The sequence below is a fragment of the Pseudoalteromonas sp. SG44-17 genome (genome assembly GCF_014164235.1).
GTDB lineage: Bacteria > Pseudomonadota > Gammaproteobacteria > Enterobacterales > Alteromonadaceae > Pseudoalteromonas > Pseudoalteromonas rhizosphaerae.
Window position 1 is genome coordinate 314,624 of the sequence record NZ_JACJEV010000001.1, and the last position, 50,413, is coordinate 365,036.

The 50,413-nt window shown below is 41.1% G+C and carries 23 protein-coding genes (1 of these 23 only partly in view); 8 read left to right on the forward strand and 15 right to left on the reverse strand.

Annotated elements, in window-relative coordinates; all coding sequences use genetic code 11:
* Nucleotides 1–185, reverse strand: the start of a protein-coding gene (locus H5182_RS01425; protein ID WP_145233060.1) for an N-acetyltransferase. The gene continues 280 nt to the left of window position 1, outside the view; the window shows 185 of its 465 coding nt (coding positions 1–185); its start codon is at nucleotides 183–185; its stop codon lies off the left edge, out of view.
* Nucleotides 186–673: 488 nt separating this feature from the next.
* Here H5182_RS01425 and H5182_RS01430 point away from each other — a divergent pair, with 488 nt between their 5' ends.
* The 3 genes from H5182_RS01430 (at nucleotide 674) to H5182_RS01440 (ending at nucleotide 6,786) form a co-directional block, all read left to right on the forward strand.
* On the forward strand, nucleotides 674–3,646 hold the full coding sequence (locus H5182_RS01430; protein ID WP_182759371.1) for a TonB-dependent receptor: 2,973 nt from the start codon (nucleotides 674–676) through the stop codon (nucleotides 3,644–3,646).
* A gap of 106 nt (nucleotides 3,647–3,752) precedes the next feature.
* The gene (locus tag H5182_RS01435) at nucleotides 3,753–5,288 is read left to right on the forward strand and encodes a tryptophan halogenase family protein (RefSeq protein ID WP_182759372.1); all 1,536 of its coding nucleotides are present in this window, start codon (nucleotides 3,753–3,755) and stop codon (nucleotides 5,286–5,288) included.
* A gap of 7 nt (nucleotides 5,289–5,295) precedes the next feature.
* Nucleotides 5,296–6,786, forward strand: a complete 1,491-nt coding sequence (locus H5182_RS01440) for a tryptophan halogenase family protein (protein ID WP_182734309.1) — start codon at nucleotides 5,296–5,298, stop codon at nucleotides 6,784–6,786.
* A gap of 71 nt (nucleotides 6,787–6,857) precedes the next feature.
* On the opposite strand, the gene H5182_RS01445 is transcribed toward H5182_RS01440, so the two are convergent.
* Complete coding sequence (locus H5182_RS01445; protein ID WP_182759373.1) at nucleotides 6,858–9,434, reverse strand: exo 1,3/1,4-beta-D-glucan glucohydrolase; 2,577 nt, start codon at nucleotides 9,432–9,434, stop codon at nucleotides 6,858–6,860.
* A gap of 321 nt (nucleotides 9,435–9,755) precedes the next feature.
* Here H5182_RS01445 and H5182_RS01450 point away from each other — a divergent pair, with 321 nt between their 5' ends.
* Genes H5182_RS01450 through H5182_RS01460 form a run of 3 tightly spaced genes read left to right on the forward strand, consistent with a single transcriptional unit; the run spans nucleotide 9,756 to nucleotide 13,714 of the window.
* Nucleotides 9,756–11,084, forward strand: coding sequence for a GH1 family beta-glucosidase (locus H5182_RS01450; RefSeq protein ID WP_182718894.1), 1,329 nt, complete (start codon nucleotides 9,756–9,758; stop codon nucleotides 11,082–11,084).
* A 43-nt stretch (nucleotides 11,085–11,127) separates the two neighbouring features.
* Nucleotides 11,128–12,654: an MFS transporter gene (locus tag H5182_RS01455; RefSeq protein WP_182718893.1), complete on the forward strand. Its 1,527-nt coding sequence runs from the start codon at nucleotides 11,128–11,130 to the stop codon at nucleotides 12,652–12,654.
* A 58-nt stretch (nucleotides 12,655–12,712) separates the two neighbouring features.
* Nucleotides 12,713–13,714, forward strand: coding sequence for a LacI family DNA-binding transcriptional regulator (locus H5182_RS01460; RefSeq protein WP_145233053.1), 1,002 nt, complete (start codon nucleotides 12,713–12,715; stop codon nucleotides 13,712–13,714).
* A gap of 38 nt (nucleotides 13,715–13,752) precedes the next feature.
* Here H5182_RS01460 and H5182_RS01465 read toward each other — a convergent pair whose 3' ends face one another.
* Nucleotides 13,753–14,718: a LysR family transcriptional regulator gene (locus tag H5182_RS01465; protein ID WP_182759374.1), complete on the reverse strand. Its 966-nt coding sequence runs from the start codon at nucleotides 14,716–14,718 to the stop codon at nucleotides 13,753–13,755.
* 130 nt (nucleotides 14,719–14,848) lie between these two features.
* Between H5182_RS01465 and H5182_RS01470 the strand changes: the two genes are divergently transcribed.
* Entirely contained in the window at nucleotides 14,849–15,796 is a 948-nt protein-coding gene (locus tag H5182_RS01470) for a sodium-dependent bicarbonate transport family permease (protein ID WP_145233051.1), read from the forward strand.
* A gap of 45 nt (nucleotides 15,797–15,841) precedes the next feature.
* Here the strand turns inward: H5182_RS01470 and H5182_RS01475 are convergent, their stop codons facing one another.
* The 3 genes from H5182_RS01475 to H5182_RS01485 form a co-directional block, all read right to left on the reverse strand.
* A complete protein-coding gene (locus tag H5182_RS01475; protein WP_182759375.1) occupies nucleotides 15,842–18,763 on the reverse strand; it encodes a UvrD-helicase domain-containing protein in 2,922 nt (973 codons plus the stop codon).
* Nucleotides 18,764–18,849: 86 nt separating this feature from the next.
* On the reverse strand, nucleotides 18,850–19,359 hold the full coding sequence (locus H5182_RS01480) for a M23 family metallopeptidase (protein ID WP_182759376.1): 510 nt from the start codon (nucleotides 19,357–19,359) through the stop codon (nucleotides 18,850–18,852).
* A gap of 20 nt (nucleotides 19,360–19,379) precedes the next feature.
* A complete protein-coding gene (locus H5182_RS01485; RefSeq protein WP_182759377.1) occupies nucleotides 19,380–20,324 on the reverse strand; it encodes a Gfo/Idh/MocA family protein in 945 nt (314 codons plus the stop codon).
* Nucleotides 20,325–20,625: 301 nt separating this feature from the next.
* Between H5182_RS01485 and H5182_RS01490 the strand changes: the two genes are divergently transcribed.
* Complete coding sequence (locus H5182_RS01490) at nucleotides 20,626–21,795, forward strand: MFS transporter (protein WP_182759378.1); 1,170 nt, start codon at nucleotides 20,626–20,628, stop codon at nucleotides 21,793–21,795.
* A gap of 75 nt (nucleotides 21,796–21,870) precedes the next feature.
* On the opposite strand, the gene H5182_RS01495 is transcribed toward H5182_RS01490, so the two are convergent.
* The 9 genes from H5182_RS01495 to H5182_RS01535 form a co-directional block, all read right to left on the reverse strand.
* Complete coding sequence (locus H5182_RS01495) at nucleotides 21,871–22,278, reverse strand: hypothetical protein (protein ID WP_182718887.1); 408 nt, start codon at nucleotides 22,276–22,278, stop codon at nucleotides 21,871–21,873.
* 258 nt (nucleotides 22,279–22,536) lie between these two features.
* The gene (locus tag H5182_RS01500) at nucleotides 22,537–23,649 is read right to left on the reverse strand and encodes a prohibitin family protein (protein ID WP_145233046.1); all 1,113 of its coding nucleotides are present in this window, start codon (nucleotides 23,647–23,649) and stop codon (nucleotides 22,537–22,539) included.
* Nucleotides 23,646–25,349: a cyclic peptide export ABC transporter gene (locus tag H5182_RS01505; protein WP_259398205.1), complete on the reverse strand. Its 1,704-nt coding sequence runs from the start codon at nucleotides 25,347–25,349 to the stop codon at nucleotides 23,646–23,648. The genes H5182_RS01500 and H5182_RS01505 overlap by 4 nt, the downstream gene beginning before the upstream one ends.
* A 107-nt stretch (nucleotides 25,350–25,456) precedes the next feature.
* Nucleotides 25,457–25,630: a hypothetical protein gene (locus H5182_RS01510; RefSeq protein ID WP_182731271.1), complete on the reverse strand. Its 174-nt coding sequence runs from the start codon at nucleotides 25,628–25,630 to the stop codon at nucleotides 25,457–25,459.
* Nucleotides 25,631–25,717: 87 nt separating this feature from the next.
* Nucleotides 25,718–26,275, reverse strand: a complete 558-nt coding sequence (locus H5182_RS01515) for a YcjF family protein (RefSeq protein WP_145233045.1) — start codon at nucleotides 26,273–26,275, stop codon at nucleotides 25,718–25,720.
* A gap of 271 nt (nucleotides 26,276–26,546) precedes the next feature.
* Nucleotides 26,547–27,914: a serine hydrolase gene (locus H5182_RS01520; protein ID WP_182757581.1), complete on the reverse strand. Its 1,368-nt coding sequence runs from the start codon at nucleotides 27,912–27,914 to the stop codon at nucleotides 26,547–26,549.
* 96 nt (nucleotides 27,915–28,010) lie between these two features.
* Entirely contained in the window at nucleotides 28,011–28,964 is a 954-nt protein-coding gene (locus H5182_RS01525) for a TauD/TfdA family dioxygenase (protein WP_145233043.1), read from the reverse strand.
* Nucleotides 28,965–29,021: 57 nt separating this feature from the next.
* Entirely contained in the window at nucleotides 29,022–41,183 is a 12,162-nt protein-coding gene (locus tag H5182_RS01530; protein WP_182759379.1) for a non-ribosomal peptide synthetase, read from the reverse strand.
* The coding region (locus H5182_RS01535; RefSeq protein ID WP_182759380.1) for a non-ribosomal peptide synthetase at nucleotides 41,183–50,413 on the reverse strand (9,231 nt) is incomplete at its 5' end. The genes H5182_RS01535 and H5182_RS01530, both read right to left, overlap by 1 nt.

Genomic DNA, 50,413 nt, shown 5'->3' on the forward strand with positions numbered 1-50,413 from the left:
AGCGTATTATCATCAGCAAGCAATACAAATGAGTTTATTTCATCAAGTTTTAAACCCTTTTTGAAAGAATTAAAATCGTAGGGGTATCTAAAATTAGGCCCAGCCCATGCATGAACTTCTTCTTCATTTGAAAACCATGACATGATTTCTTTTATGTGGGTATTTCTGACGTGAGTTAACAACATAACCACTCTTACTTAATCGCGGGAAGTACGATGTATTCCATTTTAATTTATAATAAACAATACGTTATAAATATACCAAACGCAATTAGATAATAACAATAAGGTACTTTTTGCTTATGCTAATTGCTACTCCATCATTCACTTAGCCTCCCGTTTAAGTTCAGCTGTTTTCATATTTATGGCCATAAAAACCATGCGAACACCCATTTACCTAATAAAGTTACAAAGATAAAATAAAAATAAAAAATAATTGACTGATAATTATATATAAAACAATAAACACCACATCCAATTAAACAAATTTAATACATTTTAGCTGCAATAAATTAAACACAGTAGTTGACGCAACATAAAAATTACACTAGCCTTTCTGGAAGCGCTTCCACAGGAATTAACACAAGCCACTATGGAAGCGCTTCCACACACAGTGATACCGCCGCATTTTTGTGGTGAGTAAATAATAATGATAACAGTACGAGGGAAGTCTAATGTCCAAGCATATTTTAATGAAAACAAAGTTAGCCACCAGCTTATCTTTGATTTTAGGTGCCGCAACCACTATGTCTACGTTTGCCGCCGAGGTTGAACAACAAAGTGAATTAGAAGTGATTCAAGTCACCGGTTTTAAAGGCAGTATCAAAGAATCAACTCAGCTTAAGCGTTACTCATCTGGGGTTGTTGATGCCATTTCTGCAGAAGACATTGGTAAATTTCCAGACACTAATTTAGCTGAATCGCTGCAACGCATTACCGGTGTTTCAATTGACCGCAGCAATGGTGAAGGTTCTAAAGTGACAGTGCGTGGTTTTGGTCCAGATTACAATATGGTGACATTAAACGGACGTACAATGCCTGCGGCTTCTCTTCCTGCTGGTGGTGGTGCTCCAAACTCTCGAGCTTATGATTTTGCTAATCTTGCCTCAGAAAGTGTGAAATCAGTGGAAGTATATAAAACAGGTAAAGCAAGCATCGCATCTGGTGGCATTGGTGCAACTATTAATATCAATACCGCTCGTCCACTTGATAACCCTGGCCTAGTTGCCAATATTGGTGTTAAAGCACAGCACGATACAACTAACCGTGTCGGCGATGACGTTACTCCAGAAATTTCAGGGATCTTTAGCTGGACAGATGAAGATGCTAAATTTGGTGCTTCACTCACAGCAAGTATGCAACAGCGTGATAGTTCAGCAACCGGGGCATTTGTTGGCGAATGGCGCACCACAGAATATGATGGCACCATCCCTCAAGCAGCAGATGACATTGTATTAGAAAATGCTCCTGCGATGGGCCAGTATTATTCAATGCCATCAGACTTGCGCTACACCATTGCAGATCGTGAGCGAACTCGTACTAATGCTCAATTAACATTGCAATACAGCCCAATTGACTCGTTTACCGCAACACTTGATTATACTTACTCACAGCAAGAGTTATTTGAAGCCCGTGCAGAGCAATCAATTTGGATGGACAACTATAAAACCCATTTAACATTTGATGACAATGCTGTTAAAACACCTATTTATTACCGTGAAGAACGCCGCGACTTATCCACTCGCGACTTAGGCTTAGCATTGCAAGAGCAAAATCAAGTAAACGAAAATAATTCAATCGGTTTAAACCTTCAATACTACTTTAGTGATCAACTGAACTTTACGTTTGATGCCCACAGCTCAAAAGCCACCAGCAAACCCGATGCGCCTTATGGTAGTTGGATAAATGCAGGCTTAGGTGCCAATGTCGTGGCCGCACAACAAGTTGACTTTAGCCGTGACTTACCCTCTATGGTAATAGATTTCGATGACTGTAGTCGCACAAATCTAAACTGCTCAGGAGCGCTTGATCAAGCTGATGTAGGTAGCTCAATTTTAGATGCAAACTTTGCAAGTCAAGAATCAACCGTTGATGAATTTCGACTACACGGTAGTTATCTCATAGACAACGGCAGTATCGACTTTGGTATTGAGTCACGCTCAATGGAAAGTCACTCTTTACAATCGCTAACACGTAATACAATGGGTAACTGGGGCATTGAAAACCCTGGGGAACTACCCGATGGCTATTTAGATCCAACTAATTTTTTAGCCGAATTTGATGATTACGATACCAGTGGTTCATTTGATCAAGGCTTTACCGGTAGTGCTTCACAAATTGGTTACTGGGCGGCAGATCAATACGGGTTCAATTTTGCGGCTGATGGCGCGTTTGCAACAAATCGCATTATTGAAGAAGATATTCAAGCGGCATTTGTACAATATAATTACAGTAACGAAATCAATGGCATGGTATTTAACCTTGTGATTGGTGCGCGCTACGAAACAACCGATATTACCTCAACTGCTAATATTGATTTACCTGATGCAGTTGCATGGGAAGGTAACAACGACTTTAATGTGCGTTACGGCACCAATAAAGATGACTATTCCTTGAGCTCAAGCTATAACCATTTTTTACCTAGCTTAGATTTTAACATTAACGTTATTGAGGATGTGACTCTTCGCGCCTCTTACAGTACCACTATTGCCCGCCCTACTTACGACAATTTAAGTTCTGCGGCAACGGTAGGTGTACCTACCGGCCCTTCGATCATTCCAGGCACCACTAATGCACCAGCAGCAACTGGTAACCCTAGCCTTGTCCCACTTGAATCGAATAATTTTGATGTATCTGCTGAGTGGTACTTCACTGATCTAAGTTATGTGTCGATTGGTTACTTTAATAAAAAAGTAGATAATTTTATTGGTCTATCACCAATGACTCAAAACTACTACGGCTTACGCGATGCATCTGCGGGTCCAAGAGCACAAGCAGCCAAAGCAGAGCTTGAGGCACAAGGTCTTGCGTTTACTGATTCAAATTTATTCCAAATGGTCGCTGCAATGGAAAATGGTGTAGCATTTGACTCGATGAGCTATGAAGAATTTGAAGCCGCTTACGACGTTCTACCAAACAGTGATGACCCACTGATGGACTTTACGGCACAAGTACCAACCAACAGTAAAGATGCCAAAATTGATGGTTATGAATTTGCCGTACAACACTTCTTTGGCGACACGGGTTTTGGCTTACAAGCTAACTACACCATAGTAAATGGTGATATTGATTATAATGTAGCCGCTGATCCAACCGTCACACAATTTGCCCTTGTTGGCTTAAGCGACACAGCTAACTTTATAGCCATGTACGAAAACGATAAGTTTCAGGCGCGTATCGCCTATAACTGGCGTGATAAATTCTTAAACAGTGCTGCCCGTTACGTTAACGAACCGGGCTTTACAGAAGAGTATTACCAAATTGATTTTAATATTGCTTACAACTACAGTGAACAAATGTCGTTCTTTGTCGAAGGGCTTAACATTACTGAACAAAATATGCGCCAACATGGCCGGTATGAAGCACAGTTATGGAATTTAGAACAAAATGGTGCACGCTATAATATTGGTATGCGTTATAACTTCTAAGCAAGGGTTATTGACTCATTAACGCCATGAGTATTAAGCCGCTAGTTGTTAGCGGCTTTTTGCGTTGCAGGTTAATAGCAATTTTATTAAAACAACAGAGCACACAATGAATAATAAAATACAACACATTGTGGTATTAGGTGGTGGCGCAGCAGGTTGGCTAAGTGCAGGGCTATTAGCCGCTGAACACCCTAAACAAAAGGTTACCTTAATAGAGTCTGCAAACATTGCTATTTCAGGTGTAGGCGAAGGCACTTGGCCGTCTATGCGCAATACGCTCAAGCGAATTGGTATCGAAGAAATAGATTTTATACGTCACTGCGATGCTTCATTTAAGCAAGGTTCAAAATTCATAAACTGGCGTAACATAAATATAGGCGAAAACTACTATCATCCGTTTATGACTCCCGAAGGCTATTTAGAAACCGATTTACACGCTTACTGGCAACATCATGCAAGCACTCAAAAATATGCCGACGCCGTTAATATGCAAAGTTTTGTTTGCCAAGCAGCACTTGCACCTAAGCAGTTACACACACCAGAATACGCGGCGGTCACTAATTACGGCTATCATCTTGATGCCGGTAAGTTTGCCACATTTTTAAAACACCACTGCGTAAAAAAACTCAATGTGCATCATATTATTGATGACGTCATCGAAGTAAAAAATAGTCATGACGATTATATTCATTCACTCACCACCATAAAGCACGGTGACATAGACGGCGACTTATTCATTGATTGTACCGGTGCTCGGGCGCGTTTGATTGGTGAGCACTATGGCGCAACGCTTATCACACAAGAGCATATTCTTTTTAATAATAGCGCTATCGCTGCACATCTCCCTTATAACGATAATCAACAAGAGATCGCCTCAGCCACTTTATCAACGGCGCAGCCACATGGTTGGATCTGGGATATTGGTCTACCGAGTCGTCGTGGTATTGGTTATACCTATAGCGATAAATACTGTGATGAACAAACCGCTGTGAACACCTTAAAAAGCTATGCTGCGCTATCTGTTGGTGAACAAGTCGCCGAGCAAATACAAACTCGCAAGCTGAGTTTTATTCCTGGTTACCGCACACAGTTTTGGGTAAAAAACTGTGTTGCTGTTGGTATGTCGCAAGGTTTTATAGAGCCACTTGAAGCATCAGCACTGGCGATGGTGGAGCTTTCAATCAGCATGTTAAGTGAACAAATGCCGCAAAACCGTACTCATATGGACTTGCTGGCTAAACGGTTTAATGAGCGCTTTAGTTATCGCTGGCAGCGAGTAATCGACTTTTTAAAGTTACACTACATATTAAGTGAACGTGATGATAGTCAATACTGGCGTGATATAAAAAAACCATCGAGCATTCCTACTCGTTTGAATGAATTGCTGGCAATTTGGCAATATCAACCACCAAGCAGGTTTGATTTAATTGAAAACGAAGAGGTATTCCCCTCTGCCAGCTATCAATATGTATTGTATGGAATGGGCTTTCACACGCAAAATACAACAGCAAAAAATGCCTTTAATAACGCTAAAGCTGGGCAGTATTTTTATCAGCAAAACCGTGAAAAAATTGCCAAATACTTACAAGGGTTACCAACAAATCGCGCATTATTAAATCAACTTTTAAACAATAAGGCTTAACCTGACAATGACACACAACAAACCTATAAAAAATGTGGTGATCGCTGGCGGTGGTACAGCTGGTTGGATGGCTGCGGCTGCATTCAGTAAACTCGTTGGTAAAAATATCAATGTCACCCTTATCGAATCCGACGACATTGCTACGGTTGGTGTTGGTGAAGCTACTATTCCACCGATCCGCACTTTTCATAAATTACTTGGCATAAATGAGCAAGCATTTATGAAAGCTACCCAAGCAAGCTTTAAATTAGGGATCAGTTTTGAAAACTGGGGCGAAAAAAACACCGATTATATTCACTCATTTGGCATGACGGGCAAAGAATGCTGGGCAGGTGAATTTCATCATTTTTGGCTACACAGCTTAACATTAGGACTTGAATCCGAGTTTGGTGATTACTGTTATGAACTGCAAGCAGCTAAACAAGGTAAGTGTGCTTTTAATCAGCAAAATCCAATTAATTATGCATTTCATATGGATGCGAGTCGTTATGCATTATTCCTACGTGAATTTTCAGAACAACTAGGGGTTAAACGTCTAGAGGGAAAAATAATCCACGTTAATAAATGCGCCACTTCGGGCTTCATAAACAGCCTAACTCTTGCAGATGAAAGTATCGTAAATGGTGATTTTTTTATTGATTGTACCGGCTTTAATGGACTACTTATTGAACAGGCTTTGCATACCGGCTATGAAGATTGGTCACACTTACTGCCGTGCGATAGCGCAATTGCAGTACAAACTAGAGCCATTAGCGATGATATAGTGCCTTATACCCGCTCAATAGCACATGATGCAGGCTGGCAGTGGCAAATTCCTCTGCAACAGCGCGTAGGTAATGGTCTAGTGTATTGTAGCCGTTATTTAAACGATACTGATGCAAAGCAGCTTTTACTCAGTAATATTCAAGGTGAAACTCTCACTGAACCCAGAGTAATTAAATTTAAAACTGGCCGCCGCCGCAAAGGCTGGAATAAAAACTGCCTTGCTCTGGGGCTTGCCAGTGGCTTTGTTGAACCACTTGAATCTACCAGTATTCATTTAATTATGTCGGGCATTATTCGCTTTATCCGGCTATTTCCATTTGATGGTATTACCGAACAAGCAATCCACGAATACAACAAACAGCTAAAAAGTGAGATTGAAAATATTCGTGATTTTATTGTCTTGCATTATAAAGTCACTGATCGCACTGATAGCGAATTTTGGCGTCATTGTAAAAATATGGAAGTGCCTGATACCCTTGTTCATAAAATTAGTTTATTCAAAGAAACTGGGCGGGTATTTTTAGATGACGGCGATATTTTTAGAGTCGACTCATGGGTGCAAGTAATGTTGGGTCAAGGTATCAAACCCAAACAATACCATTTAATTGCAAGCCTGATGAGTGATGATGAGTTAAGCCACTTTCTGATCAGTATCAAACAGCAAATTACTCAACGCGTGGCACAATTGCCAACACATAAAGCGTTCTTACAACAATATTGTTCTGCGGAGTAATCTGAGTGAGCATAAAAAGCCCTTTAATCACGTAAAGGGCTTTGCACAACAAAACAAAATCAAAGACTAAGTTAACTATCTGGGCAGATAATTGTTGCCTGTTTTGCTCCCTCTGGCACAAAGTTGATATTCGCCACAGAAACCGAACCGTTACCCGTGCTCTGTAATGAAAATGGGCTAATCACTCTTGAAAAATCAACGCCTTGCTCAGTAAAGCAGGTTAAGTCTATGCTGAGTGTTTGCCATCTATTTAATGTAGCCTTTTTGAGTTCTGCGCTGATATCAACACGTCCACCACAACCATGCTCGCAACTCATAGCAACAAATAATGGAGCAGCAAATTCGCTATTTATCTTGTAATCAAAACTCAGCGCTGAGTTTGCTTCGATATAAGCCACTTTATCTTCAGTGAAGTTACTATTGATTTCGGCTGTAGTAAGGCCTATACCTGTAAATACAAATGCCATTGCATCTTCTTGAATATTTTTATCTTCAGTACGATAACTAATACCTGCTAATTCAACGCTATTGCTAGCTACTTGAACTTGCTGCTGTGCTGACTTTAAAAACAATCGCCATGGATCAGTCAGCACGCCATTAAAAATAGCCATATTAAGCAAACTAGCTATATCAACACCTGAGTCTTCATTTAAATTATCTGCCAGGGTATTTTTATCTGTATAGGTTAAACCAAAGCCATAAGGAAATAGTGGCGAATAGTCTACATCATCTTTATTTACTGCGGTTTGCAGTGGTGATTTTGGCCATGAAAACGACAATTTACCAGTAAAGTCATGCTGAATATCACCTCCTGCGTCAGTTAATAATACATCGGCCACACCTTGTCCTTCTGTACCCGGTAGCCATGCGGCGACAAACGCATCAGAGGCATTTAACTCAGCGTTAACCCACATTGGTCGACCTGAAATGAATACCGATACGACCGGCACGCCTTTTGATTTAAGCTGTTTTAATAACGCTAACGACTTTTTATTATTACGCTCAAACTCAAGATTATCCCTGTCACCGTGGCCTTCTGCATAAGGTTCTTCTCCAAACACCACAATCGCCACATCAGGTTTTTGTGTAAAGTGTCCATCAGGACTTAAAATGGCCTCTCCACCTGCGGCCGTGATCTGCGCTTTTAAACCCGCAAAGATTGACGTAGCACCAGGGAAATCGGTATTTTCGTTATTGGTGCCTTGCCAAGTAATACTCCAGCCCCCCGCTTGCTTAGCAATATTATCTGCGCCATCTCCGGCAATTAATACTCGTGAATTAGCCGCTATCGGCAAAGTATTGTTGTTGTTTTTTAATAACACCAGTGATCCACGCACAGCTTGTCGCGCAATATCGCGGTGCGCTTGCGCGCCAATTAACTGCGTTTTACCTGAGAACTGACGTTTTGCAGGGCTCGGTTTATCAAATAAACCCGCTCTTAGTTTGACTCTTAAAATACGCGCAACAGCATCGTCAATTCGGCTCATGGCAATTTCACCGGCTTTCACTTGCGCTATCGTATTTTCATAAAGTGGTTTCCACGCCCCCGTAGGAACCATAAAAATATCAAGCCCCGCGTTTACAGCCTGTGGGCAGCTTTCGTTACTACAACCTACAACTTGTCCGTGGCCATTCCAATCACCAACAACAAAGCCATCAAAGCCCATTTTCGTTTTCAGTACATCGGTAAGCAGGTATTTATTGCCATGATTTTTCTTACCATGCCAGCTATTAAACGACGCCATAACAGATTGACTACCAGCCGACAAACCACCAATGTAGCCTTGAGCATGAGTATCAAACAAGGCTTGCTCTGAATCGATATTGTTACCTTGATCGTCACCATCGACGGTACCGCCATCACCTAAAAAGTGTTTAACTGTGCTAATCACCCGCTTATGACTTAAAAAATCACCATCTGCATGGCCTTGCAAGCCGTTAACAATGGCAACTGAGTACCGGCGGACAATCTCTGGATCTTCAGAATACCCTTCATAAGTTCGACCCCAGCGGTCATCACGTACAACAGCAACAGTCGGCGCAAATACCCAATCAATACCAGTAACCATCACTTCGATTGCCGTCGCAGCGGCTATTTTTTCTATTAAAGCGGGATTATTTGCTGCGCCTAAGCCAATGTTATGTGGAAATAACGTTGCACCAATCACGTTATTATGACCATGTACAGCATCGGTGCCCCACATGGTAGGAATATCGATGCCATCAAGAGAATCGTCAACCGATGCTTGATACATCTGTTCAGCAAGTGCAATCCAATCTTGTGGTGTGGCATGTTTATTCGCGTTCGGAAATGAGCCTCCGCCATTTAAATACGAGCCAAAACCATATTTACGCATATCATCAGTCGTTATATCGCGGATCTCAGGTTGAATCATCTGCGCCACTTTTTGCTCTAATGTCATCGTCTGCAAGTACTGAGCAATCTTAGACTCAATTTGCGGATCAGCTCGAACCACATTATTCAGCTTTGGCCAAATAGCTAGCAATTGTTGCTGCTGCGTTTGTTCAACAGCTCTATTATTTTGAGACGTATCTTTATTTTCGCTTGCTGAACAACCAGCCAGAGTAACTAATCCAGCTAACAAACTTAGTGTAGGTAACTTAGCTGTGTGTAAGTGTGTTTTCATTTTTATATACCTATCTATTATCAACTCATTGCTGCTTAAAAGACTCTAAGTACCTGCTGTATTACAAAAGCGAGACCAAGCGGTTTATTCATCTAAGCAACGGTAGAACTATTTTTTGTCATCATTGAAATTAAAATTTAACTGTTGACCTGTTAAGAAATAGTCACTAACCTAAATATGGAAGCGCTTCCTTAAAGTCATTAAATACCATCTATTGGCATTAATCAAATTAAATATGGAAGCGCTTTCAGATATGTTAGCTTTAAAAGCTAAAAATAACAGCATCACGGACTATAAAAAGAAAGCAGAGGTTTTCTATTAATGAAACAATTATCTTTACCTAAACACTCGCCGCTACTGAGCAAAGACTTCACTTTTGGCGTAGCAACTGCTTCATTTCAAATTGAAGGTGGTGCAGCAGATCGTCTGCCATGTATTTGGGACACCTTTTGTGCTCAAGACGATAAAATTGCCGATAACTCAAATGGTCTAATCGCCTGTGAACACTACACTCGTTGGCCTCAAGATATTGAGTTAATAGATTCTTTGGGCGTTGATGCCTATCGTTTATCAATTTCTTGGCCACGCGTGATGCAGCAAGATGGTAGTTTAAACCCATTAGGTGTGAAATTTTATACTGATCTTCTAGATGAACTTAAACGCCGCAACATAAAGGTATTTGTCACTTTATATCACTGGGATCTACCGCAGTATTTAGAAGATCAAGGCGGCTGGTTAAATCGTAATACCGCCTATGAATTTGCTCACTACACAGATCTTATTAGCAAAGCGTTTGGTGATCGTGTTTATTCATATTCAACCTTAAATGAACCTTTTTGCAGCTCTTATTTAGGGTATGAAATTGGTGTGCATGCCCCAGGTATTGTCGGTCGGGAATTTGGCCGAAAAGCTGCCCATCACTTATTACTAGGTCATGGTTTAGCGATGCAAATGCTGGCTAAAAATAGCCCACAGACACTTAATGGTATCGTACTCAACTTTACTCCCTGTTACCCGGTAACACAAAGTGACGCAGATCTTAAAGCCACAGCCTTTGCTGATGATTATATTAACCATTGGTATATGCGCCCTGTAATGACTGGCAAATACCCAGATATTATTGAGCAACTTCCAGCAGAGCAGCGTCCAGATATTCACCCCGGTGATATGGAAATTATTGCGCAGCCATTAGATTACCTTGGCGTTAATTTTTATACGCGTTTACATTACCAAGCAAGCGCTGATGATTTTTATGACGAGCGCCCACATCAAGGCCTATTAACTGATATTGGTTGGGAAATTTACCCGCAAGCACTTACTGAATTATTAGTATCGTTAAATGAGAAATATACCCTACCACCGATTTATATTACTGAAAATGGCGCAGCAATGGCCGACAAGATGATAGATGGTAAAGTTAACGATTCAGATCGCATAGCTTACTATCAGCAACACTTAAACGCATTGCATAACGCAACTGAACAAGGTGTGGTGATCCATGGCTACTTTGCATGGAGCTTAATGGATAACTTTGAATGGGCTGAAGGCTATTCAAAGCGATTTGGTATCGTTTATGTTGATTATCAAACTCAACAACGTACTGTAAAAGCCAGTGGCCTTGCGTATAGTAGTTTAATTACTAGCCGGTAAACTTAGCTAGTGCTCCTTTAAAAACAACAATAAGAAACACACAGTGAACAAAATTCCTTTATACGAAAAAATCGGTTATGCGATGGGTGATGCCGGAGCCAACTTAGTTTGGCGAGGTGCACTTGCCTACCTAGCAGTATTTTACACTGACACATTTGGCATATCGGCTGCGGCCGCAGCTATGTTATTTTTGGTGGTTAGGTTATCCGATGGTGTAACCGATATCATTATGGGAATGATTGCAGACAGAACCACCACTCGGTTTGGTAAATTTAGACCGTGGATTTTATGGTCTGCTCCTTTTTTAGGACTGTTCATGGTGTTGTGTTTCACCACACCTGATTTCAATGACACCAACAAGTTAATTTACGCCTACATTACCTACATAGGCTTAACGTTAGCTTATACGGTGAGTAACGTGCCTTACTCTGCATTAATGGGAGTAATGAGTCCAGACGATACCGAGCGCACGAAACTATCGAGTTTTCGCTTTGCCGGAGCCTTTGCAGGCGGTTTATTAGTGATGGGCTTTTTACCTGAACTGGTTGCTTATTTTGGCGATGGCGATAACGCCAAAGGTTATCAGTTAACCATGTACTTATTTGCAGCATTACTAATTGTTTTGATGGTAATCACTTTTGTTAGCACCAAAGAGCGGGTAATCCCCCACAAAACAACCAGTGGTAATTTAAAATCAGAGCTCAAAGATTTAACTAAAAACTTACCCTTTATTATTCTGCCATTATTGGCAACTACCCTGTTCTTTTATTATCGCGAAATCTACAGTGGGCTATTTTTTGCATTTATCATGACTATGATGACTGTTGTGATAAAAAAATTACTCAACAAAGATCATCAAAATCTAACGGGAACTCAACGTGATATGGTTGATTTGCTCACCAACAAGCCTTGGTTAATTTTATTAGGCATGGGCTTTTTGACCATGATGTTCAACGGTATAAAATATGGTGTAATTGCTTATTACTTTAAATATCAGGTTGGCAGCGAACTGATGGCAGGCCAGTACTTCGTTGCGTTATTAGTGGTGTCTATCCTCGGCGCTCTTGCCACTGGTAAACTTGCCGAACTAATAGGCAAACGTAATTTATTTATCATCTCTTTAATATTAAGTGGCTTATTAACCACAGCATTTTATTGGGTGCCTGCTGACAACATTGTTGCCATATTTACTTTTGGTTGTGCAGCTGAATTTTTTGCTGCCATGATGCCTACCCTGTTTTTTAGCATGTTAGGGGATGCTGCCGATTATTCTGAGTGGAAAAACAAACGCCGCGCCACGGGCTTAATTTATTCCGCAGGGACGTTTGTGCAAAAAACTGGCGGCGGTTTCGCTGGGGCATTAGTATTAGTGGTATTGGCAGGCTATGGCTATAACGGCATGAACGAAGCAACCATTACGCAATCATTACCTGGCATGCAACTATTAATGAGTTGGATCCCCGCAGCATTTGCTTTTTTAGGTGCCGCCTTGATGCTTATCTATCCGTTGACACCCGCAATGACGCAGAAAATCACGGAAGACTTGGCTTTTAGACGCAGTAATGTGTAAATTATATTTCATTATCAATACGTTTTTATAAAGTGCGAATAATAACGCTAGGAAATTAATGGCTACAATTTATCAAGTATCAGAACTTGCAGGTGTCTCTCTCTCTACGGTATCAAGGGTTCTGAACGACAATGATTATGTAAGTAAAAAAACCAAGAAAAAAGTGCTCGAAGCAATGCAGCAACTTGGCTATCAACCCAGTTCTATTGCCCGTTCTTTAGCATCGAGTCGTACCAGTAGTGTTGGTGTTTTAGTCTCTGAACTAGACGGCCCGTTCTTTGGCCAAATGATGTCGGCGATAGAGCAGCAACTTCGTGCCGCAGGTAAGCATGTTATTATTACCGCAGGGCACAGTGACGAAGACAAAGAGAAAAATGGCTTTGAATTTTTAATCAGTCGTAACTGTGATGCCATAATTGCCCATGTGGAAATAGTATCGGACGAATATCTAATTGAACTTAGTAAGGGAAAAATCCCCATTTATTTAATGAGCCGTTATGTTGAGGAAATTAAAGACAACTGTATTAGTCTTGATAACGTTCTGGGCGGTTATCTTGCCACTAAAACGATGATCAATAAAGGTCACAAAAATATTGCTTATATTGCGGGTCCACAATTTAAAGTTGATGCGTCAGACCGACTCGTAGGACATAAAAAAGCGCTTGCTGAATACAATATAGCCTTTGATGAAAGCCTTTTTTACATTGGCGACTTTAAAGAAACCGGCGGCAATGATGGCTTAAAACATTTTATTGAAAATAAAGCGCAATTTAGCGCAATTGTCTGTGCCAATGATGAAATGGCCTCAGGTGCGATGAAGTTCGCCAGAGAACACGGTTTTAATTTACCGAAAGATCTCGCCATTATGGGCTACGATAACGTGATTTTCACCAATTACCTTTACCCAACTCTAACAACCATAGATAACCCAGTCCCAGAGATGGGCAGAATGGCGGCTAACCTTGTACTTAAAGACATTTACAAACGCCCTGGCATTACAATTAATCGTGTATTCCAGCCGACTCTCGTTTTAAGAGACTCCACGCCAGATATTAATTAATGCGGTAAAATCATTCGTTCACTAGGTTGAATTTTCAACTAACGAATTTGCTGATCAGCTAAACTTAGATTCAGCCCATGCAATTCATTACGTACCCATCGACCATCTAAGTATTGTTCAAGGTGGTCTTGGGCAAATGTTAAAAAACTACGCGCAGCATGAGCAATATGCCGATCAGTGCGGATCACAAAGTACCAATGACTTGCTAAGCTTGCATCACTTACAGTTAATACTTTGAAGCCATGATCTCCTATTGGCAACACATGGCGAGACAGCACACCAATTCCCATTCCTGATGATACTGCAACGCGAATAGCCTCATTACTTGCCATTTGCACGCTGTTACTCAGTACTAAACCGCGTCTTTGCAGTTCGCTCTCAAATAACATCCGAGTTGCAGAGCCAGGCTCTCTTAATAAAAAGCGGTATTTCACTAGCTCAGAAAGTGCAACGTGTTGTTGATTAGCTAATGGATGATCAGTAGGCACAATAAACTCAAGCGGGTTTTTTAAAAACCGTGCCGCTTTTGCATGTTCAAGTGACGGTGGATGGCTAAATACATAAATATCATCTTCACCGCGTTCAAAGCGCGCTAACACCTCTGCTCTATTGCCAATCTCAAGAGGCAACTCAACATGAGGATGCAAATTACTATAGGGCCCGAGTAATTTTGGCAAAATATATTGTGCGGTATTCACCATGGCGATTTTACATCGCCCGCGCTCACCCCCTTTGAGTTCAGCTAAAAAATCGTTGTAATCATCAAAGTGGCCAAACACTCGTTGGCAAGTCCTAAATAACTCATGCCCGGCTTCTGTGACATGCAGTTTTTGTTGCTGCATAATCACCAGCGGCTCATCTACAGCATCTTGTAAACGTTTAATTTGCAGCGACACCGTTGGCTGAGTTAAGTGTAAACGCCGTGCGGTTTCACTGATCGAGCCGGTTTTTACTACACTCATAAACACTTCAAGCAGCCGAAAAGAAATATGTCTTAAATCCATCGCTATCACATCCCCTCAGGTATTAATCAGCCCATAGATAATAACCTATAACTAACTACCAATCATTTTATTATTTACAATGCATGATTTTATCTACAATAGCGCAACTTTAAATTAATAGGAGAAAGGTGTGCCAGATATTGTTGTAATGTTTTTTGTTTTGGGTTTAGTTGCGGGGATTTTACGTTCTGATCTCGTTATTCCAAAAGCAACTTACGAGACCTTAAGTTTGCTGCTGATGCTGACCATAGGCTTAAAAGGCGGCATGGTATTACACGGCAATCTTAGTTGGCAATTATTGCCAGAAATGGGCTCGGTGATGCTACTTGGCGCATTTATACCTTTAATGCTCTACCCTATTTTAAAATATGTGATAAAACTTTCGGTAGCGAACAGCGCAAGTATCGCCGCCCATTATGGCTCCGTAAGCGCGGGGACATTTGCAGTCGCCCTCGCTTATGCTGAATCGGCGCAGCTAGCAGTAGGTGCTGAAGTAACCCTGTATTTAGTGATGCTAGAGCTTCCCGCGATTATCGTCGGGCTGTTACTTTATCGACGACTTGATAAACAACATAGTGCCGATAATACCTTATCGCTTAAAGCACTCTGGCATGAAACCTTAACCAATAAGAGCGTTATTCTCCTCGTAGGCGGTGTTGTTATTGGTATGATGTATGGCACACAGCAAGGCAGCCAAGTAACTGGATTATTAACCAATAGTTTTAAAGTCGTGCTTGCATTATTTTTACTCGAAATGGGTTTAACGGCAGCGCAAACATTACGCCCTATACCTTGGCATCACTGGAAACTGACACTATTTGCTATAATCAGTCCATTAATATTAGGCGCGATTGGAGTCAGTGTCGGCACTTTATTAGCGCTTGAGTTAGGCTCAATCGTTATCTTGGGGAGTTTAGTGGCCAGCGCATCTTATATTGCAGCGCCTGCCGCTATAAAAGCCGCAATCCCCAAAGCCGATATAGGTCTGGCTATGCTCAGTTCACTAGGCATCACTTTCCCATTTAACGTACTTATCGGTATCGGTTTGTATCATCAACTTGCTGTTGCGATGCAATAAATTAAACAATAGATAAGGGCTATTTAGCCCTTATCTATCTATAGGTTAAGCAAGCTCGGGCCATTGAATTGACTTACTGTCTTTGCCATTTTTACAGCTAAGTGGATCATTACCTTTATAATTTTTGCATCCCCAAAACTGCCCTTTTGCGCTATTGCGTAATACCATTTCAGCACCGCATTTATCACACGTTGGCACTAGATGGTTACAGGCTGTATTTATACATAATTTAAACCCTGTATAGCGACTGCGAGTCATTGGGCTTTGGCACTGCTCGCACGATTTTTCTTTATGCTCACAACGCGGAAATAACGAACAGCCGTAGAATGGCCCAAAACGACCACTGTGTTTTTTTAATACCCCGCTATCACAGCGCATACAGTTTATATCTGCGATATGTAATTGATCAACATCACTAGTAAATTCATCCAGTTCTATGTCATGTTCAGCAATTAACTCCGAGACAAAACAACTGCTATTGGTCATATCAGCAATGATGTAGGCGCGGTGTTTTGCGCGCGTTAGTGCAACGTAAAATAACCGTCGCTCTTGTGCGTAAGCGAAGTTTTCTGGCGCTGGTAATAAAGCTTCGATAATTGCGGGCGCAACTTTTTCAGATGGAAAACCATGTTTACCCTTTTGTAATCCGATAATAATAACATGATCGGCTTCTTTACCTTTTGAGGCGTGAAAAGACTGCGACTGAATTTTTAACAACGGATATTTAACACTCATGGTTTTAATATCCGTATTTGTTGGTAGCTGAAACCAAAATCGCGCTAAAAAATACACGGTTGTGGGTTTACATGCCTTGCTGTGTATTGTGCAGAGTATGTCATCAATCGCACCATTTAATAGTTCAGGAATGTCACTGTAATAACTATTTTTATAACCAATAGACGCATTACTACTGCGCCTTAATAACGACACACTAGGATGTGAAACCTGAGTTAAAGAAGTAATCGTTTTATCAAGCTGCGCGGGATTTTTACTAATAAATGCTGAGGCAACTTCACCAATTTTATTATTGAAACGAAACGTAAGATCCAGCGCCGTTTGCGTAGTAAAGCCAAAATACATTGCAAACTCAGTGGTCAACTTAATATCAGCGCCGCTGAATCGGTAAATTGCTTGCCAATCGTCACCCACTGCAAATACTGAACTACCTTTGTTGCTATCGCGAAGTGCTTTAACCAATCGTGCTCTTGGCTGTGATATATCTTGAAATTCATCAACCATAATATAACGCCAAGGCGATTTAAACTTGCCCGACTCAACATACTCGATTGCCTTGATAATCATATCATCAAAGTCAATTTCACCGCGCTGCTGCAAGTGATAGTTGTAGTTAGATAAAATTGGTTTTAATAGCGCCAACGCTTGGGTTGTTTGTTTGGCGTCAAGGGAGCGTTTAATGACATCAACTTCATCAGCATCAGTTAAATAAGCCGCCTTATATAAACTCAGCAATTGACTAAATAACGCAGCTAATACGGTGATCCTGCCAGTTTCTTTTAAGCTTTCGAGCAGTGATTCTAAGGGCAATAACTGTGTTTTCACGCTCGCACTTAAAAGCGCTTGTTCAAGTTCGTTTAACAGCTTACCTTGTTTATGTTGCCCATAAGTCAAAGCTATACAGTGAGTGTTATTACTGGCATGAGTGGTATTTTTCCAATCAATTTCGCTATGGTATTGCGCTTTATCAATGTAAGGCGCAGTATTGCCAACGTCATCGATGCCGTAATATTCAATGTAAATATCGTACTCAGGTAAATAAAAATCAGGCTTGTACTGTCTGCGTTCAATGGTTTTTACGTCAACTTTATAAGGCGCTTCGTATTGATAATCTATGCCGTGATAAAACAGCCAATTAGCTATATATAACTCACCAAAGCTTTTTACCTTGTCGCCTTTTAGGCTACGGATATCGTTATCATTTAAGTAGCTGTAATAATCACCCAATGTTTTAAAATCAAATTCATTTTTTTCAACATAATAGTATTTACTAAAATAATCTAAAACCAGATGACGATACTCGGCACTGTTTTCAATCAATGATTCAAAGCACTGCTGCACCCATTTTGCTTTCGCTTTTTCGTCTTCTGCAAATACACTCATAGTCGGTTTAGCACGTTCAACTTGTGAGATAATCGCCAGTCCGACACTATGAAAAGTAGCGGCTTTTATTTTATCGGTGGCGAGCTTATTTTCGATCCGTTGATCCATTTCATCAGCAGCTTTGCGACCATAGGCCAGCAATAAAATATCACTGTAACTTGCCTGCTGGCTTTGCACTAAAAACCCAGCCCTGCCAATCATAACACTGGTTTTACCGGTGCCTGCGCCAGCCAATAACAAGTTATTATCGTCATCAATCACACAAGCACGTCTTTGACTTAGTGTTAATGGATTTGCTTCAACACGGTCAAAAAAAGCGTGGTGTAGGTTAAGTTGCTTAGTAACGTATTTTTGTTGTAGATACTGGGTAAGTGCAGCATCCCAGTTTGCATATTGCTCTAATACGTTTATTTTTTTATCCACTAAAACAAATGCGGGGCTGTTTTTTATCCACGGCAACCAACGGTCATGCTCTTGCTGTGCCAACCGCTGAATACGACTAACATAAGACTGGCGTAAATATCGCTGCTTGACCAGTTTTGTTATTTTATTAAGAAAAGTGTCAAGCTTAGCTTCATTAGCGTTCACCCAATAGCGTTCAAATTCAGCTTGAAATTTACGGTGAGCACCATATGCCAGCAGCGAAAATGTATGATTTTGTTGTGCCGTAACAAAAGAAATCGTTTGACCAAACAAGCCGAAAGCAAACGACGGCGGTGCCTCCAAATCACTCCAACTTATTTGTCTAGTTGAGTTACCTTGGCAAATAGTCAACATATGGTGATCAAACGCCAACATGGCTTTATTAGAAAACATCCTGCCAAACAGGCTAACTGCAATAGAATTCATTACTGCTGAATTCCTAAATAAAAAGAGTGAATTACCGGTATTTTAAGTTAATCAGCTGGATAAGTGTGAAAATAACGGCAATTATTTTAGCGTAGTTTTTCATCTGGATTTAAAAAGAACATTTTCTTCCAGCCTTGGCTTTGCGCGGTCATTAACCATGGGTACGGTAGTAACGATAAAATAGAGTAATGTACGTGAGGTTGTTTACCTGCCGCATTACCCGTGTCTCCTAAGCTACCAATCAGCTCATTGACTGCAACATAGTCTCCTGCACTTAACGAATAACTTTCTAAGTGGGCAAAGTAATGCAGTCGCCACTTAGGCCCAAGTAATGCCACCACTTTACCACCGCGCTTTAGCTCACCTGAATACAGCACCACACCACTTACCGAAGCAACCACTGCCGTGTGTTTTTTGCCAAAAATATCTATCCCTTTGTGTACACCTGATTTACCCCAAGGGCCATACCAAAAGGTATTATGATGCCAATCATTTGCTGTTGCACCTTTGACTGGGATCACTATTTTTTCAGGTATGAGCAGCCCAATAACAAGGACTGTAAAGAACGTTAGTCCCATGTACTTCATCACTTTCATTACAACTTCCTTGAAATAGTTTAACAGAGAAATAGTTCATTATTGTTTGATACGTGTGCAACCAGCCACTCACACAACTCATGTGTTAAACTATCTTTTTTAAGCTGTAATTGGTCTACCTGCTGCGTTTTAACCGCCGTTAGCCATGCCTCTAGCATTGACTCAAAGCCCCGTTTATATAGCGTTGCTTGCCAATCATTTTGCATCGCGCTCTGCTGTATTCCATTGACCATAGAAGTCATATTGGTTAGCGATTCAAACCGCCACTTTTCATTCAAAGCAGTTATTTCAACCACTTCTTCATTACAGCCACTTAATCTATCCATAGCGCCTTGAAATAACCGCCCTTCAAACTCAAAACTAACATGTATTGCTGCCAATAAGCCTTGTGGATCTAGCTGTGAAAACACCTGTAACTGGTTAAGTTGATCAAAACGCTCTACATTTGCAAAATGGCATAAACTATCAACCACATGGATGAAGTCATCAAAAATAAAAGTGCGTGGCTGTGCTGGTAAATTTAAGCGGTTTTTTTGCCATTTAAGATGGCGTATTTGTGGCTTTGCAATATCGGCCATAATTGGTAAAAAGCGACGATTAAAACCTAAAAATAATGGCGTGTTATGTTTAGTTGCTAACGCAATAAGTTCACTTACCTCACTAAAACTATACGCTAATGGCTTATCTACAAACGTAGCGATTTTTTGTTCAAGTGCCTGCTTCGCAAACGTAAAATGAGACTCAGTATTAGTGTGGATCATCACCCCATCGGGCTTACACGCCAGTACCGCTTGGTAATCTGTAAAGCACTTTTGAACCCGATACTGCTTCGCTAACTGCGTTAATGTTGTCAGGTTTCGTGTACAAAAAATAGGATCGATCTGTGCATGTTGCGTGGCAATAGGTAAATATGCTTTTTGTGCTATATCCCCAAGCCCGACTAAAGCGATTGTTAGCTGGTTCATTTTTACTACTGCCTCTTGATGAAAAATAAAAACACAGCATACCAAGTTATTATTTAGATTGATAAAACAACTACAAATTTTAAACAATTTCGCTAAAAAAATGATACCAAAATGACGTAAATAACCGGTTAATTTACCTAACTTAGCGTTCTAAATAAAATGTTGAGTAAATATTCAAATATAACTTTACTTGTGTTCAAAATCGGATTAAATTCGCCGCAAAATTAACCAACCAAAAATAATTGCCAGCTATTAAAACACTCCAACGCAATTATTTATGCCCTTTAAATCGGATTCTTTAATGGTTGAGCTCGCTGCCAGTCATAAACCAAATAACCCACTTGCGCCTGTTATTGGTTTGTCTTTTTTTGCTATTGCCTCAGGCTTTTTAATGAGCCTAATTCCTTTATCATTGAGCGCCTTTGGGCTTGATAATGAACTTGCCTCTTGGTTAGCTAGTGTCTTTTATCTTGGCTTATTAATTGGTGCTTTTTTTATTGAGCGTATTGTTGCAAGAGTAGGCCACCGTCATGCTTTTCTGGCATTTCTGGGGTTATTAATTTTCAGTGTTGCAGCACAGCTTATTTTACCTAATGCCAACGTGTGGCTTTTAGCCCGCTTTGTAGCTGGTATCGCCGTAGCTGGGGTATTTGTGGTGGTTGAATCTTGGTTACTAATGACTGACACTGCCAAAGCACGAGCTAAACGATTAGGCCTGTATATGACATCCCTGTACGGTGGCAGCGCCGTTGGCCAACTAGCTATCGATCCGCTTGGTACCAGTGGCCCACTCCCCTATTTGTTTGTTATTGCTCTATTATTTTTAGCGATGTTAGCACCGCTGCTGATTAAATCAGGGGAACCGCAAAGTCAGCACTCGCAAAAGCTACAATTAACTGAGTTAAAAAAGCTCAGTCGCCCAGCAATTTTAGGCTGTTTGGTATCAGGATTAGTACTTGGCCCAATATACGGTTTAATGCCAGTATATATCGCTGCCCAAAGTGAGCAGGCCGCTTTTACTGGCACCTTGATGGCGGTGATTATTTTAGGCGGTATGTTAGTACAGCCGTTGGTGAGTTATTTATCAACACGAATGGCAAAAAGCTTATTAATGGCATTATTTTGTTTATTTGGCGCGATGGGTGTAGTTGGTATTATGCAAGCTGTACACTTCAACGTATTGATGGCCAGTTACTTTATTTTAGGGGCTGCGAGTTTTGCACTCTACCCCATTGCCATCACCTTAGCCTGTGACGCATTGCCAATCGAAAAAATAGTCTCAGCAACGGAAATTATGTTATTGAGTTACAGCTTTGGCTCGGTCTTTGGGCCTTTGCTTGCTGCCAACCTATTTGCTTCAGCTAACGGCATTATGTTGTATTTAGGCGGTTGTTTATTCACCACCTGTATTTATATGCTGATCAAAAGCCTTAAAGGCATCTCCACTGACAATACCCCTGTGGCAGGATAAGCCATAGCCTAATAACGCAAAAACCCCATGCTGAGTTAACAGTATGGGGCTTTAATTCAAGTAATAAGGCCTAATTTATAAAGATAGGTATTCTTTAGCACGAGTAAGGTTATGCGATACCATCGCGCTATCAGCCATTTGTGCAGCTTCATATAAATCTGAAAGACCAGCGGTATCATTTTTAGCCATCATACGTGATACACCGCGATTACTTAATGCAAACGATGTTAATTCACGTAATTTCATTTTTGGGCCTTCGCTTTGTTTTAGCAACGCAATCGCTTTAGTACAAATAGTTTCTGCTTGCGCGTAATTTTTTGATTTAACGTTTAGTGCGCAATTATTAAATGATTGTTCAACTGGCTGTGGCGCTGTTGCTGTCTCAATAACCATTAATTTGTAATCACTTTGATCAGCCAGAGCAACAGCTGAACATGTTAATAGTGAGCTAAGAGCAATAGTTTTGATAAGTGTACGTTTCATGATTATATTCCTATTTGATTATTTGCCTAAATCGTGTCGTATCTGGTGCCGACAATTGAACTTTAGGGTGTTAGCTCAATTTCAACAAACGATAAAAATAAACCTAATAGGTGAAGAAAATTAACTTATGGACTTTATAAAAATGAATTGTTACTGAAACTAGATTGAGCAACACAACTAAAAGGTGTCAATAGCGACACCTTTTTATCTATAAACAGCTACTTTATGTTTTTAATATGCGAGCTAATAATGCCGCTATTACTGATAAAATGTTTTTTCTGGGCTGGAAGGCGTTTGCACGAATGGTAAAGCAGGATCGTTCGTTAGCGTTTTTTCAGCTGTGGTACTAGGTATTACAGGGCTTGGGCCGACTGAGCCTTGCGTTGTTTCTGTGTTCAAAATTAATGGTAAACCATCTTTACCACCACCTATCACTACAACTTTACTATTGTTAGATTTGGCCAACTCCACTGTAGCTTCAATCCCTCGCCAGCGTAAATATGTTTCAGAAATACCACCACTGACTGTTTGCTGAAAATCTCGGATCCCTTCTGCTTCGGTCTTCTTACGCTGCGCTTCTTTTCTAGCAACAACTAAACGCATGTCGTATTCTTCGTTCAAATAATTTTGATTCACTTTTGCGATAATCGCATTATGTACCTTTTCTGGTATATTAACGCGCTTGATCAGCATATCATCCAAATTAACTAACACTTGCCCTGAGTGCGTCGCTTTTTCTTGCTGTAAAATTGTCTGCTCTTGTAATTGCAGTTCCTTTAAAACTTCATCTAGAAGCTCATTTTGCACTTGTAAACGCATATTACCGTACACTTGCTCTGCCGTATAACGCGATACAATCATGATCACCGCAGAATTAACTTCTGGTAGTACTGTTTCTTTTAGGTAATCCGTACCAACTAACTTATGTAGATAAGGTATTTGTGAAACCACTGGCCGATAACGCACAGTCACATCTAACGAAATTTGTAAGCCTTGGGAAGTAATAGCGTGAATTGTTTCATCAGCAGTTTGAAACCGACTTGAATAAAGCGTTAGCGTATCCCAAGGCAGAACTAAAACTGTTCCTTCATCAAACGGTTTTTCCAAATAGGTACCACCGCCTAAACGTTTCCACAAAACTCCGACTTGGCCTGAATCAATTTTAATAAACATCACTGGCACCAGCACCATGCCTAGAAACATAAAAACCAGTAATGTGATCCCAGCTCTAAAACGCCATGACAAAATACGTTTATGAAATTTAGGCTTATAACGTTTAATAAAACGCATACTGATATTTGTGATTATTAATGCAAGTAGTAAACCCGCAAGCACCAACAGAGTTAAATCGGGAGTAATGACAATATTCATGATGAGACCCCATTGCTTACAATATCGTTATTATCGGTTAACTGCCCTTCCACCATTTTTAAATGGGCATCAGCTAAATGAAAGTATGTATCATCATGGGTAATTGCAATCACTGTATTTCCTCTTGCTTTGAGTCGTGGTAATACTTGCTCGTAGAATTTACGCCTAAAAATAGGGTCTTGATCGGCAGCCCATTCATCAAAAATATATACAGGTCGATTTTCTAAAATTGTACTCAATAACGCTAAGCGCTTTCGCTGCCCTGACGATAAGTCAACAGTGCTAAATTGACCATCGACGATACTAACTTTGGTGTTCATTTCTAAAAATGCCAACCATTCATCAATTTCTTGTTGTTTTGTATCGTGAATACCATATAGCTGTTTAAATAAATGAAAGTCAGAAAATACCGCTGTAAACAAGCTACGATAACCTTGCAGTGAAGTTTCATTGAGCTGTTGACCATCGAGGAGTATTTTTCCAGCCTGTAACTCATATAGACCTATGAGCATACGAATAAAGGTAGTTTTTCCGCTCCCATTTCCCCCAGTAATAAAAGTAATTTTGCCTCGCTGCAGCTGAAAATCAATGGGACCAACTACAAAGGCATGTTCACCAGGTGCACGATTATGCTGATAATATGCACCACTTAGTTGTATCTGTTCAAATGTTGCGAGCTCAGCATGAGCCGATTTAGTATGTTGAGTTTTTTCCTGTTCAGACTGTAACTCCTTTTCCAACGCTAACACATTTTGTCCAGCTTCACTGGCAGCGGTAAAAATAGGAATACCGCCGACAATACTGGTGATTGGGCCAATTAAAAACAGCGAAGCTGTGGTAACTTTAATAACCACATCGGTGTAGACATGCGATAACACCGGTACAATAAAAACCATAGCCCCAGTTGCCGCAAAAAAACTGATTTGCGATAAAATAAAATCGCTGGCAAACAAAGTTTGTGTTTTCGTCTTAGAGCGTTTAGCGCGCGCTGAGTCCATAGCAAACTCATATTCAAGATCATCCGCTCTTGGAACACTTAGCTTTACTTCTTTAAAGCCATCGAGTAAATCAGACAAGCGTTGAATTAATTTGTTTTCGCTCTCAAATGACTGCTGCATATTCTTTTGTATTTCGTCTGCCCGAAGCCGGTGAATGCTGCCGCCAAGCATAATCAATACGGCCAACACAATGAAAGCCACAAAGGAGTGATATGCAATATACATAGATGTAAAAAAAACTAAGCTAATTGACTGACCTATAATCACAAACAGTTGCGCAGACTGAGAAATAGTCTGTAATTCTTTGCTTAGCGTAGTAAAAATTTTCTCTTTACCAATCTTCTCTAAGGTCGCCAGTTCAGTATGACGAACACATTCAAACAACTCGACACGTAACCCATCTATGGCTTGTTCAACCATTTTTGCAGCTTTAGTCATTAATCTATGTTGGGTGAGACCATAAATAGCAATGGTTAACGAAAATAAAGCGAGATAATAAAGAATATGATTTTCGCGGTGAATATCAGCAATATTTTCCGCAACATTATTTATTAGCGCTAAAACGAGGGCATTTGCTAATCCGGAAATACAACCTAGCGCAGCAAAAGTTCTTTTTTTAACTGTGATGTTTCGACTAATTAAATCGTATAATACCATTTTAGAATCTTTTATTGTTTTTTGATGGTCTTTATCAACACTCATTAACGTACAGCTGAATAATATTACCACTGCTTTAAAACCAGTGGTTTAACTAAGCTATATAACTAATTGAGTGTTAAACGTTGTTATCCATGTCGCTGTATTACTTGTTATGTATCTTGGCTATGTGTTGCATCTTTTTTGTGCGCAAAAATTAATATTAATAAACCGACAAAAGGTGTCAGCATCAGCGACAGCAAAAAAAAGCCTACCGGGCCTGCAAAAGTGTTTCGCCCCCAGTAACCACACAATAAACATAATCCTAAATATAAAATGACGATCATTATTAATTCCTTTTCAGTTAAGCTGTAATCAATTGATAAATAAACCAGCAATAACTGCTGGTTTATTTAGGGTTTAGCTCATTCTACTTACACTGCAGCTTGGCTTTGTTGAGCACTTGCATCACCTTTGTCTTTACGATACTTCGCTGCGATCTCAGAGATATCACCTTTAATACTTGCTAAATTAAGGTCTATCAATGTACCGCCATTTTCAAAGTGTCGAATAAACGTAGAACCGACTGCATGCGAAGATGCCGCCGAGATCACTGGCATAAATGCAATGGAACTAAGCGTTCCAATGATAGGTATAGCTTTAAGGAAACTACTCAAGCCAGCCCCTCCCAATGTCTGTGGAAAAGAGCCACCAATTACCGCACTAATAGTGCCTCGCAGCTTATTCTCACTATAGGATTGGCCATATACCTTAGCAATCTCATCAATCATTTTTATTTGAATACCTGTCAAAGCTACCAAATCAACCACTGGAATTGGAATAAGTCCGCTGCCAAATGACCATTTGCTATACTTATCGACGATGATCTGCGCTACAGCAACTCGATTTTCTGCTTCAACGAGATCTGCTTGTTGCTCAGAAACGGTGTCAGTATTCGCCTTTTCGTCCTTCGCTGTTTTTGCCGCTGTCATATTTTTTCCTCTATGAATTAAATTAACAGTTGTTGAACCCACCAAATTACTGCTCTAGTAAAACTTTAGTCAGTAACTTGCCCTTTTTCACTTTTCTTTTCATGAATATGAAAAGAAAAGTAATACTTTGCATAAACATGCAAACAGTAATTGGACTACAACCACTCCTTGTTCAGGTTTGGTTCCAACTTTATTAGTACTTAGCCCACTGCCAGTACAAGAAACTAATCAATTCAATTCTTTTGACATTCACCAATTCATCGACACAACTTTACGCATCAATTAATATCGCTTGGCACTTATCTTCTCGGTGCTTATCACTGTAAAAAATTATATTTCTGATCTCACTTGCAATGCAGTCCGACTCTAGTCCTGTTTTAACGTAATTACTAAAGACCATCACTGATTGATCCCGTTCCACTAAACGGTTAAAGCTTGTCACCCATGAATAAGGATAACTACCTGAGTACTGTAAAAATTTTTCATATTTTCGCAGGTTTGCATCAGCAGGATCTGATGGACAATCGGCAACTTTGCCAAACTGTAAAGGGTCAATAAATGTAACAAACCAACCATAACCATAGTATTCGCATTGCGTACTGTTACCGGTATTAGAATAAGGTGCAAATGCCACTAATTTTTGTGCCTCATCTAAAATTTTACTTGTGTATAATGCCTGATCCCACTTATGCATATCAGTCACTGTTGAGTACATATCACCAGCAGAATAAAGTACCAATGGATTGCTATAAGGATTCTTTAAAATATTCTCGTATGGCGCAGGACCGCCAACTAATGGCGGTCTGCCATTGGCTAGTGGTAAATATGGGTTTTGATTTGAGATATAGCCTGTGGTCATATTTTGATACACGCCAATGGCGCTAAATGAACCACTATCGTTCATATTAATGGGATCTAATATCTGTTCTTTAAGAAGGTTTTCGAACCAAAAGTTACGGTCAATATCGCCTTGGCTACCCGCAGCTATTTGCTCAATAATATTGCCGACCAAATAATAATTACAATTACTATATTGATACTTAGAGCCCGGAGTAAATGTCGGTTTTTCATCTTGTTCTGTACAAGTACAAAAACGATTACTGAAATCTTCAGGCCCATTTAAATTTAGCGTTTGATCATAAAGAAACGGCCGCCAACCATAATTATCATAAACGTCTTCATTATCACTGTAATTATTAATGCCTGAAGACATAGTCAATAAATTGTGCAATGACACATCCGCACATTGATTTTTAGGAAACCAAGGTAAATAGTCACCTATAGTCTGCGTTCTTAAATCTTTTCCTTTGAGCATTTTCATTAACATGGTTGCCGCAAATGCTTTAGTGTTAGAACCAATTCGGTATTTTGACTCTGTAGTATTTGCAATATCATATTGCATATTTTGCGGTCCACAATTAGCCTCGTATACAACCGCATCAGCAGAAGTAATATACACAGTGCCAAAAAAGACTAAAGTGTCACAATATTCTTGCACTGTTGCAGCAATCATTTCTATCTGAGCCGCTGTGATAGTGACATTTTTTGCTACACTCTTTTTTTGCAAACAAGACGCTAAAATCAAACTTAATAAGCAGACAATCATGATTTTAAACTTTACATGCATAAGCCATTTCATTATTCTTCTCCTGTAAATAGCCACATCTCTTTGCCAAAATCATCACTGCTAACAAAGTGAAAATAGTCTTAGTAAACTTATTGTAATAACAACCAGTTAAGCCATGCCAACCAGTACTTTTCGAGGACCGCTATATGCTTCTCGTCCATGGGTGTACAGCATGTTATCAAGCAACAAAATATCATTACGCTGCCATTGATAAGAGAATGTAAGCCCACGATACACATCATTGATTGCTGCTATGTCTTGTGGGTCAATGTCCGTGCCGTCACCGTAGTACGCATTACGGGGCAAATTTGCTTCACCGATACTACTTCGCATTGATTGCACCACGGCACTGTCCATACTTGAACAATGAAAAAGATGGGCTTGATTAAACCAGACTTTTTCACCACTTGAAGGGTGAGTGACAACAGCAGGGCGGCATTGGCGTGTTTGCAATTTATCGCCATCGATCCATTCGAACTGTATGTCGTTTGCATGGCAATAATGTTCAACATCACTTTTACTCTGTGTTTGAAACACTTCTTGCCAAGGTAAATCAATATCGCCGTAGTTTCGCACGTACATGACGCCTAACCGCTCAAACTTTTCTCTGATCCGCATGGGTATGTGGTTATACACCGCACGACTATCGGCCAAGGGAGTATTGCCCCCAGTCGTCGCTGGCACCACACAGAAAAACCCCATTCTCTTAGGCCAATTATTCGAATATGCATTTTCGTTGTGTTGTAAAATCACCTGATCTGCATGGTATTCTGTGGTGGTATAAATATTATTCTTCAACGCAGTGCGTGGCGATGAACGATAAACATACTGCTTTAGAGGCTCACCAAAAATAGTTTCTAAAATAGTACTAAATTGGTGAGTACTCACAATATTTAGCCCTCTCAGTAGCGCTAAACCATCTTGATTTACCCAATCATTTATTAAGTCAGTATTGGCTTTAACCCATGCCAAACCACTTTGCTTTTGAGCGCTCATATCATGCACACGGCAATCGCTATTGTCAGTGCAAAAATCCATATCTATTGCTAATAACTGATCCATTTCATTCCCGTCCTTTTATAGGTAGAGGTTTACTGTAGAACATTTTTCACCCACTTGTTAATAAAGTGTATATTTACTTGCAATTTGTTCAACGATTGCAGCAACAAACTGATGCTGTAAGATTGACAGATGATTACCTGTGATCTCTATTGCCGAAAGTTCAGGGTTAACTACTCGCCAGCCCATATCATCAGCAAGCAATTGGCCTGCAAACTCTTTGGTATCGTGTGCTTTTATAACCATAAGCGGCACCTCAAGTAACTCTCTATTTATTTCTACCTTTGCTTGTAACTGCGCTTTATATACGCATTGCAGTGTTAGCAATTGACGAGCACTGAACTGGTAGCCCGCAGCAGCTAAATGCTTACTTAACCACTTTGTTTGTTGTTCATCAGCAAGCGTGCAATATAACTGCTGCTCATCGTCAGTTAAGTTCAATTGAAAAAATTCACTCAGGTTCGCTATTAGTAACGCTGCTATTTGCCTGTCTTGCAGTTCTAGCACAGCTGAATTAGGCATAGGCGTATCAATTACTAGCAGTGAGGCTGGAGCTTTATTGCGCAGTACTAATTGCTGCGCCATTTGATGAATAACAAAGCTTCCAAATGAATGACCAACCAAGTGAATATTAGCGTCTATCCCCTGCTCAATTAATGCGTTGCAGTAATGGTGTGCGGTCAGTGACAATGAATTAATAATATCTGGCTCTAAAGCGATCAGATCTGGCTGCAAACCATAAACAGGAATACGTTGATCTAGTTGATTAACCAATGCTTGATAGATCATCAGTAACCCTCCCGCACCGGCGACTAAAATCACCGGCTGAAACCCTTGTTCACCGGCCTGTAAACAGACTAAAGTTGTAGGCTGAAAATCAGCAGCGTGGCTTTTTTGTAATTGCTCAATTGCCTCAGCTAAAGCGTTTACAGTACGGTGGCGAAATAACATATCAATAGATACCGTTAACTGCATCTGATAGCTCAATTGTGATACCAAGCGCATTGCCAGTAATGAATGACCACCCAGCATAAAGAAATCATCGTTGATCCCCACTTGCTCTATGTTTAACAACTGACTAAATTGTTCAACCAATAATTTATGCAATGGCGTGATCGGCGCACTATATGAAAAGTTATTATGACTACTCAATTGTTGCGCTGTTTTACTAAGCTGTTTTCGATCAATTTTGCCATTATTTGTACAGGGTAAGCTGTCAACAAATTGAACATTTTGTGGCACCATATACTCGGGCAACACACCAACTAAAGCACGAATTAGTTGCTCACTGGCTCGCTCTAGCTCACCCACATCAACAAATGCAACTAGCTGCTCATTGCCACTTTTATCTTTACGAACCACTACAGCACAGGCGTTTATTTGTGGCAACGCAAGTAAATGACGTTCTATTTCGGGTAACTCAACACGATAGCCGCGAATTTTAACTTGTTCATCTAAACGCCCTAAGAACATTACTTCTTGGGTATTTGTACAACGCACTTTATCACCCGTTTTATATAACCTAACGCCGCTTTTTGGTTCAATAATAAATGCAGCAGCCGTTTTCTTTACATCGTTAAGGTAACCCCTTGCTAACCCTTTTCCACTGAGGTACAGCTGCCCACTAACATAATAGGGAACCGCTCTTAAATATTTATCTAGAATGTGTAATTGTAGCCCTGCCACTGGTTGGCCAATCGGTACTTCAGAACCTATATAATCAGTTACCTCAATTAATGTTGCAGAAATAGTTGCTTCTGTTGGTCCATAAGCATTGATCAAAATAATATTATCACTGTAATAAGCTTGCCATTGCTGCAACATTGCGGCTTGCATTTGCTCTCCACCAATTGTGATAATGCGTAACTGATCGGCAAGTGTTACTGGTGCTGCAGCTAATTGATGCCAATAGGCTGTAGGTAAACTCATTAAGGTCAATTGACTATATTGCGATAGTTTAGCTAAATACTGGGTATCGAGTAATTTTTGTTGATCGGCCATCACTAAAGTTGCACCGCTTAGCAAAGTACAAAAAACCTCCTCTGCAAATACATCAAAGCTGCAACTTGCAAACTGTAAGTAATTATCTTGCGAAGTGATCGCATAATTTTTTTGTAAGCACTGCACATAGTTAATAACACTGTGTTGCTCAACCATAACGCCTTTTGGCACCCCTGTTGTACCTGAGGTATAGATCACATAGCATAAATCATGCGGTGTGTAAGTTACTGTTGGGCTGTAATTAGGTTGTAAAGCAAGTGCCGCAGCACAAGTATGAAGATCGATGTTAAGTGTTGGCGGTAATGCGCCCTGCCAGTCTTGTTCGCACGTTAGCAATACTGCAAGCTCTGCATCAGCGGCTATAAACTGCCGCCTTTTTAATGGTAAACTAGGTGCAATCGGTACATAAGCCGCACCGATCTTTAAACTCGCTAAAATAGCGACAATCAAATCACAACCTGGGCTCAAACAGATCCCTATGGTCAAAGCTCTGTCAGAGCCTAGCGTATGTGTGAGTAAGTAATTAGCCAGTCTGTTAGCGGCTGCATCCAACTCATTATAACTCATTGTTTTAACTGGTAGGTTATTGTCATCATTATAATATTTCAACGCTGTTGACTCACCATAACTTGCTACAATTTGTGTAAATCGTTGTTGTAATGTTGTTGCTATATCCCAGCTTACATCTGCCACTTGATTAGCTGATAAACTAAACTCAGCTACCTTATCTATACCTGTTGTAAATCGATGATCGACTAAATCAATTGCTAAACTAGACAATGGTTGCTCAGGTGCCATTACAAACGCTTGTAATAACTGCTGCAACATAGCCAAGCAATGACTGGCAAGCGGATCATTAAATAGTGCGCTTTGATAACTCAAGGTCAATGAGAGTTGCTCAGCTTGGCCAACAACTAAAGTCATTGGATAATGAGTGAGATCTTTACTGTCATTCGCTAACACCTTAAATGGCATATTTGCAATTTCAGCCAATGGATCTGTCGGGAAATTTTCAAATACATACAAAGCATCAAACAATGGACTGCCATTAGCAATATTACTGTAGTTATGTACTTGGGTTAATGGAGTATGTGCATAATCAGATACAGCTAATAAGCTTTGCTTAACTGACTTTAAATACGCTAACACCGACTGCTCACCCGATGTGGTTAACAACACAGCTTGGGTATTAATGTATAAACCAACCCGTTGCTCAACGTTAGTAAGTTGGCTAGGTCGCCCAGATACTGTTTGCCCAAATAAGGCGTAATCTGAATTGCAACAAACACTCAGCCAGTAACCCCAGGCACCTTGCAGTAAATGATTAACTGTTAAACCCTGTTGACGAGCAAACTCAACCAATTGTGAACCCAATTCAGGCTCAAGCACTAAGGTTTGCTCAGACACCGTGTTGATATCATCGCCTTGCTTGCGCTGCGCAATATGCTCAACCAATAATGTTGCCTGATCTATATTGGCTAGATAACCTTGCCAAAATTGTTGCTCGGTTGTTTTATCTTGTTGCTGTAGATACTTAATATATTCGCTATAGTTATCTTTTTTTAGAGATAAACCATGCCCTGCAAGGCGAGCCTGATAATGCTGTAATAACTCTGAAAACAAAACAGGTAATGACCAGCCATCCATGATCAAATGATGGTATGTCCAAATAAATGCCATTTTTGTATCACTCAGAGCAAGCAAACGTAATCGCATACAAGGCGCCGCAGCTAGATCAATACCTTGTTGATATTCCTGATCTGCAATAGCAGTAATATAGGCTTGCTCATCAAGTATTGATTGTTGTTGCTGCTGCATAATTGCTTCAGTTACCAAGTCAACCTGCAATGGTACATGGTATTTATCAACCACGATTTGCACTGGTCCCACTGGGCTTGCTACGAACGCAGTACGTAATATGCTATGTGTATCAAGTAGCTGGTGCCATGCATACTCGAAAGCTTCGATGTCAAATGCCCCCTCAAGTAACAGTGTCGTTTGTTCATAATAAGCACTATGTTGTGATACTTCACCAGTTCGTTGACTGTGAAACCACATACCTTCTTGCAGTGCACTTAGCGGGTAAATATCAACAATGGCTGATTGCTTAAAAGGGGCTAATAAATGCTGTAACTGATGATTTGCCATCGTTGGCAAGAGTGGAAAATCACTTACCGTATGGCGCTTAATGTCGTCTTGTATGCAATGTTCAAGCACCGTCATAATACTTGCTTGATAATGCGTCATAAATGAAGCGACATCGGCTTCAGCTATACGGGCACCATCATACTCCACATGCATCGACAATTGCTCATTGACTATTGCTGCTGTTAATTGCAGACCATAGTAGGCGTGATTATGTTGGCTATGCAAACTGCCCGCGGATTCTGGCGCATCATCTAATAAACCATTATGTTGCAGCGCACTATCTAGCTGGCCTAAATAATTAAAAAATAGATGATTCTCCGTCGTAATAGTCAACGATTGGCGGGTCTTCTCATCTGGATGATAATAACGTAAGGCTCCATATCGACTAGCTTTAGTCGATAAATTGGCTAATTGCTCTTTCATATCACAGATCAAATCGGCAATATTTTGCGTATTGCTAAATAATCGAAATGGATACATAGCAGTAAGCCAGCCAAGCGTTCGAGTACTATCAAGTTGATTATTAAGTAACTCTCGGCCATGTCCTTCAAGGATAATAAGATGATCGTCCAAGTCATAATGCCTAACTGCAGACCATTGTAACGCGGCCAACAGTAGCGTTTGGATACTGGTATTATAAGGTCTATTTGCTGTCGTCAAGAGCTGCTGCGTAGCTGCACATGGGAGCGTTAATGTATGTTGTTGCAGTTGTTTTTTGATTGGCTCTTGCTGCCTTACAAAACGAAAAAAGCTGGGCTTACTCGCCACAGCAACCAATGCTTGCCAGTGTTTTAAATCATATTCATCTTTACCTTGCGCAATTAAAAATTGACTAATGTCATATAAATTAGCAGTACGAGAAGCAAAACAAATATTCTGCTGTAATTTTGCAGCTGACAACGCTTGGTTAATATCTTCAAGCAAAATGCGCCAAGATACACCATCAATTAATAAGTGATGGGCGATGATCAGCAAGCGGTTATCACTTTGCTGAGCTGGGGTTTTTATATGGCAGATTTGCAACAATGCAGTGCCATCAAAGTGAAAAGCTCCTTGTTGCACTTCACACACTTTCTCTAATGCTTGAGACCAATCATCATTGTGCTCAGCTAGATCAATAAAATGGCAAACGTGATCTACACTAAGATGCTGTTTTATAAAAAATTGCTTTTGCAGGCCTTTATCATCAACGACTAACCGCAAACTATCATGGTGCGCTAATAAAGCGCATGTTAACTCTTTAATATGTTGCACAGTCACTGTTTTATCAACACTGAGTAAGAGTGACTGGTTCCAATGATCAGCTGCTACAAATTGTTGTTCAAAAAACCAATGTTGAATGGGAAGTAATGGCAATGCGCCTGAAAAGCTTTGCTGTGGCTCAACCTGTTTCCGTTGTGGCTGTTTGTGTACCAATTGCTCAGCTAGCACTGCAACGGTACTAAAGTTAAAAATATCAGCTACTGACAAACTAATATTTTGCGCTCTTGCCCGACTGGCAATTTGAATACTGAGAATTGAGTCCCCTCCCGCCGCAAAAAAATCATCATCAACTTGCAGCATCGGCTGATTTAATACTTGTCGATACAAAGTGAGTAGTAAGCTGCTTAATCCGCTTGCTTGTTGTGCTGCAGGTCCTTGATTTAATTGCTGTGTAACAATTTGTTCGCTTGGTGTGCGTAGGTGTTTATGTAATTGCAGATGATCTATTTTGCCATGTGCCGTCAGGGGAATTTCATCTACGTGAATAAGCTCACTCGGTATCATGTGATCCGGTAACTTAACTTTAAGACTTGCTATACTTTGGCGCTTAAATTGCGCTTGGAGCGAATCACTTATCTGTGGCGTGACAATAAAAGCCAACAGCTGCTTATGGCCTTCAGCGAATTCACTCACGCTAACAACACAATCCGTTACGCCAGCAATAGCACGTAAGTGATACTCAATTTCAGACAGTTCAATACGGTAACCGCGTAATTTAACTTGTGCATCATTGCGGCCAATGTAGGCAATACGACCGTTATTTAATTGCCTAACTAAATCACCAGTTTTATAGGCTCGCAGTTGTTGCTCTGCAACTGTCGTTAAGTAAATAAAACGCTGTGCTGTAAGCTCTGGACGGTTCAAATAGCCTCGCGCTAATCCTGCACCAGCTATATATAATTCACCAATCATGCCAGGCACAACCGGCTGCCCCTGCTGATCAACAATTAATAACTCTACATTATCAATAGCATAGCCTATATCTGGAGCCATACCCAGCTCTTCCGTTGTTTTACCAACCTCAGCCGAGGTGGCAACAACTGAGGTCTCTGTAGGGCCATAATTATTAATAATACAATACGGTTTTGCAGCTGAGGGGCATGTTTTTAACTTGTCGCCGCCAACCAGTAAATAACGCAAAGTAACAGGCGTAAAAGCGTGATCTGCCAACATTATTTCAGCGATTGGAGTGGCTAAAAAGCAATGACTCACATGATGTTCATCAAGTAGTTGCGCTAATTTTTGCGGGTTATCTAAACTTTCTCGCGGCACAATTACCAGCTTTGCTCCGGCGCTTAAATAAGGCCAGATCTCCCAGCTTGCAGCGTCAAACGCGATATTTGCTGTTTGACTGGCAATACTTGATTTATCAACAGCAAATGCGCGTTGATGCCAACGGCATAAATTGCTCAGCCCTTGGTGGGGGATCATTACCCCTTTAGGGTTACCCGTTGTGCCTGAGGTATAAATGACATACGCTAATTGCGCCGCCTCTATTTTGGGTAATTGCACTTGACTTAGTGTATTACATGCAAGGTTTAAAGTGTGCTTAAATTGCTCATTATCAAGGTAAATAAGCTGGCTGTTCGCACCACAATTATCTTCTAACAGCGCTGCAAATGCAGTGTGAGTGATAAGCCACTGCGCACCACAATCATTAATAATATAAGCAATTCTAGATGCTGGATAATTCGGATCAACAGGAACATAACAGCCACCCGCTCTCATAATCGCTAGCAATGAAACTATTAAGTCAATGCCGCTTTGCATGCTTACAACAACAGGCTGTTCAGCTTGTAAGCCTTGCTGTATCAAGTATTTTGCCAATAATTCACTACGCTGATGAATTTGCTGATAACTCGCAAATTGCCCTGAGGCTGCCTCAATAATGCCAGTGTCAGTTTTAGCATGCTGTTCGGCTACAGCAGTAAATGCATCTATGACGGTTGCAACTGGCTTATTTAGCCGTTGCTCACCTTTGAGCACGCAGTTATGCAGCTGTTTATCTGTCAACATTGTAGCTGACTGTATAGCAACCTGCGGATCGGCTGTGAATGACCTAATTAAAGTGCATAATGCCGTAGCCATGGTTTGAATTGTTTGTGGGGTAAATAACGCCGTGTTATAAGCCCAGCTAAAGCGTAACTCATCGTCATCTTCACTGCATGCCAGCTCAATATCAAATTTTACTTGCGGTGGCTGCTCATCAATCGCTGTAACCTGTATATTAGGTAATTTAAACTGTGTATTTAACCTTGGGTTTAACGAAAATGTAAGCTGAAAAACACTCTGTTGACTCATGCCACGCGGTAACTGCAAAGCATCAACAATTTTTTCAAATGGCATGGCTTGATGCTGACCAACGGCAACAATTAATTGTTTTTGCTGTGCGAGTAGCCCTTCAAAACACATATCTTCGCGCAATTGACAACGGATCGGCAGTGTATTAATAAAGAATCCAATTAAGGGAGTTAGTTGCGTTTGTGAACGCCCTGAAAATGGCGCACCAATCACAACATCATCACACTGACTATACCTAGCTACAAATGCGGCATAAGCACTATGCAGCCACATAAATAAGCTCACATCAAACTGCTGGCATTGCCTGTGGATCGCCGAAACCGTGGTTTTATCTAGCTGTATTTGATAGCTCGCACCAGCGGACGTAAGCTGTTTAGGACGTATTTTATCCAGCGGTATTTGATGTATCGGTGGGGCATCTTGTAACTGTTGTAACCAAAATGCTTGGTGTTTATCTAACAGCTGCTGGTGTAACTGACTACGCTGCCAATGAGCATAATCCCCGTATTGAATTGATAAAGGTTGCGCAAGCTGTTCAGGCAACCGAGTTTGACTCGTAAAGCTTTGATAAAACGCTTCAAATTCACTCGCTAATATTGCTAAAGAATGTGCATCAGAGGCAATATGATGCATATTTACCCGTAACTTCCAATGCTTTGCATGCAGCTTAACTAAAATAATACGCAGCGGTAACTGGCACCTTAAATCAAAGGCTGTTTGGCTGTCATCGCGCAGCGTTTTTAACCACAGTCGTTGCTGTTGCTCATCGTTAAGTTCACTGGCATCTATGATCTTTAACACCGATGGAAATGTGTCTTGGACCACTTGCTGAGGTAAGTTTGCTTTACCGACTGTGATAAACGTACGCAACACTTCATGACGCTGCACGATAGCGTCACACACGCGTTGAAATGTATCAACATCAAGCAAACCATGCAGTTCAAAATTAGCTGGCATATGATATTGCACGTTTCCCGGCTGCAATTGATCTATGGTCCATAATCGTTGTTGAGCAAAAGATACCGGTAATTGCGTTACTGATTGCACTTTCGGGATAACTGCTGATGCTACAGTGTAATTGGCAGCTTTATTGCGCGCAGCCGCTAACGCGAGTGTGTGGACCTGCGGCGCGTAAAACAGATCAGCTAAAGTAATCGACAACTGAGCGTGTTGCGCTAAGTGACTGACTAATTGGCTAGCTAATAATGAATGCCCACCCAATTCAAAAAAGTGCCCTTGCCTACCCACGTTTGAAACCTTTAATATCGCCTCAAATGCCGCAGCGATTGCTTGTTCGTCATCCGATCCTGGAGGCTCATCTGCAGTTGCTTTAAGCTGTAATTGATCCAGCGCTAAGAGTGCTTTTTTATCAATTTTACCGTTCACCGTTAATGGCATCTGCAGCACAGCAATAACATTCGTTGGCAGCATAAATTCGGGTAATGTGGTGCGTAAAAACTGTTGTACTTCGCTTGTGAGTGCAGCAAATACGGCATCACTTTTGACGATAACAAATGCTGTGATCCGTGGATTAGTCGGCTGTTGAGTATTCAGTAACACTGTTGCGCTACTCAGCTTAGGGTGGCCACGTAACTGGTTTTCTATTTCACCCAGTTCAATACGGTAACCGCGTACTTTAACTTGGTCGTCAATACGGCCCATATAACTCAATTCGCCAGTTACTAACTGACGTACTAAATCACCCGTTTTATATAGTTTTTTAGCTGCGTTAGCTGAAGAAAATGTATCTGCCACAAAGCGCTCAACGTTGAGCTCATCACGGCGCCAATACCCCCTGCAAACCCCATCCCCACCTACATATAACTCACCAACTGCGCCAACAGGTAGTAACTGACGAAACTTATCCAAAACGTAGCAACTGGTCGTTGGTATTGGCCGACCAATATTGTTTGCACCAGATCCCAGATCTGCGTCATGTAAACGCTTGAAAGTCACATGAACCGTTGTTTCAGTAATGCCATACATATTGATCAGTTGGCAGTCGCTAAAGCGTTTTGCCCAAGGGGCCAACTTAACGGGCTGTAATGCTTCGCCACCAAAAATGACGTATCTAATTTTGCTCTGCTGTATACGCTGCGAAGGCTTGGTTAACATTGCTGTTTGTAGCGCATAAAAAGCACTGGGGGTTTGATTTAGAACGCTGACGTGTTGATCTAGTAATAAATTTGCAAATGCATCACTGTCTTTTGCGGTATCTGCATCCACAATAACTAAGCGGCCACCAAAAAGTAACGCGCCGTACATTTCCCACACCGAAAAATCAAAGCAAAATGAATGAAACAGAGTCCATACATCATGCTCATTAAAATCAAATAAACTCGGCTGTACACACAATAATCGGATCACTTGGCGGTGTTCAATTTGCACACCTTTAGGCCGTCCAGTAGTGCCAGAGGTGTAAATCATATACGCTAAGTGGGATGGACAAATAGCTAACTCGAGGTTTTGTGTATCACTAATCTGATTAATGGCTGTGTAGATCGTGCAATCATCAATATTTATGCACGTTAAGTTATGCTGCGAAAACAACCCGAGACTACTGTTATCACACAACACTAAGTTACTCTGGACATCGTCTACAATATAACTGATCCGATCGCGAGGATAATTGGGATCAATAGGCACATAAGCAGCGCCAGCTTTTAGCACCGCTAATAACGTCACCACTAAATTAACATTGCGGGTTACGCTCACTGGCAGCATATCTTGCGCTTCAACACCCTGACTTAATAATACTCTGGCGAGTAGATTTGCCCGTTCATTAAGCTGTTTATAAGTGAGTGCTTCGTGCTCATCGACTAGCGCCAACTGGTCAGCAAACCTGATTGCTTGTTGTTCAAATACACTCACTATACTGGCGCTTTGATCCCAACTTGTACTATCCGCTTGCTGCGATGTGGCAGCGTCAGTTAATGCCTGTAGCTGCTGTTCATCAAGCAATGCCAATTTTGATATTTGGGTATCCGGTGCAGCAACAATGTTTGCTAATAATACGGCAAAACTATCTGCCCAGTGAGTAATTGTCGCAAGCTCATAAAGTGCTTCATCAAACTTCCAAGTAACTGTTAAACCTTGGTTGTCGATAACTGCATTAAGCTCCAAATCACATTTTACTGCGCTGTGGTGCTCTCGCGCTTCACTGCGAGACTCAGCTATTTCAACACCCGGTAACTGAAAGGTTGGTTGCTCATCAACAGTTAAAGTGAAGAAAATTTGTACTAAAGGATGATGACTTAAATCGCGTTGACAATTGAGCCCTTCAACCAGTTTATCAAATGGCATATTGCGATATTCAAACGACTGTAAAATACGTTCTTTTTGTTGCTGCAACCATGCATTAAAAGTTAATTCATCCGGCAATACGGCATGCATAACTAAGGTATTAACAAACAAACCGATTAAATCGTTTAGCTGTGGATGCTCACGGCCCTGAGTTGGCGTGCCGATCAGTACCTTTTCCGTTTGTTTAATACGGCCAATAAATAACATAAAACTACTTAACAACCACATAAATGGTGTGACTGATTGACTCGCCGCATGTTGTTGTATTTTTTCAACAAACAAGCGACTTAACCGTTGCCGATAAACTAAACCAGACTGCTTTTGAACGCTCGATCTAACTTTATCCGTTGGTAGTGATTGCAACGGTTCAAGATCGCCAAGTGTTGTACGCCAATAATTAATTGCTGCTGTAAAGTACTCTGCTGTTAAGGTATTTCGTTGCCACGCAGCGTAATCAGCATATTGAATTGGTAACGAGTCTAATTCGACATTACCTTGCAGTAGTTGCGTATAAATGGTTTGTAATTCTTGAGCAAATATTTGCATTGACGCGCCATCACTAACAATATGATGCATATTAAATGCTAAATAATGTTGCTCATTATCGGATACCAATAGCACTCGTATTAATACATCTCGACTCAAATCAAATGGCTGAGCTTGATGTTGTATCAGCGCCGCTTTTATTTGGCTTTGTCGCTGTGTAACTGGGAATGTTGATGCATCCAGCCACTGAAAAGGCGTTATAAAGGTGTCTGTTACTTGCACATACGGTATACCTTGCGGATCAGTTATAAACTGACTGCGTAATATTTCATGGCGACCAACAATGTGTTTGATTGCCGCGCGTAACAACGGCACATCTATATGGCCTTTTAGAGTAAACTCAGCAGGCATATAATATTGTTGGCTGCCTTGTAACTGCTCAATAAACCATAAGCCTTGTTGAGCAAAGCTCAAAGGCAAACACCTATCTCGCTCAGCGATGGCAATTGCGTCCATATTACTTTGCAACGTAACCACTGACTGTTGTTGCTGAAAATAGCGGATAATCGCCGCTTTATGCTCAATGATCCGAGCTTTAAGTTCACTTGGAAAACCGTTACTTTGTTTAAATGCTAAAGCACCTTGTTTTTCATACAAAGTAACACCTGCTCGTAAAGCATCTGCGATTAACTCTTCAATTTCTAGCAGTTGATTTTCCATCACAAAAACATCTCTTCTGAGTTATCATTTTCACTCATGGCGTTATTAGCGGCTTGATGAATGGCGTACCAGCTAGCAATAGCCGCAATTGTCGGCCTTTCAAACAGAACTCTCACTGGAATATCAGCCTGTAACCGCGCCTTGAGCAACGCCATACATTGTGTTGCCAATAATGAATGCCCCCCGAGCGCAAAAAAGTTATCGGTGATGCCAACAGAGTCAACTTGTAACTGCTCTGCAAAGATATCGACCAAGGCTGCCTCAAAGTCATTACGCGGCGGCACATTTTCAGTTGCTACTGCGACTGATTGTCCCCATTGAAGCAGTTGTTTACTGTCAACTTTTGCGTTAGATGTCAGGGGAATAGCACTTATCGCATGCCATTTTGTTGGCATCATATAAGCAGGTAAATAGTTCGTAAGGTAGTTGCTAAGCATAGCCTGTTGCTGTGCGCCTAAGAGTGTTATTTGCTGCTCTTGCCCAAACGCTTTAATCAATGAGTTATTTGGCGTAAGCACTAAGTAAGCCTCAAGGTTTTCAGTGTCTTTATTTAATATTACACATGCCTCACTAATCTCTTTATGCTGGACTAACTGTGCTGTAATTTCGCCCGGCTCAATGCGATAACCGCGCAACTTAATTTGTTCATCGACTCGTGCACAAAATAGCAGGTGTTCTGGTTGGCCATGTTTATCAAGCAACCAACGCACTTTATCCCCAGTACGATAAAATCGCTGCACAGTTTGCTGATGCCCAAAAGGTAACCACACAAAACTTTGCGCCGTTAAACTCGCTTGATTTAAATACCCTTGAGCAACATTGTCACCGGCAATATAAAGCTCGCCAATGGCACCCATTGCGGTTAATTGCTGATGTTCATCTAATATCACCAACTGACTATCTGCAATCGCCCGACCAATTGGCACTTGGGCCATTTTACGCCGTTCAAGCTCGCTAATTTGCTTAAGCTCGCAATGATAAACACTGCAACCTACCGTCGCTTCAGTTGGGCCGTACTCATTCACCCACTGGCAATTAGGCAAATACTGAGTTAACGATTTGAGCAACTGAGTGGGTAATGCTTCACCACCAATGACAACCACATGTGCAGTTGCTACTGCAGCAGCTGGAGCAAACGCAAGTAAGCCTTGTAAATGTGCAGGAGTAACTTTAAATAAGCAGGCTTGAGAGCTGAATATCTGCTTTGCAAGCTGCTCAAGCATCTGCTCATCATCAGCAAGTAGTGTAATATTGATACCCATTAGTAATGGTGCCCACAACGAAGTGACCGTAGCATCAAATGCCAATGGCGTACTCACCACACTGGTTGTTAACGCAGCTGATAGATACTCACACTGCGCATGTGCTAAGTAACAAGCTAAATTACCATGGCTGATCATCACCCCTTTTGGGGTGCCTGTGGTTCCTGATGTATAAATAATATATGCAAGATCATCCGCCGAATATGACGCAGGCAGTGCACTTTGCGAACCATTGAGTGAGCCATACTGCCAACTGTTTGGCTCATCAAGCAATACACATAATGGCGCAATAAGACTCCCGAGCTCATCCGTTAGATGCTGTTTAGCAAACGCTGACTGTGTGATCAAACACTGTGCTTTACTGTCATCGATAATAAATTGCACTCTGGATACTGGTAATTTTGGATCAATCGGCACATAGGCACTGCCGGTTTTTAAAATCGCTAACATGGCGACCAGCATTTGTGCCGTTGCGCTAACACATAAAGCAACTTTACTTCCGGCGGTTATCCCTTGTTCTTGTAAATAATTGGCTAACAGCTGTGACTGAGTCTGTAATTCAACATAACTCAACACTTCACCATCAGGGCCAACGACCGCATTACGTGTTGGATATTGTTCAGCTTGACGTGCGATTTGCGTGACAAGGTTAAGTGGCTGAGTGTGCCTTGCATAGGGTGGCGAAGATAAGTTAAGCAGCACATTTTCTTTGGTTGCTGACACTACAGGTAATAGCTGCAACTTCATAAGAGGGTCACTTAGTATCGCATCAATTAAGACCTCGAATGCTGCTGCATATTCAGTAATACTACTGGCATTAAATAATGTCTCACTAAAATTCCACTGCAGCTCAATGCCATCGCCTTGCTCAATTGCATTGACCTCTAAATCAAATTTCATTTTTGGTGCTGCGTGTGGCTGCATTTCAATATGTAAACCTGGCAGTGAAAAATCACTCGTTTCATTGTTTTGCAGTGCAAATAAAATTTGAAATAAAGGATGATGTGCTAAGTTTCGCTCAGGCTGCAGTACTTCAACTAATTGTTCAAATGGCACTTGTTGATGTTTAAAAGCATCTAAAATCACCTGTTTTTGCTGCATTAATAACTGCGTGAAGTTTTGCTGTCCTTCACTGCGGGTGCGGATCACTAAGGTATTAACAAAAAAACCAATTAGATTAGCTATTTGTGGCTGTTCACGACCAGCAACTGGAGAGCCAACTAAAATATCCGTCGCTTCACTCAATCGCATCATTAACAAGGAAAAGGTTGTGTGTAACCACATATATAAAGTAACACCGTGTCTGGCACATTGTTGCTGGATAGCTTTAGTCGTTGCAGCGGACAAATGCTGGTTAAAACATTGCCCTTGCAACTGCTGTTGGATTGCTCGAGGCTGCTCTATTGGTAAATGATGAACAAAAGGGGCACCTGTTAACTGAGTACGCCAATAAGAAAGTGATTCATGCAAGGCACTTTCACTGCATACTAAACGCTGCCAATAAGCGAAATCGGCATATTGGATAGCTAATGGTTGCTGTAATAATGCAGGTAAAACAAATCGCGGTTCAGCACTTGCAGCTCGGTAAAAAGCAATAAACTCGCGAACTAAAATTGCCATTGACCAGCCATCGCTTGCAATATGATGCATATTAAAATGTACAAAACTTTGCTCATTGCTAATTTTAGCAACCACCACACGCAGTAAAACGTCGCTTGCCAAATCAAACGCTTTACTACTTGCATGTGACGACAGTGATTGCCATTGGTGATCTTGCTGTTCACGATTAAGCATACTTAAATCGTGCAGCTCAAGTGGGATCTCAAAGTGTTCATTAATACATTGCTCAGGCGCTGAGCCTTGGTCGCGTGTAATAATAACGGTACGCAGCACTTCATGGCGTTCAATAAGTGCATATAACGCGCCCGACAATGCAGTCAGCTCCAACTTCCCCGTAAACACAAAGCTAGCTGGCATATGATATTGCACACTTTCATTATGTACTTGATCAATAAGCCATAATCGTTGCTGTGCATAGGAAAGAGGTAGCGCTTGCTGGCGAGATATTTTCACAATCTCTTGGTGTGGCTGAATTTTTTCACAGTTTTGTAATGCTTGCGCTAACGTTGCAATCGTTGGGGTTTTAAATAATTGCGGTAATGTTATGTCGAGCTGCTTACCTTCACGAATCTTACCAATCAAGCGGATTGCTAATAACGAGTGCCCCCCTAAATCAAAAAAGTTATCGTCTAAACCAATATGTGTAGTGAGTAAAATCTCACTAAACAGCTGTAACAAATATTGCTGTAATGGTGTTTGCGCGTGCTTGCTGTGTGTTGTGCTAGTTGGCTGTAAACAACTAAGTGCGTCAGCTATCAATGTGGCTTTATCAATCTTGCCGTTTTTCGTCAGTGGCATCACAGTAATAGCATAACAGTGTGCGGGGATCATATACGGCGCTAAGTAATGCGATAAATGCGATTTAATGGTGTTAACGGCTAATGGCTTTTCATGTTGATGGAAAACAATATGTGCCGCTAACGTTTGCTGCTTGCTATCAACCGTCACCGCACAATCAGCCACTTCAGGGAGTTCTAGGATCAGCTGCTCAATCGCGGCTAAATCAACTCGAAAACCGCGCAGCTTGATCTGTTGATCCTTACGTCCACAGTATCTTAAATAACAAGCAGCACCTGTTTCATCAGCTTGCCATAACGCTATGTCGCCTGTTCTATAAAAACGCTTGGTCACTTTTCCACCCTGTTGGCTAGGCAGCTGCAAAGTAATAAAGCTGGTATTATTAAGCTCAGTCTGATTAATGTAACCTGGGCTGACAACAGGTCCTGCAATAAGTAATTCACCACGCATATTCACTGCTGCTGGCTGATCAAATTGGTCAACCACTAACAGCGTTACATTATCGTTAGCTAAACCAATTGGGACATCATTATGACGCAGTAAAACCTCATCACTGGTACTGTGATCAATTACAAAAGTGCTTGAACCGACTGTAGTTTCTGTTGGTCCATATTCGTTAATCCAACGACACAGTGGTAACTTTGCACGGATCGCCAACAACAATTCAGTTGTGAGTGCTTCACCACCGATCACCAATGTATGGGTAACATTGCTTACACAATAGTGCTGCGATAATGCCAAAATGGCACGTAAATGAGCTGGCGTGAGCTTAAACAGTTTAGCGTCTGTTGCTGTAAAGAGTAGTTCCGTCAGCTGGGTTAACTGTTCACCCCCTTGCGCAATAATTTCCACCACGCCACCTTGCATCAAGGCTGGATATAACGCCGTGACCGTTGCATCAAACGCCAAAGGCGTACTCAATACGCTGCTACAAAGGGCTGAATTATCGGGCATATAATGCGCAACCGCATGCTGTAAATAAGCCGCTAAATTAGCATGATTTATCATCACCCCTTTCGGCCGTCCGGTCGAACCAGAAGTATAAATAATGTAACTCAAATCATCATCTTTGACATTGAGGCTGAGTTGTTCATCTGGCTGCTCCACCGGGTAGCCGTCGAAGTTAGAATCGTCATCAAGAAGATCATCAACGAGCAAAAAATCTGCGCCACTGTTGATCAGCGTGTCGGCATTCTCACTCAATGCTAAAATCATCATCAACTCAGCATCTTCAACAATATAACTTAACGTTTTTATTGGTGTATCTTGGTGTATCGGCACGTATACATGACGTGCCTTTAAAATAGCGAGTATCGCCACCACCATAGCGGCACCTGATGGCAGCAAAATGGCAATTCGACTTTGCGCAGCAAAATCCATTTCGAGTAAACAATGTGCAAGCTGATTAGCACGTTGTTCAAGCGCGAGGTAACTATAGGTTTGGCCATTACATCTTACTGCGGGGTGTTGCGGGTGCTGCTTTGCAAAATGCGAAAAACACACATGTAAAGGCGATGGTTGGGTATTTTGTATATCAATTGAGTCACTATGAGATAATGCCGCTGCGTGCTGGCTCGGGCTCCACAGTATTAACTCTGCGAGCTTGACGCTTTGATCAGCCAAGCATTGCTGCAACACATAACTAAATTGAGCAAAGAATGTCTCTATATTCGCTTGATGCCATAGTGCGGTATCGTATAACCACTCAATTTCTAGCACGTCACCGGTATCTATAACTGAGACTTCTAAGTCAAGTTTAGCGCTACGCACCTTGCTCTGTGAGGCTTTAATTGATAGCCCTGCTAGCTGTAAATTTTCATTTATCGTATTGTTTACTCTAAAGATGACTTGTACTAACGGCGGAATTGCTAAACTGCGTTCGGTGGCTAATTCATCCACTAAGAGATCAAATGGGATCTGTTGATGAAGCAGTGCTTCACTCAACGTTGCTTTTACATCAGCTAATGCTTGGTTAAAGCATGTATCCCCTGACACCTTATTACGTAACACCAGCGTGTTAACAAAGTTGCCAATAATAGGTTCAAGCTCTGCGGCAACTCGCCCTGCAACTGGCGTACCTAGCACACAATCTGATTGCCCAGAAACTCGACTAAACCACAAAGTAAATACAGTTTGTAAGGTTACAAACAAAGTGTCACCTTGGTTTGCAATAAACAATCTTAATTGTTCAGTTAATGCAGGCGACAACACGGTTTTATATAAACCGCCGCCGCTGAGCACATCGTTACCTCGCTCGTACTGTGTAGGTAACTCATGCACTGTAGGTAATTGCGCTAACTGTTGACGCCAGTAGTCAATACTTATTTGCCACTGAGGATCAGCTTGCATACGATGCTGCCAATGTACAAAATCAATATAATTATGCTCTAGAGTTTGCAAATCAGTGGCGTTTGTCATACCAATATGCTGATTATAATTGCTAGCGAGTTCACGGCATATCAAGCCAATAGACCAGCCATCGGCAACAATATGATGAACAGTAACAAGTAACTGATAATGGTGATCGGCTATTTTAATCAAGCTTGCCCGTAACATCAGCTGTGAGGTTAAATCAAATGACTGATTATAATCTTCCACTATCATCTTCTGTAACAGCTGCTGTTGATCTGCTTGTGTGCAAAGGTCTATCTGTTGCAATGAAAAAGCTAAATGGCCGTTAAAATATTGGCATGGCTGCGCATCAGCTGTACTTTTATAGTTATAACTTAGGATCGTATGGCGCTTAATGATATCTTTAAATGCCTGCTGCAATGCCGCCACATCAACATCACCGCGCAGCGTAAACACGCCCTGTAAATTATATTGACGGCTGTGTCCCTGCAGCTGATCAACAAACCAAATACGCCGCTGAGAAAATGACAACGGGTGTTCCCCAGCTAAATCAATATGTGTTAATTGCACCTTTGAGCTAGCTTGTTCACTACAGGTTAAATACTGGGCTAACTCCTCAACGGTTGCATGATTGAAGATGTCTTTAAGTGACAATGAAACGCCAAACTGCTGACGAATTTGGTTAAGTAATCTAATTGCTAGTAAGGAATGCCCACCGATTGCAAAAAAATCATCTTCTAGACCAACCCTAGCAAAGCCTGTTAACTGTGCAAATAACGCCGCTACTTGCTGCTGCATTAGCGTTTTTGGCGCTACAAAAGTATCGCTGCTGCGTACCATTTGTTGTTGTAAGAATTTACGATCAACTTTGCCATTTTCAAGATAAGGTAATTGCTCTTTCAGTACAAAGAAACTGGGGATCATAGGCTCTGGTAATACACACTTTAAGTCCGTTTTGATCCGTTGTTGTAAGGCCTCAGCAGTTAATTGCTGGCCTTCATTAGATGCCACATAGTACGCAACTAAAGTATCTGCAGAGGCAATTTCGCGACAAATCACAGCACTATTTTTAACCACTGATAAAGCCGTTAACTTTGCCTCGATATCAAGTAAGTCAACTCTAAAGCCTCTGATCTTAGGTTGCTTATCTAAACGCCCTAAATATTCCAGCGCACCGTCTTTGCGCAAACGAACATTATCACCAGAGCAATAATAGCGTTGTTGTCCCTTGGTCGTGTTAATCACAACAAAACTTTTCGCAGTCTGATCCGTTGCACGAATATAGCCTGTTGCTAAACTCTCACCACCAATATAAAGCTGTCCAGGCATGCCCATGGCAACGGGTTCGTGGTGTGCATCTAGTATGGCAAGTTCAACATGAGCAAGCGCGCTACCAATAGGATAACTCATCTGCTCAGCAGTTTGATGATCCTCAATTTCATAGGTAGCCACCCCAATGCAGGTTTCTGTCGGCCCATAATGATTGATTAATTTAGCGCTTGGATAGAGCGCCCGAATTTGCGCTACTAATTGCGCTGTTAATGATTCCCCCCCTAACACCCACTGTTGAAGAGGTGCGCGAGGTACTTGACTCGCAGCAATAGTGGCTAATAGTTCAGCAGCAAAGCTGGGAGTGATCTTTAAAAAGTTAATTGCTTGCTCACTGAACGTATCGACAATCGCAACAGGATCACTTTTTACATGTGGTGAAATTAATACCACAGTGCCGCCACTCGCCCATACCGGATATATCCCAGTTAAACAAAGATCGGTCGCAAGCCCTGTAACCACAGCTGACTTGGTATCATTATTCAATTCAAGTCGCTTAGTAATACTTTGAACATAGTGCGCTAATGCAGCATGATTAATTTCAACCCCTTTTGGCGCGCCTGTTGAACCGGAGGTAAATATCACGTACGCGCTGTCATTAAGGTTTAAATTGGGTAAGCCAGTTAAATTAACCGCCGCTTTTGACAGCTGCGCAAAAGGCCATAATGTAATGTGTTGCTCATTTAATACCGTAACTGCTTGCTTTTCGAGCGCTGTATCATCAAATGTTACTAAATATTCACAGCCTGCCTGCTGTAAAATTTCCGCAATACGCGCCACTGGAGTGCCTTGCTCAATCGGTAAGTAAGCACGGCCTGTTTGCAATAGTGCAAACATCGTTAATAAGGCATCGATTGAGCGAGATACCAATAATGCAATGGGTGCTGCAGTTGTTTGTTGATGATGAGTTTGCAAAGCTAAAATATGGCTGGCGAGTGCTGCGCTTTGTTGCACTAATTGTTGATAACTCAAACTTCGTGCGGTTTTTCCATGTTGGTCAGCTTCAATACAAGCTGTTTTTTCAGCACTAAGCTCAGCCTGCTTTATCACCTGTACAGGTAATGCAATCACATCACTGCTGACTTTTTCATGATCTTTTTTACGCCCTAACAACTGGCTGGCATAACACGCAGAGGGTAACTCAACGGTTGCAATAGTTTGTGCTGCGTTATTGCCAAGAGATATAACTAATTCATTAAAATCATTGCTCATTTGCTGAATAACATGGTCATCAAATAGCGCACTGCAATAATCAAAACTAATATCTAAGCCCTGCTCTGATTCACTTACATTCAAGGTTAAATCAAATTTTGCAGTACCGTTATCTAATGGCAATAATTTAGCCGACAATGTTGCGGTTTCCACAGTACCGGTATCTACACCATTATAATTAAACAGTATTTGAAACAATGCTGAATGTGCTGACGATTTAGCTAAGCCAAGTGTTTCGATAATATCTTCAACTGCCACACTTTGATTTGCTAGCCCTTGCGCCACTAACACTTTAGTTTGCGCTATTAATTGTGCAAAAGAGCTCTGCGGTGACACCATTTGTCGCATAGGTAAGGTATTGATAAAACACCCTATAACATTCTCAAATTCGGGCTGTTCACGATTCAATACAGGCACCGCCACCGTAATATCCTGTTTTTGGCTATAGCGCTGTAATAGTACATAAAACACACTTAACAACCCGACAAACCGAGTAGCACGTAATTGCTGACAGCAACTGTCAAATTCGGTAACCAGCCGTGTCTCGATAACACTGTGCTGGCTCTTGCCTTGATAGGTTTTTTGTTTATCACGAGGATAACTCGTTGGCAGCTCAAATAACTCCATCCCTGTTAGCGCTTGTTGCCAATAACTTAG

Coding starts and splice junctions, on each gene's coding strand:
- H5182_RS01430 (WP_182759371.1), top strand. CDS start 674: ATGTCCAAGCATATTTTAATGAAAACAAAGTTAGCCACCAGCTTATCT.
- H5182_RS01435 (WP_182759372.1), top strand. CDS start 3,753: ATGAATAATAAAATACAACACATTGTGGTATTAGGTGGTGGCGCAGCA.
- H5182_RS01440 (WP_182734309.1), top strand. CDS start 5,296: ATGACACACAACAAACCTATAAAAAATGTGGTGATCGCTGGCGGTGGT.
- H5182_RS01445 (WP_182759373.1), bottom strand. CDS start 9,434: ATGAAAACACACTTACACACAGCTAAGTTACCTACACTAAGTTTGTTA.
- H5182_RS01450 (WP_182718894.1), top strand. CDS start 9,756: ATGAAACAATTATCTTTACCTAAACACTCGCCGCTACTGAGCAAAGAC.
- H5182_RS01460 (WP_145233053.1), top strand. CDS start 12,713: ATGGCTACAATTTATCAAGTATCAGAACTTGCAGGTGTCTCTCTCTCT.
- H5182_RS01465 (WP_182759374.1), bottom strand. CDS start 14,718: ATGGATTTAAGACATATTTCTTTTCGGCTGCTTGAAGTGTTTATGAGT.
- H5182_RS01475 (WP_182759375.1), bottom strand. CDS start 18,763: ATGAATTCTATTGCAGTTAGCCTGTTTGGCAGGATGTTTTCTAATAAA.
- H5182_RS01480 (WP_182759376.1), bottom strand. CDS start 19,359: ATGAAAGTGATGAAGTACATGGGACTAACGTTCTTTACAGTCCTTGTT.
- H5182_RS01485 (WP_182759377.1), bottom strand. CDS start 20,324: ATGAACCAGCTAACAATCGCTTTAGTCGGGCTTGGGGATATAGCACAA.
- H5182_RS01490 (WP_182759378.1), top strand. CDS start 20,626: ATGGTTGAGCTCGCTGCCAGTCATAAACCAAATAACCCACTTGCGCCT.
- H5182_RS01495 (WP_182718887.1), bottom strand. CDS start 22,278: ATGAAACGTACACTTATCAAAACTATTGCTCTTAGCTCACTATTAACA.
- H5182_RS01500 (WP_145233046.1), bottom strand. CDS start 23,649: ATGAATATTGTCATTACTCCCGATTTAACTCTGTTGGTGCTTGCGGGT.
- H5182_RS01505 (WP_259398205.1), bottom strand. CDS start 25,349: ATGAGTGTTGATAAAGACCATCAAAAAACAATAAAAGATTCTAAAATG.
- H5182_RS01510 (WP_182731271.1), bottom strand. CDS start 25,630: ATGATCGTCATTTTATATTTAGGATTATGTTTATTGTGTGGTTACTGG.
- H5182_RS01515 (WP_145233045.1), bottom strand. CDS start 26,275: ATGACAGCGGCAAAAACAGCGAAGGACGAAAAGGCGAATACTGACACC.
- H5182_RS01520 (WP_182757581.1), bottom strand. CDS start 27,914: ATGAAATGGCTTATGCATGTAAAGTTTAAAATCATGATTGTCTGCTTA.
- H5182_RS01525 (WP_145233043.1), bottom strand. CDS start 28,964: ATGGATCAGTTATTAGCAATAGATATGGATTTTTGCACTGACAATAGC.
- H5182_RS01530 (WP_182759379.1), bottom strand. CDS start 41,183: ATGGAAAATCAACTGCTAGAAATTGAAGAGTTAATCGCAGATGCTTTA.